This window comes from Janthinobacterium salmonicoloratum, assembly GCF_051380845.1.
GTDB classification, from domain to species: domain Bacteria; phylum Pseudomonadota; class Gammaproteobacteria; order Burkholderiales; family Burkholderiaceae_D; genus Janthinobacterium; species Janthinobacterium lividum_F.
Genome location: NZ_JBNYXV010000011.1, coordinates 1 through 51486, shown reverse-complemented (window position 1 = coordinate 51486; position 51486 = coordinate 1). Strand labels below are relative to the sequence as shown.

The 51486-nt window shown below is 57.7% G+C and carries 34 protein-coding genes and 2 tRNA genes; 11 read left to right on the top strand and 25 right to left on the bottom strand.

All coding sequences use genetic code 11. The annotated features are described in order from the left end of the window. Positions 1 to 615: 615 nt before the first annotated feature. The 4 genes from ACQ4WY_RS28030 to acs form a co-directional block, all read right to left on the bottom strand. The gene (locus ACQ4WY_RS28030; RefSeq protein WP_436506890.1) at positions 616 to 2769 is read right to left on the bottom strand and encodes a DEAD/DEAH box helicase; all 2154 of its coding nucleotides are present in this window, start codon (positions 2767 to 2769) and stop codon (positions 616 to 618) included. Beyond that, positions 2762 to 4429: a dsDNA nuclease domain-containing protein gene (locus ACQ4WY_RS28025; protein WP_436506889.1), complete on the bottom strand. Its 1668-nt coding sequence runs from the start codon at positions 4427 to 4429 to the stop codon at positions 2762 to 2764. The genes ACQ4WY_RS28030 and ACQ4WY_RS28025 overlap by 8 nt, the downstream gene beginning before the upstream one ends. Before the next feature lie 666 nt (positions 4430 to 5095). Further along, positions 5096 to 5186 (bottom strand) — tRNA-Ser (locus ACQ4WY_RS28020). 190 nt (positions 5187 to 5376) lie between these two features. Then, positions 5377 to 7383, bottom strand: a complete 2007-nt coding sequence (gene acs / locus ACQ4WY_RS28015; protein WP_436506888.1) for an acetate--CoA ligase — start codon at positions 7381 to 7383, stop codon at positions 5377 to 5379. A 293-nt stretch (positions 7384 to 7676) separates the two neighbouring features. Here acs and ACQ4WY_RS28010 point away from each other — a divergent pair, with 293 nt between their 5' ends. From ACQ4WY_RS28010 to ACQ4WY_RS27985, 6 genes are all read left to right on the top strand, one after another. After that, on the top strand, positions 7677 to 8297 hold the full coding sequence (locus ACQ4WY_RS28010) for a TIGR00645 family protein (RefSeq protein ID WP_353658661.1): 621 nt from the start codon (positions 7677 to 7679) through the stop codon (positions 8295 to 8297). Between the two features lie 77 nt (positions 8298 to 8374). Beyond that, positions 8375 to 9916, top strand: a complete 1542-nt coding sequence (locus ACQ4WY_RS28005; RefSeq protein ID WP_086144995.1) for a fumarate hydratase — start codon at positions 8375 to 8377, stop codon at positions 9914 to 9916. A 67-nt stretch (positions 9917 to 9983) separates the two neighbouring features. Then, complete coding sequence (gene murI / locus ACQ4WY_RS28000; protein ID WP_436506887.1) at positions 9984 to 10829, top strand: glutamate racemase; 846 nt, start codon at positions 9984 to 9986, stop codon at positions 10827 to 10829. Positions 10830 to 10962: 133 nt separating this feature from the next. Next, a tRNA-His gene (locus ACQ4WY_RS27995) sits at positions 10963 to 11038 on the top strand. A gap of 201 nt (positions 11039 to 11239) precedes the next feature. Beyond that, positions 11240 to 11539: a type II toxin-antitoxin system RelE/ParE family toxin gene (locus ACQ4WY_RS27990; protein WP_436506886.1), complete on the top strand. Its 300-nt coding sequence runs from the start codon at positions 11240 to 11242 to the stop codon at positions 11537 to 11539. Further along, on the top strand, positions 11539 to 11835 hold the full coding sequence (locus tag ACQ4WY_RS27985) for an addiction module antidote protein (protein WP_436506885.1): 297 nt from the start codon (positions 11539 to 11541) through the stop codon (positions 11833 to 11835). The genes ACQ4WY_RS27990 and ACQ4WY_RS27985 overlap by 1 nt, the downstream gene beginning before the upstream one ends. A 28-nt stretch (positions 11836 to 11863) precedes the next feature. Here the strand turns inward: ACQ4WY_RS27985 and ACQ4WY_RS27980 are convergent, their stop codons facing one another. Further along, on the bottom strand, positions 11864 to 12310 hold the full coding sequence (locus ACQ4WY_RS27980; RefSeq protein WP_436506884.1) for a response regulator: 447 nt from the start codon (positions 12308 to 12310) through the stop codon (positions 11864 to 11866). Positions 12311 to 12597: 287 nt separating this feature from the next. Between ACQ4WY_RS27980 and ACQ4WY_RS27975 the strand changes: the two genes are divergently transcribed. Together ACQ4WY_RS27975 and ACQ4WY_RS27970 are read left to right on the top strand one after the other, a co-directional pair. After that, on the top strand, positions 12598 to 14703 hold the full coding sequence (locus ACQ4WY_RS27975; RefSeq protein WP_436506883.1) for a TonB-dependent receptor family protein: 2106 nt from the start codon (positions 12598 to 12600) through the stop codon (positions 14701 to 14703). Positions 14704 to 15050: 347 nt separating this feature from the next. Further along, entirely contained in the window at positions 15051 to 15500 is a 450-nt protein-coding gene (locus tag ACQ4WY_RS27970) for a hypothetical protein (protein WP_436506882.1), read from the top strand. A gap of 362 nt (positions 15501 to 15862) precedes the next feature. Here the strand turns inward: ACQ4WY_RS27970 and ACQ4WY_RS27965 are convergent, their stop codons facing one another. The 20 genes from ACQ4WY_RS27965 to ACQ4WY_RS27870 form a co-directional block, all read right to left on the bottom strand. Further along, a complete protein-coding gene (locus ACQ4WY_RS27965) occupies positions 15863 to 16225 on the bottom strand; it encodes a hypothetical protein (RefSeq protein WP_436506881.1) in 363 nt (120 codons plus the stop codon). 150 nt (positions 16226 to 16375) lie between these two features. Next, positions 16376 to 16948 carry a hypothetical protein gene (locus ACQ4WY_RS27960; RefSeq protein WP_436506880.1) on the bottom strand — a complete coding sequence of 191 codons (573 nt, stop codon included), beginning with the start codon at positions 16946 to 16948 and terminating at the stop codon, positions 16376 to 16378. A 168-nt stretch (positions 16949 to 17116) separates the two neighbouring features. Then, entirely contained in the window at positions 17117 to 17464 is a 348-nt protein-coding gene (locus tag ACQ4WY_RS27955) for an energy transducer TonB (RefSeq protein WP_034760455.1), read from the bottom strand. Between the two features lie 60 nt (positions 17465 to 17524). After that, a complete protein-coding gene (locus ACQ4WY_RS27950) occupies positions 17525 to 19285 on the bottom strand; it encodes a methyl-accepting chemotaxis protein (protein WP_436506879.1) in 1761 nt (586 codons plus the stop codon). 518 nt (positions 19286 to 19803) lie between these two features. After that, entirely contained in the window at positions 19804 to 20268 is a 465-nt protein-coding gene (locus ACQ4WY_RS27945) for a hypothetical protein (RefSeq protein WP_436506878.1), read from the bottom strand. Continuing rightward, a complete protein-coding gene (gene dusA / locus ACQ4WY_RS27940) occupies positions 20268 to 21263 on the bottom strand; it encodes a tRNA dihydrouridine(20/20a) synthase DusA (RefSeq protein ID WP_314606826.1) in 996 nt (331 codons plus the stop codon). The genes ACQ4WY_RS27945 and dusA overlap by 1 nt, the downstream gene beginning before the upstream one ends. 118 nt (positions 21264 to 21381) lie before the next feature. Next, positions 21382 to 23214: a translational GTPase TypA gene (gene typA, locus ACQ4WY_RS27935; RefSeq protein WP_176388866.1), complete on the bottom strand. Its 1833-nt coding sequence runs from the start codon at positions 23212 to 23214 to the stop codon at positions 21382 to 21384. Positions 23215 to 23421: 207 nt separating this feature from the next. Beyond that, entirely contained in the window at positions 23422 to 24357 is a 936-nt protein-coding gene (truB, locus tag ACQ4WY_RS27930) for a tRNA pseudouridine(55) synthase TruB (protein WP_436506877.1), read from the bottom strand. 2 nt (positions 24358 to 24359) lie between these two features. Further along, positions 24360 to 24782: a 30S ribosome-binding factor RbfA gene (gene rbfA / locus ACQ4WY_RS27925; RefSeq protein ID WP_436506876.1), complete on the bottom strand. Its 423-nt coding sequence runs from the start codon at positions 24780 to 24782 to the stop codon at positions 24360 to 24362. A 113-nt stretch (positions 24783 to 24895) separates the two neighbouring features. Continuing rightward, positions 24896 to 27754 carry a translation initiation factor IF-2 gene (gene infB / locus ACQ4WY_RS27920; RefSeq protein ID WP_353658674.1) on the bottom strand — a complete coding sequence of 953 codons (2859 nt, stop codon included), beginning with the start codon at positions 27752 to 27754 and terminating at the stop codon, positions 24896 to 24898. A 46-nt stretch (positions 27755 to 27800) separates the two neighbouring features. Further along, positions 27801 to 29366: a transcription termination factor NusA gene (gene nusA / locus ACQ4WY_RS27915; RefSeq protein ID WP_034782529.1), complete on the bottom strand. Its 1566-nt coding sequence runs from the start codon at positions 29364 to 29366 to the stop codon at positions 27801 to 27803. Then, entirely contained in the window at positions 29363 to 29851 is a 489-nt protein-coding gene (gene rimP / locus ACQ4WY_RS27910) for a ribosome maturation factor RimP (RefSeq protein ID WP_436506875.1), read from the bottom strand. Before rimP ends, nusA begins: the two co-directional genes overlap by 4 nt. Positions 29852 to 30195: 344 nt before the next feature. Then, positions 30196 to 32304 carry a 23S rRNA pseudouridine(2605) synthase RluB gene (gene rluB / locus ACQ4WY_RS27905; RefSeq protein ID WP_436506874.1) on the bottom strand — a complete coding sequence of 703 codons (2109 nt, stop codon included), beginning with the start codon at positions 32302 to 32304 and terminating at the stop codon, positions 30196 to 30198. Next, positions 32297 to 33091 carry an SMC-Scp complex subunit ScpB gene (scpB, locus tag ACQ4WY_RS27900; RefSeq protein WP_099379401.1) on the bottom strand — a complete coding sequence of 265 codons (795 nt, stop codon included), beginning with the start codon at positions 33089 to 33091 and terminating at the stop codon, positions 32297 to 32299. The genes rluB and scpB overlap by 8 nt, the downstream gene beginning before the upstream one ends. Positions 33092 to 33489: 398 nt before the next feature. Then, positions 33490 to 34509 carry a glucokinase gene (locus tag ACQ4WY_RS27895; protein ID WP_353658677.1) on the bottom strand — a complete coding sequence of 340 codons (1020 nt, stop codon included), beginning with the start codon at positions 34507 to 34509 and terminating at the stop codon, positions 33490 to 33492. A gap of 390 nt (positions 34510 to 34899) precedes the next feature. After that, on the bottom strand, positions 34900 to 35862 hold the full coding sequence (locus tag ACQ4WY_RS27890) for a VTT domain-containing protein (RefSeq protein WP_353658678.1): 963 nt from the start codon (positions 35860 to 35862) through the stop codon (positions 34900 to 34902). A gap of 27 nt (positions 35863 to 35889) precedes the next feature. Further along, on the bottom strand, positions 35890 to 37581 hold the full coding sequence (locus tag ACQ4WY_RS27885; RefSeq protein ID WP_436506873.1) for an ABC transporter ATP-binding protein: 1692 nt from the start codon (positions 37579 to 37581) through the stop codon (positions 35890 to 35892). Positions 37582 to 37590: 9 nt separating this feature from the next. After that, positions 37591 to 38700: an ABC transporter permease gene (locus tag ACQ4WY_RS27880; protein WP_436506872.1), complete on the bottom strand. Its 1110-nt coding sequence runs from the start codon at positions 38698 to 38700 to the stop codon at positions 37591 to 37593. A 9-nt stretch (positions 38701 to 38709) separates the two neighbouring features. Continuing rightward, positions 38710 to 39648, bottom strand: a complete 939-nt coding sequence (locus ACQ4WY_RS27875) for an ABC transporter permease (RefSeq protein ID WP_034782513.1) — start codon at positions 39646 to 39648, stop codon at positions 38710 to 38712. A gap of 40 nt (positions 39649 to 39688) precedes the next feature. Beyond that, positions 39689 to 41527 carry an ABC transporter substrate-binding protein gene (locus ACQ4WY_RS27870; RefSeq protein WP_436506871.1) on the bottom strand — a complete coding sequence of 613 codons (1839 nt, stop codon included), beginning with the start codon at positions 41525 to 41527 and terminating at the stop codon, positions 39689 to 39691. A 621-nt stretch (positions 41528 to 42148) separates the two neighbouring features. Here ACQ4WY_RS27870 and ACQ4WY_RS27865 point away from each other — a divergent pair. The 3 genes from ACQ4WY_RS27865 (at position 42149) to ACQ4WY_RS27855 (ending at position 51171) form a co-directional block, all read left to right on the top strand. After that, positions 42149 to 44929: a TonB-dependent receptor gene (locus ACQ4WY_RS27865; protein WP_353658682.1), complete on the top strand. Its 2781-nt coding sequence runs from the start codon at positions 42149 to 42151 to the stop codon at positions 44927 to 44929. Positions 44930 to 45298: 369 nt separating this feature from the next. Beyond that, entirely contained in the window at positions 45299 to 47968 is a 2670-nt protein-coding gene (locus ACQ4WY_RS27860) for a TonB-dependent receptor (protein ID WP_436506870.1), read from the top strand. 356 nt (positions 47969 to 48324) lie between these two features. Continuing rightward, entirely contained in the window at positions 48325 to 51171 is a 2847-nt protein-coding gene (locus ACQ4WY_RS27855) for a TonB-dependent receptor (RefSeq protein WP_436506869.1), read from the top strand. The last annotated feature ends 315 nt before the right edge of the window (positions 51172 to 51486 follow it).

The window sequence follows — 51486 nt, the reverse complement described above, 5'->3', positions numbered from 1 at the left end:
CGCGACTCTCATCGTGGCGCGGAGAACCATCTCCAACCAGACGCCGGATAGATTTAAGCAAGCCTGCTCACATCATACAAAATCAGCTTGCAAAAGGGAGGGTGACCATAGATTTTTGCTTTGCGGGTGCCGGGGTCAGGTCCGCTTTTTGGACACGGACTGATGCATGATGCGTTGGATGCTGTAGAAGATTGCTCAGTGAAGACTTGATTAGAGCCACGAACGGGCGCCGAGGACGTGCGTTCGTGGTTATAACTGAGCCAACTTCTGCAGTGCTCAATGTATCAGCCCGTGTCCAAATGGCGGATCTGACCCCGGCCCTCGCTGATTGAATGAAAGCGAATCTCCGACTGATATATACGTAGGATATGTTAGAACTCGACGACCTCTAGAAGCAGCTTGAAAATCGCATTGTCGGCACAGTGCCTTAGTCTAAATTAAAATGACTATTTTTTATCTGTACGCAATCCCTAAAGACCTAGATAATATTCAGATTGTATCTAGCTAGGATTTGACCCTGATGATCTAGAGTCGTTCCTGATCAGTGCGAAATGTCTTTTTCCGGGCCCCATGCAATTATTAAAACAAGCTTACAATACAAAAAAACTTTCTTCCTTAATATTTTAATGCACGTGCAATAAAGGCTCTATCAATGTTGTCGATTTTTTTAATTTTATTAAAATACCATCGAAGATAACGAATCAAAACATTCAAACTAACAGAAGCCAATTTTTCATGAACCAACTTCTGAAGGGTTTGCACGGGAATTCCCATCTCCTCCAAAGCTGAGAAATTTTTGGGCAAATGACTATATTCAAATTTACTTATAATAAATCCAAAATTCGCAATAATCTTAATATTTGAAATTTCACTTCGATAATTTATTAGGTCCTGCAGCAATGAAAGGACTGACGGAACCGTAAAACCAAAAATATTTCTTATAATTTTTAGTTCCCTATCAATACCAATGGATTTTTCAAATTCGCCTTCATTATTTTCCAGAACCCAGTCTATAACTTCGTCCAAGTAGCTCTGATGGCTTTCAGCAAAAAGATATTTACTAATCTTTAGCTTCAAATCGGATTTATCACCATGCAAGTTTAAATTTCTCAAAGAAGCTGAAGCAGCAATCTTCAAAACACCACAAATAATTTCAAGTCCTTCAGCGTTAACTTTTGGAGCGCAAACAGCTCTAATTTCAATAGTACTCAATGAATCGACATAATTATTCGTGGCACGCAAGGAATCGATAGAGAAAGTCGCATGCTTCTTTAATATCCACAAGGGAATTTGTGTCGATGCAACATACCTTTCCAATGAGTCTTTTAATTCAGGCTGAATATGAACCTCTTCAATGCCGGCTATAAAATTCAATGGGCTATTTTCATCTTGCGATCCAAGAGGAACCTCGACAATTTGATTTTCAATTTTTTGCTCCGGCACTCTCTCTAAACAATGAACATTTCCAACGAAATGAACATTCATTCGACCAGCACGACCTTTTATATTATTATGAGTAAAACGGTCTATCGAGCCAATACCATTTCTATTGTCATAAATGACCACATTTTCAGCGGTAGTATTGACTCCCTCAATAATTGTAGATGTACATATCAATATTTTCAAAATTCCGCTATTAAATAAATCAACAGTAAACTGCTGAATAGCTCTCGGCAATGCCCCATGATGAATTCCTATTCCAGCATTAATTGCCTTTGAGTATGACCAAGTGGCACTATACTTATCTTTCACCCAATTAACATATTCACCATCATACTTATCTGAAAATCCTTCTGAAATAAGCAACATAGCAATCTCTGCGGCAGCGTTTGGCGACTTACAATAAATTAGTGTTTGATTATCTTTACTCCTTGACTGCAGTATTTTAACCAAAGCATTATTTTTCAAATCTTTTGAATTTGCATCAATATCATATTTAAAAACATTCAAAGCTACAGTGTTAAATGATGATGGCAAAAAGAAATAATTCTTTCCCAACGTGCTCAACCCAGTAACATCATCAATACTAGGCCCAATCATAAAAAACTGTTTTGATGAAACCAATAATTTACTAAGTGCAATATTGAGAGAAATAGCCCTTTCATCGTACGATCCACGCTTAAATGAAAGCTTATAAAATTCATCTATAATAAATAGATCTATATCTAAAATATCTTTTCTTTCATTCACTCTTTCTTGCGTCAGTATATAGATGGTTTTACGAAAAGATCGAACAACTTGCGAGCTATGATAAATAATTTCATAACTACTACTGAATTTTTCTGCAATACGTCGTCTTGTTTCATCAATCAATGCTATAGTCGGAACAACTATTACGATACGGCTATACTTTCCGCTTGCCAAAAGCGAATCTGCAATCGCGCTTTTTCCCATGCTAGTGGGTGCACTCAGTACAACATTATGCCCTCCCATCAATAAATTAAATATTTTCAACTGCATAGAATGAAATATAAATTTCTCAGAATGAGTCGAGCGATAAACACTCAATAGATACTCGTCCTCTATCGTTAAATTAGAAAACTCACTGCTCAAATATGGATAAAGCCCTGCCTTGCGAACTAAATTTTTCAATAAACCAGCATAACCTAAAAATTTTTTCTTTTTATCTAATGCTCGAATAACCAGCTCCCTCCCGAGAGACTCATCAGCCGGATTGGAAAGAAGATCATTGGCGATTTTAAGATATCCGAACAAATCTGCCCCATCCCCCTCCAAACTTTCCACTATGTTTTGGAATTCACTAAACATCCATTACCTCATTGATTTTTTTCCGCACAACACTAACCAACGTCTTTATGCACGGATTAGGATAAAGATAAAGAATAATATTAATCCTAGAGAAATATTTATCTCTCAATAGAATTTTTCCAATCATTTTTTCGAAATTCTCTTGAGCCTCAATTAACTGTGATTTTTTATAATCTTGATTATCTTCCTCGATTGAAAGATGCGCAGACTTATAGCCAATAAACATTACAAATTTAAATCGATGAATGTGATCATCTAAAGAAGATGATTCATCAAGCAAATCATCAATATCGTGTTTCAAAAGATAGCTATCCTCTTTTACTTCAAGTATCTTTTTTCTCTGCAATCGAAAGTCTACAGTGATAAGATCATGAAGTTGACCGCATACTTTATCCATTGAGTCGGCTAAATTTAAAGTCTCAGATAAACTACTAAATCCCATCCATAATTCATCGCCACTATCGGCCCGAACAATGTGCACGTTTTCGAATTCCTTGAATGATTTTCCATCCTTATCAATATACAAGGCTACTGGGACTGGCTCACTATTACTATAATATCTTACCGAAGAATGCATAAGAGTTCGCCCCAAGAATTCAGAGAACTCGGAACTTTGCTCTAAAAATCGTTTAGAAATATTAGCCGACTTAATAAAAAACTTCTGCCGTGATGTATCTGCCAATTCACTAGGTCGCAGTAAAATTTCAGGCATCCAATTTATTATTGAGTCGGCAATATAATCAAATCTATACTTCCCAAACTCATACCCTTGCCCTAAACCCACTCCCAACCTTTGATCAGATCCATGATCAGAAAATTTCAAAAGAACAGGTTCAGTTTTACTAAATTCAACATAGACCTTAGTATTCAATCTGCTATTTGTGGCAGCTAATATTTTTATCTCTTCAAGAAACCAAGTTAGAAAATCTTTCCTGAAGTAAGTTTTATTATCTGCACATGTTATTTTTCTAGATAATGCGCTTTTTCTTGTAATTACACCAAGAACATCATTAAGTATTATTTTTGCATCGCGAGAAGGATTTAATAAAACGCCATGATCATGAGCGGAAATTAAAATATCTCTATATATCTTTAATTCCAATTCATCTATAGACGAATATACATCCCAGCTAGTATTATCCAACCAAAATTCTACGTCCCTCCCAGCGGGAGAAAAAAACGAACCGATTTTTGCATTTAATGACTTAAGTAATTCCAGCTTCGGCGATGTGTCTATACGTTCAGCAATTGGTGTTCGTAAGTAATTTAAAGCATTTAAAACATCACGCTTACTCACTATTTTAAATAATGGCTTAATCGATATATCATTGTCACAATTTAAAGATTTATGCAATATTGAGTCGTTTGCTGGTGGAGGCTTTGGCTTACCACGTTCCTTTTTTACTTTCGTAACTTCACAAAGTTCCGTTATAGACCATTTCCGATCTCCTTCCGTCGTCTTTACTTGGATATATTCTATTTCGTCATTAGTATATAAAAGATCAATATCATCAGTTACCTCACAACGAACAGCATCGATCTTTTTATTCTGCAACATTTGAAAAACATAATATGCCGCCACATAATCTTGGAATAAAAATCCACTTTTCGCCCCCACTCCACCGCTGTCATCGCGATTCATCGCATTATTAGCTTTCATAATTTACGCTTTTCGATAGTGCTACACAGAATTCATCCGTCGTACCGCCGGTTAAACAGGCAGATTACTTTGATTCTAACAACAAGATGGAATGATAAACACTAGCCAAAGCATAAAGACTGAAAATAGTATTAAAACCCTATGGAAAGTGACAATTAGTTAGAATTGAAAATCTTTCTTTATCAATTTTACTGTATATATAAACAGTATATGCAATAAAATGAGAAATGTTGCCAAATTTAGACATACATGCTGATTTATTGGAGCTTCGAAAGATCGAACAGAAGGAGGGAGGGTACGGTCCGTCGCTTGGACAGGGACTGGCGTATTGGTCGCCGTAGAAGCTGGTTCAGTCGAAACTTAATTAGAACCACGAAGGGTACCGGGGTCACGAAGGGTAGCGGGGTCAGGCCCACCATTTGGACACGGACTGATGCATTGGGCGCCGTAGAAGCCGGCTCAGTCGAAACCTAATTAGAACCACAAACGCGCGCCGCAGGCGCGCGGGGCTGCCGCGCAGCGGCAGCAGTCAGTCGATTCGGAGAGGGCCGGGCCGGTAGGCCCGACCCTTCGAATCCCCCGCGCACGCCCCGCAGGGGGCGTGCTTCTCTCCGCGTACAGACGAAAAAAAAAGCTACCCGAGGGTAGCTTTTTCTTTTTCGTCTGTGGCGGAGAGAGGGGGATTCGAACCCCCGATAGAGTATTACCCTATACACGCTTTCCAGGCGTGCGCCTTCAGCCGCTCAGCCATCTCTCCTGAAGGCAATGCGCGCGTCTTGCTTGCTCACATTGTGTACTGCATATCGCTTGTCGCGAAGCCGCAGATTATAGCAAAGATTCTACAGACTGCCAAAGTTATTTACCCAAGGGTAAAAGTTTGGCCAGGCCTAGCGGAAGGATGCGCGCCAGTGGTGCGCACGGCCCTTCCGGAGGCACTGGCCTGTCAATTAAGACGTTTCCTTCAGCTGATCCAGGATGGCCGGGTTTTCCAGGGTCGACACGTCTTGCGTGATCGTCTCGCCCTTGGCCAGCACGCGCAGCAGACGGCGCATGATTTTGCCGGAGCGGGTTTTCGGCAGGTTGTCGCCGAAACGGATTTCCTTCGGTTTCGCGATCGGGCCGATTTCCTTGCCGACCCAGTTACGCAACTCCAGGGCCAGCTTCTTGGCTTCCTCGCCAGTCGGACGCGCTTGCTTCAGCACCACGAAGGCGCAGATCGATTCGCCTGTCGTGTCGTCCGGGCGGCCCACCACGGCCGCTTCGGCCACCAGCGGGTTGGCCACCAGGGCCGATTCGATTTCCATCGTGCCCATGCGGTGGCCCGACACGTTCAGCACGTCATCGATGCGGCCCGTGATGGTGAAGTAGCCCGTTTCCTTGTTGCGGATGGCGCCGTCGCCTGCCAGGTACATCTTGCCGCCCAGTTCTTCCGGGAAATAGCTGGACTTGAAACGCTCGGGGTTGTTCCAGATCGTGCGGATCATCGATGGCCATGGGCGTTTTACCACTAGGATGCCGCCTTGGCCGTTTGGCACGTCCTGACCCGCTTCGTCGACGATGGCGGCCATGATGCCCGGCAATGGCAGGGTGCAGGAACCGGGGACCATCGGCGTGGCGCCCGGCAGCGGGGTGATCATGTGGCCGCCCGTTTCCGTTTGCCAGAAGGTATCGACGATCGGGCATTTCTCACCGCCGATATGCTTGTAGTACCACATCCACGCTTCCGGATTGATCGGCTCGCCGACCGTGCCCAGCAGGCGCAAGCTCGTCAGGTCATAGTTGCCAGGATGGACTTTCGGGTCCACGTCGGCCGCCTTGATCAGCGAACGGATGGCCGTAGGGGCGGTGTAGAAAATGCTGACGTTGTGCTTCTTGATGGTTTCCCAGAAGCGGCCCGCGTTCGGGTAGGTCGGGATGCCTTCGAACACCACTTGCGTGGTGCCCACGGCCATCGGGCCATACGCGATGTAGCTGTGGCCCGTCACCCAGCCGATGTCGGCCGTGCACCAGAACACGTCGTCGGGCTTGATGTCGAAACTCCACTTCATCGTCAGCGCGGCCCACAGCAGGTAGCCGCCGCTCGAGTGCTGCACGCCCTTCGGCGTCCCGGTGGAACCCGACGTGTAGAGAATGAACAGTGGATGCTCGGCATCGACCCATTCCGGTTCGCATTGCGCGCTCTGGCCTTCGACCAGGTCGTGCAACCATGTATCGCGGCCGGCCACCATCGGCAGGTCGCTGCCCGTGCGTTTATACACGATGACGTTTTTCACGGAGTCACAGCCGCCCAGCGCCAGCGCTTCGTCGACGATGGATTTCAATGGCAGCTTTTTGCCGCCGCGCAATTGCTCGTCACCCGTGATGACGGCCACGGCACCCGCGTCGATGATGCGTTCTTGCAGGGATTTTGCCGAGAAGCCGCCGAAGACGACGGAGTGGGTGGCGCCGATACGCGCGCAGGCTTGCATTGCGGCAACGCCTTCGACGGACATCGACATATAGATGATGACGCGGTCACCTTTGGCAATCCCTTTGGATTTCAGGCCGTTGGCGAACTTGCAGACTTTTTCGTGCAGCTCTTTATACGTTGCCTTGGTAACGGTGCCATCGTCCGCTTCGAAGATGATGGCCGTCTTGTCGCCCAGGCCATTTTCAATGTTGCGGTCCAGGCAGTTGTACGACACGTTCAGCAGGCCGTCTTCGAACCATTTGTAGAATGGGGCGTTGTCTTCGTTCAGGGTGCGGGTAAACGGCTTTTTCCAGCTCAGGTTTTCGCGCGCCAGCTTGGCCCAGAAGCCTTCGTAGTCACGTTCGGCATCGGCCACCATGGCGCGGTAGGCGTCCATGCCGGAAATCGTTGCCTGTGCGGCAAACGCTGCCGACGGTTGAAATACGCGCGACTCTTCCGGTCCCTGCTGCTCAGTGCCCTGCCCTTGGTTCTCTATAGCGGCCATGCTAGTCTCCAGTGTAGTAATTGTTTGGTAACACAATATTCCTGCTGTCTTACTGACGCCTTACATGCAGCGTTTCCTCGATCCATTCTAACCATAATCGCCACTGGCGACGGGCGTCAAGCGTACGCCGCCCAGCATTCTGGATGGAAAAACTGGTAACAAGTCAATTAGTTGACGTCGCTTTGTGTTTCATCAAGGCCAAGAATCCAAATCGAGGGCATGCGCAGTGATCAGCAGCAAGTGTAAAATGTCGGGCATACCAAAAATTGGTATTTACCCCCAGGAAACTCCAGATGATCGACCACTCACAAAAGCCCACACATAGCAAACTGCATCCCCTGTCCGCCTTCATCTTCATGTCGCGCTGGCTGCAGCTGCCGCTGTACCTGGGCCTGATCCTCGCACAATGCGTTTACGTATTTCACTTCTGGGTGGAACTGTCGGACCTGATCGGCGCCGTGTTCGGCAATGACGCGGCCCTCCAGCACGTCATCAGCGCCGTCACCGTGGCGGGCGTGCCGCCACCGGTCAAGCTCAATGAAGCCACCATCATGTTGGTGGTGCTTGGCCTGATCGATGTGGTCATGATCTCGAACCTGTTGATCATGGTCATCATCGGCGGCTACGAAACGTTTGTGTCGCGCATGCACCTCGACGACCATCCGGACCAGCCGGAATGGCTGTCGCATGTGAATGCGTCCGTGCTGAAGACGAAACTGGCGATGGCCATCATCGGCATTTCGTCCATCCACCTGCTGAAGACCTTCATCAACGCCACCGCGTATGCCAAGGAACCGAATGTGGTCATCGCGCAAACGGCGATACACATGGTCTTCATCCTGTCGGCGATGGCGATTGCGTACACGGACCGCATCATGACCGTCACGCAGAACCAAGCCCGGGCGCCCCACTAAGTTCTGGCGCTCCTATACTGATTAGCAACAGCAAACAGCATCAAAGTCTTACCCTTCTTATCCACCGCGAGAACACCATGACTGTCATAAAGCAAGAAGACCTGATCGAATCCGTCGCCGCAGCGTTGCAGTACATTAGCTACTACCACCCTGCTGATTACATCGAGCACCTGGCGCGCGCCTACGCGGCCGAGCAAAGCCCGGCGGCAAAAGATGCGATCGCGCAAATCCTGACCAACTCGCGCATGTGCGCGGAAGGCAAGCGTCCGATTTGCCAGGACACGGGTATCGTCAACGTCTTCCTGAAAATCGGCATGGGCGTGCGCTTCGAAGGCTTCTCCGGCACCGTTACCGACGCCGTCAACGAAGGCGTGCGCCGTGCGTACAACTTCGACGACAACAAGCTGCGCGCCTCCATCGTGGCCGACCCGCATTTCGACCGCAAGAACACCAAGGACAACACGCCAGCCGTGGTGCACATGGAACTGGTCGAAGGCAATACCGTCGACGTGAAAGTCGCTGCCAAGGGCGGTGGTTCGGAAAACAAATCCAAGATGATCATGATGAACCCGTCCGATTCGCTGGTGGACTGGGTCATGAAAACCGTGCCAACCATGGGCGCTGGCTGGTGCCCGCCTGGCATGCTGGGCATCGGCATCGGCGGCACAGCCGAAAAAGCCATGCTGATGGCAAAAGAGGTGTTGATGGAAGACATCGACATGTTTGAGCTGAAACAACGCGGCCCACAGAACAAGCTGGAAGAACTGCGTATCGAGCTGTGCGACAAGATCAACTCGCTGGGCATCGGCGCGCAGGGCCTGGGCGGCTTGACGACCGTGCTCGACGTCAAAATCATGATGCACCCGACGCACGCCGCGTCGAAGCCAGTCGCCATGATCCCGAACTGCGCCGCCACGCGCCACGGCCACTTCGTGCTCGACGGCTCGGGCCCTGCCTACATGACGCCGCCATCGCTGTCGTCGTGGCCGGAAGTGCACTGGACGCCGGACACGGAAAAATCCAAGCGCGTCGACCTGAATACCCTGACGAAAGAAGAAGTCGCTTCGTGGACGCCGGGCCAGACCTTGCTGTTGAACGGCAAGATGCTGACGGGCCGCGACGCCGCACACAAGCGCATCCAGGACATGCTGGCCAAGGGCGAAGAATTGCCGGTCGATTTCAAGAACCGCGTAATCTATTACGTCGGCCCCGTCGACCCGGTGCGCGACGAAGCCGTCGGCCCGGCCGGTCCGACCACCGCCACGCGCATGGACAAGTTCACCGACATGATGCTGGAAAAAACGGGCCTGATCGCCATGATCGGCAAGGCCGAGCGCGGTCCCGTCGCCATCGAATCTATCCAGAAGCACCAGTCGGCCTACCTGATGGCCGTAGGCGGCGCCGCCTACCTGGTGTCGAAAGCCATCAAGCACGCCAAGGTGCTGGGCTTTGCCGACATGGGTATGGAAGCCATCTACGAATTCGACGTCGTCGACATGCCGGTGACGGTGGCCGTGGATGCGAAAGGCACCTCGGTGCACAACACGGGCCCGAAAGAGTGGCAAGCGAAGATCGAGCAACTCAATAGCGTCAGCAAGATTCCTGTGACGGTCGCTTAAACAAGCTCTACCATAGACGCCGCGCGGCAACATCAGCGCGGCGTTTTTTTATCATCAACGGTTCCCTATGACTTTTACAGCAAGCACTGCCCGCCCAGACGCCCCCATCGGCATTTTTGACTCCGGCGTGGGCGGCCTGTCGGTGCTGCGCCATATCCGCGCGCAGCTGCCCCAGGAAGACCTGATCTACTTTGCCGATTCCGCCTATGCGCCATATGGCGACAAGACGGAACAGCAAGTGGTCGACCGTTCGCTGGCGATCACCGCCTTCTTATTGCAGCAAGGCGCCAAGGCGCTGGTGGTGGCGTGCAACACGGCCACCATCGCCGCCATCAAGGCGCTGCGCGCGCGCTACCCTGACCTGCCCATCGTCGGCGTCGAACCGGGCTTGAAACCGGCGGCCAGCATCAGCCGCAACGGCAAGATCGCCGTGCTGGCCACGGAACGCGCCTTGCGCGGCGACAAGCTGCTGGCCCTGCGCGAACAGGTGAGCGCCGCCACGGGCGCCACGTTCATCTTGCAGCCCTGCATCGGCCTGGCCGACCGCATCGAGCAATGCGAGCTGGGCAACGACCCGGTCGATGCCACCAGCGCCATGCTGGAACGCTACATCGCCCCCATGCTGGCGCAAGGCGTCGATACGCTGGTACTCGGCTGCACGCACTACCCCTTCGTGCAGGACGCCATCGTACGTACGGTGCGCGCGCATACACAGGAACAGATCACGCTGGTGGACACGGGCGACGCCGTGGCACGCCAGCTGGCCCGCCTGCTCGACGCGGCAAGCTTTCGCTGCATCAACAACGACGCACCGCGACTGCAGGGCTACACGACGGCCAGTGTCGAATCCCTGGCGAAAGCCTTCGCCGGATTGCTGGGCTTGCAGCCCCCCGTCGAACACCTGTCCGTATGAGCGAAAACGACCGTTTTCATGCAATCTTTCGATTCTTTAAAAAAGACTGCATTTAGATTTGCCACTTTGCCGAGTTCTTTGTATAATTCGGCACCTGTTCAGCAAAACAGCTAAACAGGTAAGTAAGACAGTGGTGGCTGTAGCTCAGTTGGTAGAGTCCAGGATTGTGATTCCTGTTGTCGTGGGTTCGAGCCCCATCAGCCACCCCACAGAATTAGTGGTAAATTAGAGGGTTACATGCTTCGGTATGTAACCCTTTTTTCATTCCAGCGCACATACATGAGGCAACATCCGCCCTCTTCTCCCACAACATGTCAGGCGAGTGCATCAGAAAAATCCAAGCTGTGCGCGGCAGTCAAAATTGACGCATACGCTTGATTTTTCGTATCCCAAAGAATACACTTGTATGCGTGAAAAGCGTCCACACCACCACCACGTTCGATAACTGGTTCAGCAAGCTAAAGGATCGGAAAGCGTTTTTCCGCATCCAGGCCCGTATTGATCGTGCCGAAGATGGCAACTTTGGCGATTGCAAACATGTCGGTGCTGGTGTTTCGGAAATGCGCATTGATTATGGTCCCGGCTACCGCGTTTATTTCACTCAGCGCGGCATAGAAGTAATCATCCTGCTCGCTGGCGGCGACAAGTCAACGCAGGGGAAAGATATCAAAACGGCGCAGCGGCTCGCGCAAGCACTCCAGGAGATCTGATGATACAAAAACTCAACAAATGGGATAGCGCACAGCACCTCAAAACCGAAGAGGATATAGTCGCCTACTTTGAAGCTTGCCTGGAAGAAGCCGGCGGCGACGCATCCTTCATCGCCAAAGCACTCGGCAACATTGCCAAGGCGCGCGGCATGACGCAACTTGCCAAAGATACAGGACTGGGACGGGAAAGTTTGTACAAGGCCCTGTCCGGCGAAGGCAATCCGAGCTTCGACACCATTTTGAAGGTGACGCATGCACTCGGCTTGCAGTTCCGCGCCGCAGCGCTGAACACCTGACCACCCAGCAGCCGAGGCAGCGGAAAGACTAGCCCGCCAGCACCGACTGCACCGTCGTTGCCAGGTCTTCCAGGCGCACGGGTTTCACGAGGAAGTGGCGGAAGCCCGCGGCCAGCGCGTCGTCCATGTACATGGGCAAGCTGTGGCCGGTAACGGCGATCAGCACGGCGTTGGCCGTCTCGGGATTGTGGTGCAGGCGGCGGCCGATTTCGATGCCGCTGATGCCGGGCATTTCGATGTCGAGGTAGACGGCGTCGGGCACGCACAGCTTGACTTGCTCGACAGCCATCTGCCAGTTGCGCACCACCACGGCGTGGTGACCCAGCGCTTCGAGCAGCATGGCCAGCGATTCGCCCACTTCCTGGTTGTCATCGACCACCAGCAGATTGAGCTTGCGCGCAGCACTTGCCGGCTGGTCGCCCTGGCGGCGTTCCACGGGGGGATTGCCTGTTGTCGTTTCAGTTGTCTGGCTCATTGTACGTTCACGTCTGAGGGCTGCAAAAGTGGGAGTATACAAGAAGCGCAGGCAATGCCGCCGCACCCCAGCAATGGTGCCAAGCGGCAATCCAGGTCGCCCGCTGTACCGCACCAGCAACACTTCCCCATCCGCAGGCAGACATACGGCCACTACGCGCTATTCGCAATTGACGGATAAAATGAGAATCATTATCATTCTTATCCCCTTGCGCAGGATGCTCACGCTACGATGTTGTCGCGCCGCCCGATTGCCCGCGCAAACATTGTCATTACGGAGATCCATGCATGGCTGCCACACTTTCCCCACTGCCCTTGTCGCTGCGCCCGTGCGCGCTGGCCATCGCCCTCGCCTGCCTGGGCGCCCCGCTAGCCGCGCAGGCGCAGGATGCCAATACAGCTGCTAACGCCGGTCCCATCCTGGAATCCATCCAGGTCAGCAGCAACCTGCTGGGCACCAGCATGGCCGCCAGCACGAAGAATTTCGCGGGCGCCCGCACGGTGGTGCAAAAGGACGATATCGACAACTCGGGCGCGACCAGCCTCAGCGACGTGATGCGCCGCATTCCCGGCGTACAGATCAGCGACAACTCGGGCAGCGCCGGCAGCGCCATCTCCCTGAATATCGGCGTGCGCGGCCTGGCCGGACGCTATTCCCCACGCAGCACGGTCTTGCTTGATGGCGTCCCGATGTCGGTCGCGCCGTATGGCCAGCCGCAGCTGTCTTTCGCGCCCGTCAGCCTGGCCAATGTCGAGACGGTCGACGTGGTGCGCGGCGGCGGCGCCGTACGCTTCGGCCCGCAAAACGTGGGCGGCATCATCAACTTCAAGACACGCCGCGTGCCCACCACGCCAGGCATCACGGGCGACGCCACCGTACGCTATAACGCGTACAGCGAAGTGGGTCACAATACGCAGGCCAGCGTCTTTGCCGGCACCCAGCTCGACAGCGGCCTGGGCTTGGCGGTGCTGTATTCCGGCATCCGCGGCAGCGACTGGCGCGTGGGGAGCGACGAGAAGGTCAACGATTTCGCCCTCAAATTCCGCTACGACCTGAGCCCCACAGCCGAGGTGTACGGCAAGCTGTCCTACTATGACGTGACGTCGCGCACGCCGGGCGGCTTGACCACGGCGCAATACAAGGCCGATCCATTCCAGAACACGCGCCCCACCGACTACTGGAGCGGCGAGCGCAAGGCCTTCGACATCGGCTACCTGAATGCCATCTCCGGCACTCAGGAGTTCGAGGTGCGCGCGTATTACAACAAGAGCTCGCGCGAAAGCATCCTGATCAGCGGGAAAAACCTGGGCCATCAGCCGCGCAACTATGAAACGACGGCCATCGAGCCGCGCTACACGCAGCGCTTCACGACCGGCAAGGTATCGCAGGACGTCACCGTCGGCTACCGCTACCTGGCCGAACGGGCCGATGAAACCATCTACAACGTCGTCATCGCCAGCGGCGTACAACAAAAGCCGACGCGCTTCGCCGACAATTCGACCGATGCACAGGCCGTGTATATCGACGACAAGATCGCCATCGATGCCTGGCGCATCACGCCCGGCGTGCGCTACGAGCACATCAAGACGGAACGCTTCAACCACTTGCCGACCGACCAGAAGATCGAATTACTCAACAACAAGGCCCTGCCCTCGCTGAACGTGGCCTACTTGCTCAACAACAATGTGACCCTGTTCAGCAACTACAACAGCTCGTTTGGCGCCGTGCAAAATACGCAGCTCAATTCGCAATCGGACAAGAATCCGCTGCAGCCGGAACTGGCGAAAACGGCCGAGCTGGGCGTACGCTGGAAGAGTAGCCAGCTGTCTGCCGAAGCGACCTTGTTCAACATCAAGTTCGACAACCAGATCCAGTCCGTCGGCAGCGGCGAGAACGCCATCTTCTACAACGTGGGCGCCACGCATCACCGGGGTCTGGAAACGGCCATCGACTACCATTTCGACCAGTCCGGCCCGCTGGCAGGCTTGAATGCCTACGCCACCTACACCTACACCAAGGCGACCTTGCAGGATGGCGTGAACGCTGGTAATGACGTGCCCTTCTATTCGCGCAACACGGATACCGTCGGCGCCCACTACCAGCTGGGCGCCTGGGGCTTCGACCTGTCGAGCAGCCACCAAAGCCGCCAATTCGCCGACGAAGCCAACACCGTGGCGGAAAACGCGGCCGGCAACCTGGGTGTCATTCCCGGCTTCCGTACCTGGAACACGCAAGTGAAATGGAAAGTGCCGGGCCAGAACGGCCTGGAACTGGTTGCCGGCGTTAACAACCTGAGCGACAAGCGCTACTTTACGCGCACCTCGGACGGCAACCTGGGCAAGATAGTGGGCGCGCCACGCATGGTCTACCTGCAGGGCCGCCTGGCGTTTTAACCGTCGACAGCGCTCCTGACAAAAAAACCTGCATCGTTGTCATGTCGATGCAGGTTTTTTTTACGTCCTCCATTTCGCGAAGATGCTGCCGGGCCTGGTCGTGCCGGCTTGCAGTTCACACCTGGCCGAGCGGCTTCTTTCATGGACAAAAACGGAAGCATAATTTTCAGTAAATGTTGCCAAGAAGAATTAAATTGACGCTACAATAGTGGAGTATCAAGCAATGCCAAGCATCGCTCCGCCAGGGCCCCTACCCCGCCCTGATCATCAGCACGCATTTTTTTGAACAGGATGACTGGCGCTGCCGGGCCCGATTGCGCTCCCGGCACGGCCACCACACACGCACCATGTCTGCAGAAAAAAACATTACCGAAACGAGTTCCTACGGCAAGGAAACCCCCGTGGGACGTCCTGACATCGATGGCCGCGCCGGCATATTCGTGCCCACGGCGGAATTTGACATCGCCAACACCTCCACCATCCGCAAAGGCGCGGGCATAGTCGGCTTTGGCAACCTCGATGGCACCCTGACCGTGTATTTCGAAGCGAACCGCTTCGACGAAAGCAATCTGCACAAGTGGGAACACAAGGCGCGCAAGGCGTACGACCGCATGGTCATGGGCGCGCCCACGGTGTCGAAAGCGAAAATCGACGCGCGCATGCTGGAACAGGTCGGCATCATCGATGGCATGGGCATCAATCTCAAGCACCCGGAACGCCTGACGCACTGGCTGGCGATCTCGAACGTGCCGGACACGGCGCCGGAAGAAGCGGTGGTGCGCTGGAAAAACCGCTAAGCGGCCGGATAGCGAGGCGGAGCACCAGGCGCGAGGTGTTGTCCTACATGGTGGCGGACATTTTTCCGATGCCCAAAGGCATTAATTCATACTATGATGAAAACCTGATAACACCCCACACCACTCAGGAGTACGACATGTCCCGCCTCATCCCGATCAGCTTTGGCGCCTTGCAAATAGGTCTGGCAGCGGCGGCGATGTACATCCTGTGCTCGGCGGACGTGCTGCACCAGGGTTCCGTGTATTTCCACTGATTCCGCTACCCGGTCGTGCCCGCCAAATGACAATGCGCGCCGTGCTTCGCATATCATGAAGCACGGCGCGCATTCGCATTGTCACGCCAGATGGCCAATAATCGATGACTAACGGCGGCCGTGGTAACGCCCATACCCGCCCCAGCCGCCGCGGTGTCCACCGTAGCGCCCAAAGCCGAACATGAAATCCAGCCCGATCGATACGGGCGGATTGTAATAATACGGTTGCGGCGCGTACACGGGCGCCGGCACATACACGGGCTGCTGCACGTAGACGGGCTCATTCGTGTATTCCACGCGCGGTTCGCTCATCACGCGGCCCGACTGCACCGGTTCGGACGAAACCGTACGCCATTCATAGGGATTGTAGGCCCCCTGCGGCGCACGCGAACCGTAATACGCGGGCCCGGGTGGGGCCACGACGCAGCCGCCCAGGGCGGCCAGCGAAATTACTGCCAACAGGGTTTTCATCGCAATTCTCCTAATGTGTACTACCTTAATTAAGTACTATAAGAAATTACGCCGTGCTTTGCTGTGCTTTTACCGATTGTTACACCCCGACGCATGCCGCAACATGAAATGTGGCAAAGCCGCCACAAGCGGCCCGCGCGGCATGTTTCCTCAAATAAACGGAATCGCGCACGTATCGATGGCCTTGCCGGCGGCATCGTAGCGCTGCACGCACACCTGGTAGCGCACGCCGTAATCGAGCTCGACCTGCTCGACCTTGCCATACTTCAATTTCCAGTTGCGCTGCACCTGTTGCCGGCCAGCCAGTGCGGCCACATCCTGCGGAATTGCCATCGCCGTTTGCGTCTCGCCCTGGCGCGCATCCTGGCGCCGCGCCACGTCGATCGCTACGCTCACAGCCAGGTCCACGCCGCCGTCCGCGTAAGCGAGCGTGGGCGCGGCGCGCTGCGCCCGCATCACGCCCCATGCGCAAGACGTGCCGCCGGCCTCGCATTGCTTCAATTGGGCCAGTGGAAAATATTCAGGGGCAATCTTGCCATCCTTGACAGGCCAGCTGGTACGCACGCCGTCGCGCTTGCCAGTCATGGGATTGTCCCAACTCAGGCTATTGACGACGGCCACGGTCTGTCCCGCCTGCAAACCCACGGGCGTGCCCAGCGATGCGCAGGCGGAAATCAGCAAGCCGGTGGCGGCCAGGGAGGAAAGTGTCAGGATGCGCTGCATGGTAGGCCTCTTGTGGTGGGAGATCCCGAAGGTATGTTTCGAGGGTAACAGAATCGGCGGCGACAGCGCCGTTGGCTGGCGCACATAACAGAACGGGCGGCACCCTTGCAAGCGCCGCCCGTAGCGGAGACGGCCATGCCGGGAGCCAGGCTCCCGGCGATACGTGGATCAGTCCAGCTTCCAGGCGTAATCGACCTTGGTCCAGGTTTGCGCCGCGGCACCATCCTTGGTGCCAGGCTTGAACTTGCACGCGGACAACGCCTTGATGGCGGCCTTGTCCAGATTCTTGAAGCCGCTGCTCTTCTCGACTTTCGAATCGGCAACACTACCATCCGCATTGACCAGGAAGGACATCGACACGGTGCCCTGCTCTTCGTTCATCAGCGAGGCTTTCGGATAGTCGGCCTTGCAGTTCTTGGCATCGAACGACGCCGGCACCTCGGCAGCGAAGGCTGCGGAAGAAACGGACACCAGCAAGGCTGCTGCAACACTCATCAAACGCTTATTCTCAAACATGTGCTTCCCCATGATTATCAGATACGGTAATTACAACTTCCTGTGCGCTGTTGGCCGCGCTTAAAACTCTTCCCACTCGTCATTGCTGCCGGCGCCTGCCGCCTTGCGTGGCGCAGGAGCAGGAGCAGCCACGGGAGCGGCCGCGTCAGCCTTGCGAGTCAGCGACTTCACCGGGCGCAATGCCGGCGCCGGCTTGCGCACGGCCACTGGTGCGACGGCCACGGGTGCCGGCACATACGCTGCCGGTTTCTCTTCGCCTTCGACCAGTTTGAAGATGCTGACCACGTGGGCCAGTTCGGCCGCCTGGTCTTGCAAGCTTTGCGCCGCGGCAGCTGCCTGCTCCACCAGGGCCGCATTTTGCTGCGTCATGCCATCCATCTCGATGATCGACAGGTTAACCTGTTCGATGCCGGCGCTTTGTTCCTGGCTGGCACTGGCGATCTCGCTCATGATGTCGGTCACGCGGCGCACGCTGTCGACCACTTCGCCCATCGTCACGCCAGCCTGGCCGACCAGGCGCGTACCACGTTCTGTCTTCTCGGCCGAATCGTCGATGAGGATCTTGATTTCTTTCGCCGCGCCGGCGGAACGCTGGGCCAGGTTGCGCACTTCAGACGCCACCACGGCAAAGCCGCGGCCTTGCTCGCCGGCACGTGCCGCTTCCACGGCCGCGTTCAGCGCCAGGATGTTGGTCTGGAAGGCGATGCCATCGATCACGCCGATAATGTCGACAATTTTCTTCGCCGATTCATTGATCGAGCTCATGGTGTCAACCACTTGCGACACCACGGAGCCGCCCTTCAGGGCCACGTCCGAGGCGGTGGCGGCCAGCTTGTTGGCTTCGCGCGCATTGTCCGCATTCTGTTTCACGGTCGAGGTCAGCTCTTCCATGGCCGAGGCCGTTTTTTCCAGCGCGCTGGCCTGCATTTCCGTTCGCGACGACAAGTCGATATTGCCGTCGGCAATCTCGCGCGACGCCGTGCCGATGGTTTCCGTACCGACGCGCACCTGGCCGACGATGCCCACCAGGCTGTTGCGCATTTCCTTCATTTCCGCCAGCAGGCTGGACGTATCGGAAGGCTGGGTGTGGATGCCGATCGACAGGTCGCCATTGGCGATGCTGCCGGCGATCGATGCCGTGTAGTCCGGCTCGCCGCCCAGCTGTTTCAGCAGGCCGCGGGTGATCACCAGTGCCGCCGCCACGCCCATCGCCACGGCCATTACGCCGAGGATGATCATGAACAGGCGCGCGCTGTCGAAGGCCTTGCGGGCGTCCGATTGCATTTGCTCATTGAGCTTGTCTTCCAGCACGGCCAGTTGCTCCAGCGCTTCCATCCATTTTTTCTGTACCGGGCGGATTTCCTTGATCATCACGCGCGTGGCGCCTTCCGCATCGTTGGCCATCCACAGGGCCGACGCCTTGGCGATGGCCGGCATGGCGGCCGCTTCATATTCCTTGATCGAAGTCAGCAAGGCTTTTTCTTCAGGAGTCGACTCGACGGCGAATTTCTCTTCAAGCTTCTTCTGCGTTTCCTGATAGGTGCTCGTTTGCGTCTTGATACGCGCCATTTCCGGCTCCATATCGCTCGCGTCGGTCATCAGGGTCAGGATGCGCAGCGAGGTGATGCGGTCGCTGACGTTGCCACGCATGTCGATCACCAGGCGGGTGACGACGTTGTTGACATTGATCACGTGATCGAGACGTTCCTGGATTTGCGCCATGCGCGCGATGCCGAGGACGGTCACGGCCACCAGCAGAACCAGTACCAGGGCGAAACCCAGGCCCAGGCGGGTACCAACCTTCATTTTTGCTAAATTCATTTCGGCTCTTCGTAAATGAAACTATTGATAAGGATTTTTGCCCGGCACGACAAGACGAAGGCTGCGCAACACCGGTATCCGCCCTTACCCATTGGTATGCTGGCGGTATCCGGCCGCACGCAGCCTGAGGTACTTCCTGGTTTACAACAGCCCTGAAAACGCCAGTGACTGCGAATGCAACTTGTTCCGCACGCTGAATTTTTGACACCGTTGATGTGAGATCAACATCAAACATTCATATGAGAAATATTTGTCTATAATCAATTATAGGTGTAAATTTTGCCTCAAAGCAAGCAATAAGTACCTGAATAAATGGCTGATTAACTTTCTTCGGGGAAATGGCAACAACACCGTTTCTTGCCCCATAGAAATGCCCCACGACAGTGCGGGCGTGCGCCGAAACAGCGCATTTACAACACATGGCATAGCCATATGACATCGTTTTGGGAGGGGTGCTCAGAGGAAGGGGTACTGCGGACAATACCACTGCGCCGGGGCAGCGGTATAGACAAGTTGGATCAGCGGTCCCAGCTGCAATGCAGCACATAGGCGTGGCGCTCTGTGCCGAAGACAAAGACGCTCCAGATGGCGCCCAATTGACCGGCCAGGCTGCGCTGGCCCGACGATACCAGTTGATACCAGCAGGGTTCACCGCCCGGCAGTTCGGCCAGTTCGCGCTCGAAACCGTCGAACAGGCGCGCGTCGAGCGGCTGGCGGTCGACCTCGCTCATCGGGTTCAAGCGCTCGAGCAGCCACTGGCGCGGCGTGCACAAGACGCCGCTGCACGCGACCGTCTCGATAGGCTGCAGGCGCAAGCCATCTGGCGGCAGCTCCAGCGCGCGGCACAGGGCGTCGAGCGATGCCTGTGGCGCGATGGGCTCCAGATACGCGCAAAGAAACAAGCTGCCATCATCCTTCAGCGCGCTGACGGCTTGCAGGTAGCCATGCAACTGCTGCGCATGGGCATGGCAATCGCCGCGCATCAGGCAGGCAAGGACAGGCGCGCCGCCGCTTCCAGCAGCAAGCGGGGGTCGCCCGAGGCCAGCTTCTTCGAATCGGACAAGGTCTGGCGGAAACCGCGCGCGCCGGGCAGGTTTTGCATCAGGCCCAGCATGTGGCGCGTAACGCTGTTCAGTTTCAAGCGCCCCGCTTCTTTTTCCAGCTGCGCGCTGATATAGGGAATCATCGCTTCGAGCACCTGTTCGCGCGTTTTGACAGGAGCGTCGTCACCGTAATAGCGCTGGTCAAACTGCGCCATCACGTACGGGTTGTGATACGCCTCGCGGCCCAGCATGACACCGTCCAGGTGCTGCAGGTGCAGGTCGATCTCGTCCAGCGTCTTGATGCCGCCATTGATGATGAACTCGAACTGGGGAAAATCACGTTTCAAACGATAGGCGTAATCGTATTTCAGGGGTGGCACTTCGCGGTTTTCCTTCGGGCTCAGGCCTTTCAGGATGGCGTTGCGCGCATGCACGATAAACGTCTTGCAGCCGGCGTCGGCCACGGTGCCGACGAAATCGCGCACGAAGTCGTAGGACTCGCTGTCATCGATGCCGATGCGGTGTTTCACCGTGACGTCGATATCGACCACGTCGCGCATGGCTTTCACGCAGTCGGCCACCAGTTGCGGCTCGGCCATCAGGCAGGCGCCAAACGCGCCCTTTTGCACGCGCTCGGACGGGCAGCCGCAGTTCAGGTTGACCTCGTCGTAACCCCACTGCTCGCCGAGCTTGGCGCTGGTGGCCAGGTCCTTCGGGTCGCTGCCGCCCAGCTGCAGCGCCACCGGATGCTCCTCTTCATTGAAGCGCAAGTGGCGCTCCACATCGCCGTACACGAGCGCGCCCGTCGTCACCATCTCGGTGTAGAGCCAGGTGTGGCGCGTGATTTCGCGGTGGAACTTGCGGCAATGGCGGTCGGTCCAGTCCATCATCGGGGCGACGGACAGGCGGCGGGAAGGCAAAGAAGAGGAAGTCATGGTGTCTACAAAAAACAGGAGCTGCAAATGACAAACCCGCTGCGTGCCTCACCAGTAACGGTGACGCTGCGCAGCGGGCCGGGAGCGGCATGGCCCGCAGGCCATGCTCTACAACAGATTACGAATCACGCGACGCTTTTTTACGCTCGTGCTCTTTCAGGAAGCGCTTGCGCAGACGGATCGATTTAGGCGTGATTTCCACCAGCTCGTCGTCCTCGATGAATTCGACTGCGTATTCCAGCGACATCTGAATTGGTGGTACCAGGCGCACCGCTTCGTCGGTACCCGACGAACGCACGTTGGTCAGCTGCTTGCCCTTGATCGGGTTGACGACCAGATCGTTGTCGCGCGAGTGGATACCGATGACCATGCCTTCGTAGACTGGGTCATTGTGCGACACGAACATGCGGCCGCGGTCTTGCAGTTTCCAGATAGCGTAGGCAACAGCGGCGCCGTCATCTTGCGAGATCAGCACGCCGTTACGACGGCCAGCCATTTCGCCACGGGTGTTGTCGACTGGTGCGTATTCATGGAATACGTGGCTCATCAGGCCGGTGCCGCGGGTCAGGGTCATGAATTCGCCCTGGAAGCCGATCAGGCCACGTGCCGGGATCAGGTACTCGAGACGCACGCGGCCCTTGCCATCCGATTCCATGTTTTGCAGGTCGCCACGACGACGGCCCAGTTCTTCCATGACGCCGCCCTGGTTGACTTCTTCAACGTCAACCGACAGGTTTTCAAACGGCTCGTGGCGCACGCCATCGACCATTTTGAAGACCACGCGTGGACGCGATACGGCCAGCTCGAAGCCTTCGCGACGCATGTTTTCGATCAGAATCGTCAGGTGCAGCTCGCCGCGGCCCGATACTTCAAAGATAGTGTCGTCGTCGGTTGGCGAAACGCGCAGAGCAACGTTGGCTTTCAGTTCGCGGTCCAGACGGTCACGCAGTTGGCGCGAGGTAACGAACTTGCCTTCGCGGCCAGCCAGTGGCGAGTTGTTGACCATGAAGTTCATGGTCAGGGTCGGCTCGTCGACGGTCAGCATCGGCAGCGGATCCGGGGTATCTACTGCGCACAGGGTCGAACCGATGCCGATTTCGTCGATACCGTTGATCAGGCAAATGTCGCCGGCAACAGCCTCGTCCACCAGCACGCGCTCCAGGCCCTTGAAGTTCAGCACCTGGTTGATGCGGCCTTTGATAGGCGTAGCGCCTGGACCATTGATGACCAGCACGTCCTGGCCAACTTTGACGGTACCGCGGTTGACGCGGCCAATGCCGATCTTGCCGACGTACGACGAGTAATCCAGCGAGGTGATCTGCATTTGCAGCGGGCCTTCCGGATTGTCGTCACGTACTGGAACGTGTTCCAGGATGGCGTCAAACATCGGCTTCATGTCGCCGCTGCGCACGTCTTCGGTCAGGCCGGCATAGCCGTTCAGGCCCGAAGCGTAAATGATAGGGAAATCCAGTTGCTCGTCGGTAGCGCCCAGCTTGTCGAACAATTCGAACGTCTGGTTGATGGCCCAGTCCGGGCGCGCGCCTGGACGGTCGACCTTGTTGACGATGACGATAGGCTTCAGACCCAGTGCCAGCGCTTTGCGCGTGACGAAACGGGTTTGCGGCATCGGGCCTTCTTGTGCATCGACCAGCAACAGAACCGAGTCAACCATCGACAGAACACGTTCCACTTCGCCGCCGAAGTCGGCGTGGCCTGGGGTGTCGACGATGTTGATGTGGGTGCCTTCGTACTCAACAGCGCAGTTCTTCGACAGAATCGTAATGCCGCGCTCCTTTTCCAGGTCGTTCGAGTCCATGACTCGGGTGTCGACCGCTTGGTTTTCACGGAAGGTGCCGGACTGGCGCAGCAGCTGATCCACCAGCGTGGTTTTGCCGTGGTCAACGTGGGCGATAATGGCGATATTACGAATTGCGCGTTTTGTATTTGACATGGTCGTAGTAGTTACTGAAAAACTGCGGAGTGCGTACAAGGTGTACGAGATACCCGAATGCTAATCTATTTCCGGAACCGCGTAGTATAGCATGTTGCGTTGCAACGCTATCTAAAAATGCTGGCGGCTCCCGCAGTCGGGGACGGTTTGTTTAAAAAAGCGACACTGTTTGAAGAGTGTCGCTGGGTAATATGACGTTGCTGTGACTTATTGATGCGCCGTGGCGATGAGCCGCTCTGGCGCCAGGATGCTGTATTCCTGCAACTGGCCTGTGCCCAGCAGCTTGCTGTCGTGATATACGCGCACACGGCCCGGTTCGGCTGGCACGGCGACATCTTCCTTGCCCAGCGCAATGCGCTGGCCATGCAGGAAACGCTTGGCCAATTCTTCCGTCAGCTGAACGGCGGGGAAACTCGACAATAATGCATCGACGGGCGCCAGCAAGCTCAACGGCGCGGCATGCGCCGTCAACTCGTCCAAGGTGACGACGCCGTCCAAAGTCAGGCTGCCCACCTGCGTGCGGCGCAAGGCATTCAGATGGCCGCCGCAACCGAGGGCATGACCGATGTCTTCGCCCAGCACGCGGATATACGTGCCCTTGCTGCACATCACGGACAATTTCAGGAACGGGGCTTCATAGCCGAGGAACTCGAGCTTGTGGATGGTCACCGGGCGCGCTTCGCGCTCCAGGGTGATGCCTGCCCTTGCATACTCATATAAGGGCTTGCCGTCCCGTTTCAAGGCCGAGTACATGGGCGGCGTCTGCAGGATAGGCCCGCGGAACTGCGCCAGCACGGCTTCGATCTGCTCTTCGGTAACGTTGACGTCGCGCGTTTCCAGCACTTCGCCCTCGGTATCGCCCGTATCCGTCGTCTGCCCCAGGTGCACGAGGGTTTCGTAGGTTTTATCGGCTTCCAGCAAGTCCTGCGAGAACTTGGTGGCCTCGCCAAAGCACAGCGGTAGCAAGCCCGTGGCGAACGGATCCAGGGTACCCGTATGGCCCGCTTTTTTCGCGTTCAGCACGCGCTTGGCCTTGATCAGGGCGTCGTTGCTGGACCAGCCCACGGGCTTATCCAGCAGCAAGACGCCATCGACCAGGTCGCGCACCCGTTTGATACCGGGCGGTTTCTTCGGACCCGCCACTGTTATTGCTCGTCCACTTTGTCTGCTGGCTTTTCGTCCGGCTCGGCGTCAGCCGCGCGCGTAGCGTTGGCCTTGTCGATCAGCAAGGACATTTCCATGCCGCGCGACGTCGAGCTGTCGTGCACGAAATGCAGCATCGGCAGGGTGTGGATGTGCAGGCGCTTGCCCAGCAAGCCACGGATGAAGCTAGACGCGGCCATCAGGCCTTCGGTGGTGTTCTTGATGGCTTCCTTGCTGTCTTTCAACATCGTGAAAAACACCTTGGCATGCGCGTAGTCAGGGGTGATCTGCACTTCGGTGATGGTGATCATCGTGCCGACGCGCGGGTCTTTCAATTCGTAGGCGACGATTTCAGCCAGATCGCGCTGGATCTGGTCGGCCACGCGCAAGCCGCGCGCTGGCATGGTTTTGCTATGTTTAGCCATGATATATGCTGTCCTAAGTGCCGCAGGGCGCATGAGTCAAACGGTTGCCCGTTGACCAATGCGCCCCACGTGTTTGCGCGGACATCACTATGTCCGCACCATTACTGCTGTGATTACAGGGTACGAGCGATTTCCTGGACTTCGAACACTTCCAGTGTGTCGCCAACCTGAATGTCGTTGTAGTTCTTCAGCGACAGGCCGCACTCCAGACCGGCGCGAACTTCTTTCGCATCGTCCTTGAAGCGTTTCAGGGAGTCGATCTCGCCACTCCACACCACGATGTTGTTGCGCAACAGGCGGACGGAAGAAGCACGCTTGACCACGCCATCGGTGACCAGGCAACCGGCAATCGCGCCCACTTTCGAGACCAGGATAACCTGGCGGATCTCGACCTGGCCGATAACGGTTTCGCGTTTCTCTGGTGCCAACATGCCCGACAACGCCGATTTGATCTCGTCGATCGCATCGTAAATGATGTTGTAGTAGCGAATGTCCACGCCATTCGACTCGGCCAGCTTGCGTGCCTGGGCATCAGCACGGGCGTTAAAGCCGATGATGACCGCTTTCGAGGCGACTGCCAGGTTGACGTCCGATTCCGTGATGCCGCCGACGGCTGCGTGAACAACTTGTACGCGCACTTCGGAGGTCGACAGTTTCTGCAGCGAACCGACCAGCGCTTCTTGCGAACCTTGCACGTCGGTTTTGATGATCAGCGGCAAGTTTTTCACTTCGCCTTCGGCCATCTGGTCGAACATGTTTTCCAGTTTCGCAGCTTGCTGTTTCGCCAGTTTCACGTCGCGGAACTTACCTTGACGGAACAGGCCGATTTCACGCGCTTTGCGCTCGTCAGCCATGACGACGACTTCTTCACCGGCAACCGGCACTTCCGTCAAGCCCTGGATTTCGACCGGAATCGAAGGACCCGCTTCAGCGATGGACTTGCCGTTCTCGTCCAGCATGGCGCGAACACGGCCATACGAAGAGCCAGCCAGAATCACGTCGCCGCGTTTCAGGGTACCGGACTGCACCAGAATCGTCGCGACAGGACCACGGCCCTTGTCCAGACGCGCCTCGACTACCAGGCCGCGCGCAGGCGCATCGACCGGTGCCGTCAGTTCCAGCACTTCGGCTTGCAACAGCACTTGTTCCAGCAGGTCGTCGATACCTTGACCCGTTTTGGCCGAGACCGGCACGAATGGCGATTCGCCACCGTATTCTTCCGGCACGACTTGCTCGGCAACCAGTTCCTGCGTCACGCGGTCCACGTTGCCACCTGGTTTGTCGACCTTGTTGATCGCCACCACCAGCGGTACGCCGGCTGCTTTCGCATGGGCAATCGCTTCTTTCGTTTGCGGCATCACGCCATCGTCGGCGGCAACCACCAGAATAACGATGTCGGTTGCCTTGGCGCCACGGGCACGCATCGCGGTAAACGCTTCGTGACCCGGGGTGTCGAGGAAGGTGATCATGCCGCGTGGCGTATCGACGTGGTAAGCACCGATATGCTGCGTAATGCCACCCGCTTCGCCGGAGGCAACCTTGGCGCGACGAATGTAATCGAGCAACGAGGTCTTACCATGGTCGACGTGACCCATGACGGTGACCACCGGTGCGCGTGGCTTGGTTTCGAAGTGCGCGTGTTCGCCCACATCGGCCAGCAGCGCTTCCGGATCGTCCTGTTCGGCGGCGAACGCCTTGTGGCCCATTTCTTCCACCAGAATCATGGCGGTTTCCTGGTCCAGCACCTGGTTGATCGTGCACATCTGGCCCAATTTCATCAAATGCTTGATGACTTCGGATGCCTTGACGGACATTTTGTGCGCCAATTCGGCCACGGTGATCGTTTCCGGTACGTGCACGTCTTTGACGACGGCTTCCGTAGGAGCCTGGAAGTTCGATTCACGGTCGTCATGGTGCGTCGGGCGACGGCCCTTCGCGCCACCGCGCCAGCTGTCACGGCCGCCTGGGCCGCTATTGCCGCGTGGCTTAGGACCACCGGTGGTGCCGCGTTTTTTCGCGTCATCGGACCAGGTGGACGACACATTGGCCGACTTGATAGATTTCTTGTCTGCAACTGCAGGCTTCTTGTCGCCCGGCTTATCGCCAGGTTTCTTGTCAGCAGGCTTGTGCAAGGTGCCTTCCGGCGCCTTCGGCTTGACCGGAACCGGTACGGGTTCAGGTGCCTTGATGGCGCGGCGTGGCGCGTTCATCATGGCCTTGATCTGGGCAACTTCGTCGGCAACGGCCTTGCGTGCACGCTCGGTGGCTTCCGCTTTGTCAGCGGCTTCCTTGGCGGCAACAGCAGCGGCAGCGGCTTTCTTCTTCGCTTCTTCAGCGGCAGCAGCTTTTTTCGCTTCGGCGGCGGCGTCGTCAACAACAGGCGCAGCGGCGCTGGCGGCAGGCGCTGCGGCAGCCTTGGCAGCGGCTTTCTTCGCTTCCGCTTCAGCTTCTTTCTTCGCAGCCAATTCAGCCTGTTGCGTGGCTTTCGCCTGGGCTTCTTTTTCCGCGTCGAGCTTGGCCAGACGTTCTTGCTTTTCGCGCAGATCGGCTTCCTGGCGGGCGATCAGTTCAGCCTGCTTACGGGCTTCTTCTTCACGGCGCGCCACGTCGGCGGGATCGATCACCGGTGCGGCAGGCGCGACCGGTTCTGCTGCGACCGGCGCAGCTTCGTCACGCTGGACGAAAGTGCGTTTCTTGCGCACTTCCACCTGGATGGTGCGCGATTTGCCGGTTGCGTCAGCTTGCTTGATCTCAGTCGTTTCCTTGCGGGTCACGGTGATTTTTTTCTTTTCTGTGTCAGCCGCTGCGCCGTGTGTGCGGCGCAGATGATCCAAAAGCTTGTCCTTATCATCTTTCGACAATGGATCTGACGTCGAACTTTTCTCGACGCCGGCAGAACGCAGCTGCGTCAGCAGCAAATCTGCAGGCATCTTCAGTTCGGTGGCAAATTGGGCTACGTTGTTACTCGCCATTCAGTCCTCTTTTCTATGTGTCGCGGAGATGATAAAGATACTCAAATTAAGCCTTTGCGGATTCGGCCAGACTCCATGCCTTGGCTTGCAACGCCTTGGCACGATCGTCATATTTCGAGTCAACCAACTTCATCTCATCGTCGGTCACATCTTTAAATTCACTTGTAATCAGTTCACGCGCACGGTCCGCAGACAAGGCCAGGATTGCGCCAAATTCGTCGTATGCCAGTGCTGCAAATGCTTCAACGGTCTTGATACCAGCCAGACCCAGCTTGCCGGCGGTAATGCGGTCCATGCCTTCCAGACCCACCAACGCCTCGTCCATGCCTTCCAGACCCTCTTCGGAAGCAATCGCTTCGGTCACGAGCGCATCACGCGCACGGGTACGGAGTTCATTGACGGTATCTTCGTCAAACGATTCGATTTCCAGCATTTCGGAAATTGGCACGTAAGCGATTTCTTCCAGACTGGCGAAACCTTCTTCCACCAGAATATCGGCCACTTCCTGGTCGACATCGAGCTTTTCCATGAACAGGATGCGCACGGCAGCCGTTTCCTGGGCAGCTTTGTCAGCCGATTCTTCGGCCGTCATGATGTTGATCTTCCAGCCGGTCAGGTCCGAGGCCAGGCGCACGTTCTGGCCGGAACGGCCGATCGCGATTGCCAGGTTTTCTTCGTCCACGACGACATCCATCGCGTGTTTTTCTTCATCGACCATGATCGACGACACGTTCGCCGGCGCCAGGGCGCCGATGACGAACTGCGCCGGATCTTCCGACCACAGCACGATGTCGACACGTTCGCCACCGAGTTCGCCGGTAACAGCCTGCACGCGCGAACCGCGCATGCCGACGCAAGTACCGATCGGATCGATGCGCTTGTCGGCCGTGTAGACGGCGATCTTGGCGCGTACGCCGGCATCGCGGGCTGCGGATTTAATTTCCAGCATGCCTTGCTCGATTTCCGGCACTTCCAGTTCGAACAGCTTCATGATGAATTCCGGCGCGGTGCGCGACAGAATCACTTGCGGGCCGCGCATATTGCGGTCGATGCGCAAGATGAAAGCACGCACACGGTCGCCGATACGCAGATTCTCTTTCGGGATCATCTGGTCGCGTGGCAGACGCGCTTCGATCTTGCCCGATTCGACGATGGCGTCGCCGCGTTCCATGCGCTTGATGGTGCCGGTGACGAGCGAATCGCCGCGTTCCAGGAAGTCGACCAGGATCTGTTCGCGTTCGGCGTCACGTACGCGCTGCAGGACGACCTGTTTGGTATCCTGGGCGAAACGGCGGCCGAATTCAACGGATTCGATCGGTTCTTCGATGTGGTCATCGACTTCGATATCGGAAATCTGTTCTTTTGCCTCGAAATGCAGGATCTCCTGATCCGGCAATTGCAGGCCCGCTTCATCGGGCACCACGTGCCAGCGGCGGAACGATTCGAATTCGCCCGTTTCGCGGTCGATCGAAACGCGGATGTCTACCTCACCCTCATACCGTTTCTTCGTGGCTTGCGCCAACGCGAATTCGAGGGCGCCGAAGACGACATCTTTATCGACGTTTTTTTCGCGCGCCAGCGCGTCAACCAATAATAAAACTTCGCGGCTCATGCTTTGCGTCCCTTAAAAACCACCTGCGGCACCAAGCGTGCCTTATCCACATCCGCGAGCGTAAACTCCAACATCGCCGGACCATCCTTACCTTCAAATTCCAACGACAATTTATCGCCCACGGGTTCTTGCAAGATCCCTTGGAACGATTTCCGGTTGTTCGTACCCGGCATCGCCACAGTCAGCTTGACGATGATTTCCTGGCCTGCGAAACGGGCAAAGTCTTCCAGCTTGCGCACCGGACGATCCAGACCCGGGGAAGAAATCTCGAGACGCTCGTAAGGAACGTTCTCTACCGTCAACACATGCGATAACTGGTGACTCACCGTGGCACAGTCTTCGACCGTGATCGGACCTTTTTCAGCGGCATCGGCGGCGCTGAAATCAATAAAGACGCGCAGCAGTCCGCGCTCGGCACGTTCGACATCAACGAGCTCATAGCCCAGACCTGTAACTGTCTTTTCAATTAATCCCAACTGCTGCAAGAAATTCTCCAGAAATAAGGCCCGTTTTCGGCATGACAGCGCTACATTGAGCGCCTAGAACATGCAAAAACACGCATTCAAGTCATATATGGCCCCTTGCGGAGCCATTACAAACGGTTCAACAAAAAAAAAATGGGCATCTGCCCATCTTCTTGTATTTTCCCAACCAGATGAAAGCACTCCCCACCAAACAACCCTGCGGAGAACTTTTATTAGGCTGCAGATTATAACCTCTTATTAACTTCGCCGCAATGCCGCACACAAGGAGCGGCCCGGCTTACAACAGTTACAAGAGCGCGCACCCACTGCAGATCAGCGGGCGCGCAAGAAGAAACTCTTCCCGATTAACCTTTGCTGCGGCGGCGCGGCATGCCATCCATGTCGCCACGATCCATGCCGCCACGCGGCTGACCACCGGAACGCGCCTGACCACCGGCACCACCTCCGGCATTGCGGCGCGGACCCGTGTTGGCGAAGCCGAAGGTCGTTTGCAGCGGATCGGGCTGGCGCGGACCGCGTTGCGGCGCGCGGCCTTCGCCACCGGCCGGACGCCCCTGGCCCTGGCCTGCCGCACGCGGCGGACGACCCTGGCCTTGCGGCGAACCTTCGAACGATGCCGACGAGCGGGGCTGACCACCCTGGAACGGACCTTGCGGCTGGCCACGGCCCGGACCACGCGCTTCGCCTGGACGGCCGGCGCCGCCTGGGCGACCCTGGCCTTGCGGACGGGCAAACTGGCCCTGCGGCTGACCACGGCGCGGCGCGACCGGGAAAGGATCGGCGTTGCGGTTGCTCACATCGATGCGGTTGCCATTCGGCTCGTCATCGCGGCTGGCCTTGCGCGCTTCGCGGCCCTTGGCAGCGCCAGCGGCACGGGGGTCGCCCGATGCCGGCATTTTCTTTTCGATGCCGTAGGCGGTCAACAGGTCACGCACGGTGTTTTCATCCATCTCTTCCCAGCGGCCGCGCTTCAGGCCGCTCGGCAGGGTCATGGCGCCGTAGCGCGTACGGATCAGGCGCGACACGGTCAGGCCGATGGCTTCGAACATGCGGCGCACTTCGCGGTTACGGCCTTCGCCGATCACCACGCGGTACCACTTGTTGATGCCTTCGCCGCCGCCATCGGCGATCTTCGAGAACTGCGCCAGGCCGTCTTCCAGTTCGACGCCGGCCAGCAGTTTCTGACGCATGCCCTCTTCAAGCTCGCCCAGGGTACGCACGGCGTACTCGCGGTCGATGCCGTAGCGCGGGTGCATCAGGCGGTTGGCCAGGTCACCGGACGTGGTAAACAACAGCAAGCCTTCCGTGTTGAAGTCGAGACGGCCAACGGCAAGCCACTTGCCCGCTTTCATGGTCGGCAGGCGGTCGAACACGGATGGACGGCCGTCCGGGTCGTTATGGCTGACGATTTCGCCGGCCGGCTTGTGGTACACCAGCACTCTTGGCGGCTTCTTGCTGACGCGGCGCTGGATCAACTTGCCATTGATGCGCACGTGGTCGCTCGGCAAGATGCGCTGGCCGATGTGGGCCGGCTCGCCATTCACGGACACGCGGCCCGAAATGATCAGGTCTTCCATGTCGCGGCGCGAACCGAGACCGGCTTCGGCCAGCACCTTGTGCAGCTTCGGCGCGTCGTCGTCGGACGTCAGGTCGCGGCGCACGGCCACTTTTTGCACGCGGCCCGTGCCGCCTTCTTCGCTGTCGAAAGCGTCGGAGGTGACAAACGAGAACACGGCGTCGGCGTCGCTGAGCTTACCCGGCGCAGCCTGGCGGCCCTTGCCCTTTTTACGGCTCTTGCCGGCATTCTTGCCGGCGCCCGGCACGTCGTTGCGCGGACCACGCGGCAGGCGCGGGCCGGAAACGAGATTGCCTTCGGCATCGAACACGTCAGCGACAGGCGCGGCAGCTTGCTCGGCGGCAGGCGCTGCCGCAGCTGTCTCGGCTGCCTGCGGCGCTTCGGCGCGCGGCGGCTGGCGCAGCGCGCGTTCCGCTTGCACGCCACGCATCTGGCGCGGACCACGGGTCGGGCGTGCTTCGGCCGGCTTGTCAGCGACGGCTTCCTGCACCGTTTCAGCGACGGCGGCAGCGGCCTTGGCGGCGGCGCGGGCGCGCGGCGGACGCGGTGCAGGGGCGGCAACCGCCTCGGCAGCGGCTTCCGCGGCGTCAGCCACGGCCTTCAGGGCTGGCTTGGCGCGGGTTTTCTTGACGGCAGGTGCAGCTTCGGCAGCGGAATCGCCAGCAGCGGCGGCGACGGAGGATTCAGCAACTGAGTCGGCGGCCACGTCGGCTTTCGTGCGGCGCTTCGGCTTGGCAGCGGCGCTGTCGCCGGCAGCAGTAGTTGCAGCGGCAGCGGCCGTATCGGCTTCGATCTGGGCCTTGGTACGGCGCTTGGGCTTGGCAACGATGGCTTCGTCGCTGGCGGTTACTGTCTCGGGTGTATTCGGATTATTCATTCTTCGTTTCTTGGCTGTGCTGACCTGGCGCAGCGTCAACCGTTAGTTCTGGCGCAGGGTCGTGAGTGTAGGCTTCGTCCGTGGGCGAAGCATCGGGGCCGGCATCAAGGCTTGCTGTCACATCTACATCTGTCACAGCCGTATTGCTACCTGCACCAAGCTGGGGGACAAGCTCATTGCTTGCCTTGTCAAAATTTTCTTGCAGGGCCGCTTCCAGGGCTTCGAGCCCATTGCCCTGCATTTCACTGATTTGCTGCAAAGGCGGCAGCTGGGACAGCGAATGCAAACCCAGGTCATCCAAAAACTGCTTGGTGGTGGCCAGCAAGGCCGGCCGCCCCACCACGTCGCGGTAGCCGATGGCATCAACCCAGCCACGGTCTTCCAGCATCTTGATCGTCTGCGAATTGACGGCAACGCCGCGAATTTCCTCGATATCGCCGCGCGTCACCGGCTGGCGGTAGGCGATGATGGCGAGGGTTTCCAGGGTCGCCCGCGAATACTTGGGCGGCCGCTCGGGCGTCATGCGATCAAGATACATCTTCATTTCCGGGCGGCTTTGAAAGCGCCAGCCTGAGGCCAGGCTGACGATCTCGATGCCGCGCCCTTCCCACTCATCGCGCAACTCTTCCAGCAATTGCTTGATCGTGTCGGCGCCAACGCCGACGCCACGCACGCGACCATTCTCGTCCGCATCGACGAACAGCTTCTTCAAGCTGTGGATCGTCAGCGACTCACGAGCGCACAGCAACGCGGTTTCGAGGACTTTTTTAGCCTCAATTGTATTCATAGCAATTCTGTGCGGATGTGTGTTGCAATTCGTATGCAGAGAAAGAAATCAAAAACGTTCATTTCAACGTAACAGAGGGCAGACATCGATGATGACGCCGTGCTGGGTTACTAGTTGAGGCTGTTTTTCCGACGCCTTGGCCGATGCGCGCAAAGCGGGAGTAAAGCGGATGCAGTGAAAGTCCTGCCATCCATGGTGCTGGCCTTAAATAACCAGCAATGAAACGAACTCCGGAGCAGCTGCTTTTCCTGTGGCGGTGAACCAGCCAGAAAGGAAAGCGACAGTCGTCGTTTCATCCAACGATGCCAATTGTACCTGATAAAAAGCGGAAAAGCGCAAAACCGGGCAAAACACGCGTTTTACCCGGCCCTGGCGCGACATATCGCCCGCACCCCGCATCACAGGGAGGCGAGCTTCTCCGAGAGAATGGCCGATGCACCCAGGAAAGCTGGATACTGCGCCGTGATGACAAAGGTCGGCACTTGCGAGACATAATTGGCGAAGCGGCCCTTGCGTTCGAAGCGGGCGCGGAAACCGGAGCGGTCGAAACGCGCCCCCAGGCGTGGCACGATGCCGCCGCCGATATAAATGCCGCCAAGCGCGCCCAAGGTGACGGCGACGTTGCCCGCCACGGTACCGAGCATGCAGCAGAACGCTTCGATGACGTCGTCGCACAGCTGGGATTCGCCAGCCAGCGCGCGGCGCGTGATTTCCGCCGCAGGCAAGGCTTCCGCCGGCACGCCCGCGCGGTCGGCCAGGGCGCGGTAGATCAGTTCCAGGCCATCGCCGGAAATCAGGCGCTCGGCCGAGACGTGCTCGTATTCACGCCAGGCAAATTGCAGAATGCTCACTTCCACTTCATTGAAAGGCGCAAAGCTGACGTGGCCGCCTTCGCTTTGCAGGGCGATCCAGCCGCCGTGCGAAGGAATCAGGCCCGACACGCCCAGGCCCGTGCCTGCGCCGATCAGGCCGATGGCCGTGTTCGGACGGGCCGTGCCCGCGCCCACCTGGTGCTTTTGCTCGCTCGACAGCTGCGGCAAGGCGCGCGCCAGGGCCGTGAAATCGTTGACCACGTCCAGGGTCGTGAAACCGCACTCTTCGCGCATGGCGCGGATCGAGAACGACCAGTGGTGGTTCGTCATGCTGAGGAAATCGCCGTCGACCGGATTGGCGATGGCGATCATGGCATGGCGCACGGCTTGCCCGCCGGCGGCAGCGATGTGCGGCAGGGCCAGGTAGGCTTGCAGGGCGGCGGACAGGCTCGGGTAATCGGCACAGGGCAACACTTCCACCAGGGTGATGTGGCCAGCGGCCACTTCCAGGGCGAAACGGGCATTGGTGCCGCCCACGTCGGCCAGCAGGCGCGGTCCATCGGCGAAGGCGGAAGTCGGCAGTACGGGAGAAGACGAAGCGCTCATGATTTTAAATGATGAAGTGGGACGCATGGGACGCCAAGCTTAAAGGATGAATGCGCCCGGAGGCAAGCAAAGTTTGTAGTTTAAGTACATCAAAACAAGCCTTTATTGGTAGTTCCACTCCAAATGCAACAGGCAGCGCCAAAATTGCTTAGAAACAATGATTTATAGTAAGCACTTGCACTCATCAGGCACGCGAAAAGCATGCTGCACAGCAGCAGGAATCGCCTTGAAAGCAAAGTATGCCGGAGTTTGCGCAAAGCCGCTTTGTACGCGGCGACGCTGGTGTGGCGCTGCCGTCCTGGCAGGCCGGCGATAGTGTTTTCGTATTATTACTACCGGTTTTTACTGCGGATTTTTACTGCCAAGCTGGCGTGCAGGACGCTGAGGGAATCAGGAGGGCAAGCCTTCGCCCAGCAAGCTGGCGGGCGCCGGCTGGTCCGAGCGGTAGGCGGCATTCCACGCATCGAGGCCGCCATGCAGGGGCTTGGCGCGGTGAAAGCCGTGCTGGTGCAGCAGCTTGGCCACTTGCGCGGCCGTCACGTCATTGGGACAGCTGCAATACACGATGATGTGGCGGTCCTTGTCCATGGCGATCATGGCCGGCACCGGTTCCTTGCCATTGAAAAACAAGGCGCCCGGCACGGCCGGTTCCAGCGCCTGCGCCGTGGCGCTGCGGGCGTCAACCATCAGCGGTTCCTCGCCCTGCTCTATGAGTTCGAGCAATTCGTCGATGCCGATGCGCTCGATCTGCAAGGCCTGGCGGAAGCGCCGGCGTTCGAGGAATTTGTACAGCAGGAACAAGCCCAGCAAGGTCGCCAGCATCAGCAAGGCCGTGCTGCCCATGGTGCTGAGCAAGTCGAGCACCTGCTGCACGCTGGAATGGAAAATCACGCCGACAACGATGCCCGTGCCGCTCCACAGCAAGGCGCCCAGCCCCGCGTACAGGAAGAACAGGCCCGGCGGCGTGCCCAGCGCGCCCGACATGGGCGCGGCGACGGTATTGAATCCCGGCACGAATTTGGAGACGATCAGGGCTTTCGGGCCCCAACGCTTGAATTTATCTTCCGTCTGGCTGACGCAGTAATCGGGCGACAGCGAGATGCGACACAGCAGCCGCAGGATGCGCTTGCCGAAATGCCGGCCCGCGCGGAACCACGTGAAGTCGCTGATCAGGCAAGCGCCCAGCGCGGCAGCCAGCACCAGCCCCCCATTCATGTCGCCATCGACGGCCAGCGCCCCCGCCACCACGAGGATGGGAAAAGCGGGAATCGGCAGGCCGAGCTGCTCCACCAGCACGATGCCAAAGACAATCAGGACACCGTAATGTTCGAGCAGATAAATGAGGTTGGGCATGGCCGCTATCTTACCGTAAAAGCGTGTTTAGATTTGCACGCCCTTCGGTATGGCGCTCAATAGGGTGCGCGTGTACGGATGCACGGGATTGCGGTACAGCTCATCCGAATCGGCCAGTTCCACCACTTGCCCCTTGTGCATCACCATCACCTGGTCGGCGATGTATTTGACCACGGACAAATCGTGCGAGATGAAGATGTACGACAATCCAAATTCATCCTGCAAGTCCTGCAGCAGATTGAGCACCTGTGCCTGCACCGACACGTCGAGCGCCGACACGGATTCGTCGCAGACGAGGATTTCCGGCTGCATGGTCAGGCAGCGGGCAATGGCGATGCGCTGGCGTTGGCCACCGGAAAACTCGTGCGGATAGCGGTGGAAGGCCTGCTCCGGCAGCCCCACCTTGTCGAGCAGCCAGTAGGCCTTGGCGATGCGTTCCTGGTCATTCGCGCCGATCTTGTGGATGCGCATCGGTTCCAGCAGGATCTGCCCCACCGTGAAACGGGGATTCAAGGACGCATACGGATTCTGGAAGATGATCTGGATGCGGCGTTTATAGGGCAAATATTCCTTGTTCGGCATGGCAATCAAATCCTTGCCGTGGAACATGGCCGTGCCGCCAGTTGCCTGGTGCAGGCGCAGCAGGGTCAGGCCCACCGTCGTCTTGCCGGAGCCGGACTCGCCCACCACGCCCAGCGTTTTTCCGCGCGGCAAGGTAAACGACACATCCTTGACGGCCTGGAATTCGCGCTTGCCGAACAGGCCTTCACGCGTATAAAAGCTTTTGCTCAGGTTATTCACCACCAGCACGGGCTCGTCGCCCGGCGTGTAGCCGCGCGTGCGCTGTTTGACTTCCACGCCGGGGCCAGCCTTGCCTTCCATATAGTCGGCGATGACGGGCAAGCGCCACGGGCGCTCATCCAAGGACGGGCGGCAATGCAGCAGGGCTTTGGTATAAGCGTCGGTCGGCGCTTCAAACACTTGCCGCACTTCGCCCGTTTCGCGCACCTCGCCATGGCGCATGACGATCACCTGGTCGGCGATCTCGCCCACCAGGCCCAGGTCATGGGTAATGAAAAGCACGGACATCTGGTGCTTCTTTTGCAGCGCGGCGATCAAGTCCATGATCTGCTTCTGGATCGTCACGTCCAGCGCCGTCGTCGGCTCGTCCGCAATTAGCAGCTTCGGTTCGCAAGCGATCGCCATGGCGATCATCACGCGCTGCTGCTGGCCGCCCGACATCTGGCTCGGATAAGCGTCGATCTTCGTGGAGGGATCGGGTATGCCCACCTCTTCGAGCAGCGCCAAGGTGCGGGCGCGAGCCTGCTTGCGATTCATGCCCATGTGCTGGCGCAACACTTCGGCGATCTGGAAGCCGACCGTAAACACGGGGTTCAGCGACGACATCGGCTCCTGGAAAATCATCGAGATATCCTTGCCGCACATGGTGCGCCGCTCGGCGATCGACAATTTGAGCAGGTCGCGCCCGCCAAAGTGGATGCTGGAAGCAGGATCTATGATGGTGTTATCCGGCGGCAATAAGCCCATCACGGCCAGCGAGCTGACGGACTTGCCACTGCCCGATTCGCCCACCAGCGCCACGGTGCTGTTGCGCGGCACGTTGAACGAGATGCCCTTGACGGCTTCGAACGTGGTCTTCTTGTCCAGGCGGAAGGTGACGCGCAGGTCGCGCACTTCCAACAGGTTATTCTGGTCCATGAGCAACTCCTATTTCACTTTGGGGTCGAGCGCATCGCGCAAGGCATCGGTAAACAGCGAGAACGCCGTCACCAGCACGGCCATCGCCGTGGCGGCCGCGGTCAGCTGCCACCATTTGCCCAGGATCAGTTCATTTTGTGCCTCGTTGAGCATGCTGCCCCACGAGACGGTGCCCACCGGCACACCAAAGCCCAGGAAGCTCAGAATCACTTCGGCCTTGATGAAGCCCACCACCAGAATCGACATTTGCACCAGCGCCACGTGGCTGACGTTCGGGAAGATGTGCGAAAACATCTTGCGCCAGTGCGAGGCGCCGATGGCGTCGGCCGCCATCACGTATTCGCGCGCCTTGTGCTTGATGTATTCGGCGCGGATCAAGCGGTATGGCCCCGTCCAGCCTGTCAGTCCGAGGATCAGCACGATGGTCAGCACGCCCTTCTGCTGCAGCACGGCCGCCACCGTCAAAATCATCAGGATCGATGGGATTGAGGTAAAAATGCTGTAGAACCAGTTGAAGAAATCATCGACCATGCCGCCGAAGTAGCCGGACACGGCGCCAAAGATGGTGCCCAGCACCACGGCCAGCAAGGCTGCCACCAGGCCCACGACGATCGACGTTTCGCCGCCCTTGATGGTTTTCTGCAGAATGTCGTGGCCCCACTTGTCGGCGCCGAACGGCAAGGTTGCCGCCTTGTGCGTGACGAGTTTCTTGGCCTTGCCCATGCCAGCGCGCAAGGCCGTCAAATCGTCGGCCAGCGGGTCGGTCACGCCGTACATCTCGACGCCGGCGGAAGGATTGCTGCCCATCTGGGCGCGCAGTTCCGCGATATCGTCGGCCAGGGGATCGAGCACGTTGACGGGGGTGGGCGCGCTGCGCTCGTCCGTCACCGGCATCGCGCCATCGGCGGCGACATCCTTGTCGGCCCCCACAAAGGTGGGCGGCGCATAGCTGACGGCCACTTCGTCTTCCCAGTTCGAGGCTACCAGGCCGCTGGCGGACGCCAGCACCAGCAGGAAAAAGGCGCCGACCACGGCCAGCGATATCATTGCAATCTTGTCGCCGCGCAAACGGCGCCACGCCAGGGCCCACAGGCCGGGCGATGTATGAGGTTTCGACATCGTCTCTTTCTACTTCAGTTGTACGCGAGGATCGACCGCCTGGTACAGCAGGTCGGTGAGCAGGTTGAAGAGCATGGTGGCGGCGGCAACATACACGGTGATCGCCTTGATCACCGGAAAGTCGCTGCGCTCGACAGCCAGGATCACTTCACGCCCGATGCCGGGGATGCCAAAGAAACGCTCGAGCAGGAAAGCGCCGATCAGCAGGGCCGGCAAGTTCGACATCACATAGGTAATGATGGGAATGCCGGCGTTGCGCAGCACGTGCACCCACATGATGCGGCCTTCCTTCAAGCCCTTGGCGCGCGCCGTGCGCACGTAATCCTGGTTGGCCTCGTCCAGCACGAAAGTGCGGAACAGGCGCAGGGTCGGCGCGATGGAGACGGCCAGACCAATCAGGATCGGCAAGGTCGAATAGCGCAGCAGGTTTTCCCAGAAGCTGTCGCCCCAGCCCTGCACGGGGAACAAGCCCAGCTTGTAGGCAAAGCCGTACTGGAAGACGATGATGTAGACGAGGATGGAAATCGACATGCCCACCGTACAGGCGATCATGACGGCGCGGTCCGTCAGCGAACCGCGCACGAAGGCGATGGCCAGCGCCAGCGCCACGCCAAAGAAGGTTTCCAGCACGGTCAGCGGGATCAGCACCATCATCGACGGCCCCAGGCGCGAAGTGATGATGTGCGACACGGATTCCCCCGTGGCCCAGCTCTGGCCGAAGTCAAAGGTGACGATCTGCTTGATGAAGATCCACAGTTGCACGTAGTACGGCTGGTCGACGCCCAGCTGGCGGCGGATGTTGGCGATGCTTTCCGCACTCGACATCTTGCCGGCCAGGATGTAGGCGGGATCGCCGCCCACCCAATTGAACAGGATAAACACCAGCAGGACGACGCCCAGCATGGTGGGCAGCATCTGCCACAAGCGGCGCAGGATATAAGCGAACATAATGATTCCTTGTTGTATATGTTGTTATAAGCGGTTGCGCTTATTTGGCAGCAGTATCCGGGGCTGGTTTAGCCACGGGAGCGCCATCGCTGTCGATATCCATGTACGCCCATTCCTGAAACAGAATCGGGTGCTTCTTGTAGCCTTGCACCGACTTTTGCGCCAGCATGTTGCGATAGCGCGCATAGCCGATCAGGGCGCCCGCGTTCACTTCCAGGCGGCGCGCCATCTTGTGGAACAGCTCGTCGCGCTCGGGGCTGGCTGGCATGGCCTGGCTGGCCGCGTACCATTTATCGTACTCGGGATCCTGGTAGCAGCCATTGTTGTTCTGGTGCGTGTTCGGGCCGTAGAACAGCTGCATGAAGTTGTCGCCGTCCGGATAGTCGGCCAGCCATGGCGCCGTGCGCGTCTGCATCTTGCACTGCTTTTCCGTCTTCAAGATATCGGAAAAGATCATGCGGTCGTTTTCCATGCGGATGCCCAGCGAGTTGTACGTCTTGCGCCACATTTCCGCCTGCAGCACGCCATTGGCTTCGTTGCGCGAGGCGTAGCGGATCAGCAGCGGCTTGCCGTCAGGCAGGGTACGCCAACCATCGGCGCCCTTCTTGTAGCCGAATTTATCCAGCAGTTTATTGGCCAGCACGGGATCGTATTGCAACAGGCTCTTGTAGTGGGGATCGTAGCCGACGACGCCCGGCGGGATCGGATAGTCGAGGCGCTTGGCCTGACCATTCCAGATGATGCGGATTTCTTCATCGATATTGTGCGCCATGGCAATAGCGCGGCGCAGGGCGATCTTTTCCTTGCTGAAGCCACCCAGGGTCGGGTCTTCCATATTCCAGTAGTAATAGCTGATTTCCGGATCCAACAGGCGCGACAATTGCACGCCCTTCTCTGCCAGCTCGGGACGCAGCTTACCGTTCAGCAATGCCTTCGGCGCCAGCGGGCCATCGAGCCAGAACACGTCCGTGCCACCGCTCTGGAAAGACAGCCAGCGCGACTGGTCTTCGATCATCACGGAAATTTCGATGCGGTCGATGGCGGGAATGCGTTTACCCTGCATCTGGCGCACGATGCGCTGGTCGTCCGGATCGTCGCCGGCCATGAAATTCCACGTTTCCGGCAAGTGCTGCGGGTTGCGGTTGAGGACGATGCGGTTGCCGCGCGTCCATTCACCGAGGGTGTAATAGCCGGTGCCGACGGGATTCGAGCCCACTTCACCCTTCACGTCGCCATATTTGTCCACCACTTCGCGCGCCACGGCGGCCGTCGGCACGTAGGCGAGGATCATGGGGAAATTGAAATCGGTCTTGGTCAGCGTGATGCGCAAGGTATACGGGTCAAGGATTTCCAGGCCGGCCACCTTCTTGCTGTAATCGAGCTTGTTCGACTTGGCCGCGTCCTTGGCCAGGTCATCCAGCCCCACCACCTTGCCTTCGAACAGCCAGCTGTGCGGCGAGGCCAGGCGCGGATCGAACAGGCGCTTCCACGAATACACGTAGTCGGCCATCGTTAGTTCGCGGCGCTTGCCGCCAAACGCTGCGTCCGGCGTAAACAGGATGCCTTTTTTCAGGCGGATGGTGTAGGTCTTGCCGTCGGCGGACACTTCCGGCATCGCGGCGGCCGCGCCGGGCACCACCTTCACGGGGCGCGCCAGGTAATCATAGGTGTACAGGGTGTCGAAGACGGCCTGCGTGATGTGGTTCGAATACAGGTCGCGCGCGGTAGCCGGATCGAAGCCCGTCTCGGCGGCCGGCAGGATATAGCGCAAGGTTTTGACCGGCGCGGCCGCAGGGGCGACATCCGCGGCAACGGCCGCCAGCGGCAGGGTGGCCAGGCAGGCGAGCAGCGCCACGCGCCGCATCCATGGTGACTTCATGTAATACCCTTCATCTCGATTATCTGTCGCACCGCATTGGTGCGCTTGTACTGGCTTCCCCCTGGGATACAGGATTCCACCACCAAAACCAGTCCATCCTCGCAAGATCTATGCCTTGTTCGCAGCCAGCCACGTCGATGGTTTGACGAGCTGGAAAACGCGTAACGATAACGCATATTTTGCATGCCGGGCAAAAAGCTGCGGTACTTCTGGCGTGCGCGGCAACAAGCACCCGCGCCACAGGGGAAATCTTCCGCACCGCAACATCCCCTGGACGATGCCGCGCAAAAGCGCATTGGTAGAAACCCTTACGTCCGTGAATGAGCGCACTTTTTATCGGTGGACGGAAACCGCATAGCGCAGCGCAACATTAAAATAATTGCCAATACTGAAACACTCAAACATTATAAAAAACACTGTTGTTTCCATCCCGAAATGTCACATTTGCGCGTTGACAAGCTTTCTCGGCAAGTGGTCTTATCAAGCACGGCAACGCACAGTATGCCGTTCGTCCCACAGCGATTGCCGACGCAGCAATCTTTTTTAGACTAGCGAGGTTGTGTCGCAAACCGGCCAGCCGAACTTACTTTCGGAGTTCTGAGAATGATGATGGAAACAGTGATGTCCCGCTCCGTACGCCTGATTTTTTCGGGTAGCGTAGCAGCGGTCAGCCTTGGCATGATGGCTGCGCCGGCAATGGCGCAAGACGCCAATGTCCAACGTGTGGAAATTACAGGCTCGAGCATCAAACGAGCCACGGCCGAGACCGCGTCACCGGTACAGGTCATCACCCGCGACGACTTGATGAAATCGGGCAAGGCCACCGTCGCCGAATACCTGCAAACCCTGACCGCCGATGGCGCCGGCTCCCTGCCGACGGGCTTCGGCAACGGCTTTGCCGCCGGTTCCACGGCCATCTCGCTGCGCGGCCTGGGCGCCACCTCGACCCTGGTCTTGCTCAATGGCCGCCGCATGGCGCCGTTCGCGCGGGCAGATGACGGCCAGAAAAGCTTTACCGATCTCTCTACCGTGCCGATGCAGATCGTCGAGCGCATCGAAATTCTCAAGGATGGCGCCTCTTCCACGTATGGCGCGGACGCCATCGCCGGCGTCGTCAATATCATCCTGCGCAAGGACTTCGAAGGCCTGACCCTGAAAGGCGACACGGGCATCTCCGGCGACAGCGACGCCAAGCAGCACCGCGCCTCGCTGACCTTCGGCAAGGGCAACCTGGACACGGATAAATTCAACGTCGTCGTCAATGCCGAATACACCAAATCGGACATGCTGATGAACAATGAGCGGGCCGGGCGAAAATGGATAGGCAAGGCCGACCTGCGCCCGTATGGCTATGCGATCAACACCCAGTTTGCCGGTGGCTACATCAACGGCAACAACGATGCAAATGCCTCGCCAGCGGGCCTGATCCGCGATCCCGTCACCAACAACTATGTTTCGCTGCCCGGCTGCTCCACCTTGTCCGTATCTTCGCCGCAAGATCCGAAGGGCGGCTGCCTGTGGCACCATGACCAGTTCCGTTCGATGCAGCCGAAGATCGAATCGATCAACCTGTACACGCGCGGCACCTGGCAAGTCAATGCGGACACCCAGGTGTATGCGGAAGCGGGCTACTCGAAGCGCGACACGGCCTTTACCCTGATACCACCATCGGTCACGCCGACCATCGCCTTCCCGCCGAATGCCACCAGCCCGACTGGCGTCGTCAATTACGGCTCCGGCGCCGGCACCACCATTGTGCTGGCCGCGAATCACCCGCAAAATCCGTACGGTGTGCCGGTGCGCGTGCGCTACCAGGCTTTCGACGTGGGCGCCAGCACGCGCCAGGCCAACAATGAGTTCAACCGCATCGTGCTCGGCGTCAAGGGCAACGCCATGGGCTGGGACTACGATGCCGGCTATACGCATTCGGAATCAAAGCTGCACCTCGATTACAGCAACATGCTGAACATGGCCGTCGTCAAGGATGCCCTGGGCAATCCGAACAGCAAATATTTCCCGTACTATATCGGCGCGCAGGCAAGCAAGAATCCCGCCTCGCTGTACGCGGCCATGGTAACCAACGCTACCTCCGACTCCACGACCAAGCTCGACATCATCGACTTCAAAGCCTCGCGCGAACTGATGCAGCTGCCCGGTGGCGCCATGGGCCTGGCCGTGGGTGCGGAACACCGCCGCGACAAGCTCGACAACCCATCGTTGTCGGGCACGGAAAACGGTTCCATCAACTCCAGCTATGTTGCCGCCAAGGGCGACAGCAAGGTCTCGGCCGTGTTCCTGGAAGTGCTGGCGCCCGTGATCAAGACGGTGGAACTATCGGGTGCCTTGCGCTACGACAAATACGACCGTTTCTCGTCGACCACGCCGAAACTGGGCGCCAAGTGGACGCCGCTGAAAACCTTCGCCGTGCGCGGCACGTATTCGGAAGGCTTCCGCGCACCGGGCCCAGCCGAAAGCAATGCCGATTCACAATCGACGGGAACCTCGACCGTGAGCGATCCCGTGCGCTGCCCGGGCGGCACACGCTTGCCGGGCGCCAATGCCAGCGACTGCGAACTGCAAGTGGCGGCCGTCAAGATTGGCGACCCTAGCCTCAAGCCGGAAAAATCCAAAGGCTACACCCTGGGCCTCGTGTGGGATCCGTTCAACGATACCAGCCTGTCTCTCGATGGCTGGAAGATCAAGCGTGAAAACGAGATCAATCCCCTGCCGTACAACGAAGCGGCCGCCCTGCCAACCGCCGTCCGCGCCGACAACAACCTGACCATCAATGGCGTCGTCACGCCGAACACGGGCACCTTGCTGATCACCAAGGCACCGTACCGCAACTCCAGTTATACGGAGATCAAGGGCATCGACCTGGACATCAAGCAGCGCGTGCGCCTGGGCGACTACGGCCGCGCCACGTTTGGCCTGACCTGGACCCACATCGCCTCGTGGGTACGCGCCGAGTCGGCCACCGTGCGCTACCAGTTCGCCGGCACGCATGGCAATTGCGACACATCCAACTGCGCAGGGACGCCCAAGGACAAGATCAATCTCACCGGCTCGTGGGACCTGGGCAACTGGAATGTCAGCGGCGTGCTGAACTACCGTTCGGATATGAAGAACATCCTCTTTGAAGGCAAGCCTTGCGCCTCCAAACTGGCCGATGGCACACCAGCGCCGAACGGTTGCAAGCTGGCCTCGTTCACCACGCTCGACCTGTCGAGCCGTTGGAATGTCAGCAAGCAGCTGCAACTGTTTGCCTCGATCAACAACGTGACCGACAAGATCGCCCCGCTCGACCCGCTGACCTATGGCGGCATGAGCTACAACCCGATGGACGCCAGCGGCGCCATCGGCCGCTACTTCAAACTGGGCGCCAGCTACAAGTTTTTCTAAACCCCAATGCAGGCTGCCAAGCGCAGCCTGTGCATCCGGCAGGCGCAAGTCACTATCGTCATGCCAGCCACGCCAACGCCCGTTGCACCGCAACGGGCGTTTTATTTTGCGCGCCCGAAGCCCGCACTGGGCATGGCGGCCTTCCTCAAAAATGCGGCACAAAATTCGTCTTCTTTGTTTTAAATCAGTACCGATGACGCACTACGTTGTTTAAGCACACAAAGCCGTTTGCCACGTTGACAAGGACTTTTGCGGATCATTACAGTTGCTCAGTTGAAAAGATATAAATACTTTTCAATGTTCTCGGTGCGCCAACCGGCGCGGCCGTTCTTGCCCTCTTAGCCAACCGCTTTTCCAGGAGTCTTGAACATGATCAGAGAAATACGCTTGTCCCGTTCCATCCGTTTGATCTGCGCCGGCGGCCTTGCCGCTGGCCTGCTCAGCCAGCAGGCGCTGGCGCAAGAAGTCAACGAGACGAGCACCATGCAGCGCGTCGAAGTCACCGGTTCCTCCATCAAGCGCCTCGTCTCGGAAACGGCGACGCCCCTATCCATCTTCAAAGCCGAAGATTTCGCCAAACAGGGCTTGACGACGGCCCAGGAAGTACTGAGCAAGATACCCTCGAATGCGTCGAGCATGGGCAGCGGCAATGCCGTCGGCGGCAATACCAGCGGATTGCCCACGGGCGGCCAGGCCAGCGCCGACTTGCGCGGCCTGGGCGGCGACAAGACCCTGGTACTGCTCAATGGCCGGCGCATCGCCAACCATCCGTATGACGGCGCCAGCGTCGACCTGAACATCATTCCCATCGCCGCCCTGGAGCGCGTCGAAGTGCTGCGCGACGGCGCCTCGGCCATCTACGGCACGGACGCCATCGGCGGCGTCATCAACTTCATCACCAAGCGCTCGGTGAATGTCACCAACATCACCGCCGAGGTCGTCGCGCCCGAACACAAGGGCGGCGGCGAGCACCGCATCAACCTGTCGACGGGTTTCGGCAAGCTCGACACCGACGGCTACAATATTTTCGGCGTGGTCGACTACCACAAGCAAAATGTGCTCACGTCGCAGGATCGCGATTTTTCCAAGACCGGCATCATTCCCGATCGCGGCCTGTCGCTCACCAGCGGTACCACCTTCCCCGGCAACTACTTCGATGCGGCGGCCAACGGCGGCACGGGCCTGGCCGGCAATCCGTATGCGGCCACGGGCTGCAACCCGCCCCTGTCGGTGGCGGCGGCCAACGGCACCTGCCGCCAGGACTACACGCGGCAGATCGACGACCTGCCGGCGCAGGAGCAAGTGGCCTTCTTCGGCAGGGGCGCCTTCAAGCTGGGCGGCGGCCACCTGGCCACCTTGGAATATCTGCATTCGGAAAACAAGGTGAAAGCACGTACGGCGCCGCCGCCGCAAACGGGCTTGATCTTGCCCAATACCAGCAAATACTATCCGGGCAATGCAGGCGGCGTGCCGGCCCAGCCAGGCTTGTCGGGACAGCCGCTAAGCGTCAACTGGCGCCCTGTGGAAGCGGGCCAGCGGCAAATCGATTCCACCGGCAAGGCTGACCGCCTGGTGCTGGCCATCGAAGGCGAACTGGCGGGCTGGGATTACAAGACGGGGCTTAGCCATGCGATCAGCAAATCGTCGGAAAAATTCACCAACGGCTATGTGCAGGATGCGAGCTTTGCCGCCGGCGTGCTGAACGGTATCCTGAACCCGTTTGGCATGCAGGACACGGCCGGCAAGGCTTACCTGGACAGCACCGCCCTGCGCGGCGAGGTACAAAATGCCAAGGTCACCACCACTGGCTTCGACATCAAGGGCAGCCGCGAACTGATGCAGCTGGCCGGCGGCCCGCTGGCCATCGCGCTCGGCGGTGAACTGCGGCGTGAAAAAGCCGACTTCAATGTCAACCGCGATATCGCCAGCCAGGCCGCCAGTTCCGGCCTGTCCGGTTCGCTGTCGAAGAGCGGCTCGCGCACGATTCAGGCCGTCTTCGGCGAAGTCAACTTGCCGCTGATCAAGGACCTGGAAGTTCAGCTGGCCGCCCGTTTCGACCATTACAGCGACGTGGGCAGCACCACCAATCCCAAGCTGGCCCTGCGCTACCAGGCCAGCAGCGCGCTGGTGTTGCGCGGTTCGGCCAGCACGGGTTTCCGCGCTCCCACCTTGTTTGAAAAGAATGCGCCGCCGTCGAAGAACGATACCAACGATTCCTACGACGATCCCATCCTCTGCCCGGGCGGCGTGCCGCAGCCGGGCGCCAATCCCCTGCGCGATTGCGACTTGCAGCAATTCAAGCTACAAGGAGGCAATGAAAAACTGAAACCGGAAAAATCCACCACCTTCGCCTTCGGCCTGGTGCTCGAACCCATCAAGGAAGTCACCGTCGCCATCGATTACTGGAACATCCATCTGAAGGACAAGATTTCATCCTTGCCCGAACAATCGATCTACGGTAACTACGAAAAATACAAGGCTTTGTTCCTGCGCAATCCAGACGGTTCGCCTTTCGCCATTCTGGACTTGAACGACAACCTCGGCGAAGTGAAAACCGACGGCATCGATGTGAGCCTGAATGCGCGCCTGGGCCGTGGCGCCTACGGTGATGTCAGCGTGTCGGTCGATGGCACGTGGACCCACAAATATGACTACCAGAACGAACGCGGCGGCGAATTCATCGCCAACGTGGGCCGCTACGCGGATAACAATCCTGTGTTCCGCTGGAAGCATACGGCGGCCCTGAACTGGCGCATGGGCAACTGGGGCGCCACCGTGTCGCAATCATTCAAGTCCGGCTACACGGATCAGAACCAGGTGGATCCGCAGTTCCGCCACGATGTGCCCTCTTACAGCCTGCTGAATGTGTCGGGCAGCTACGTATGGAAAGGCTTGCTGCTGACGGCCGGCGTGAAAAACCTGCTGGACAAGGAACCACCGTTCTCGAACCAGGGCACCTTGTTCCAGAAAGGCTATGACCCGCGCTACACGGATCCGGTCGGGCGCGCCTATTACCTGCGCGGCAGCTATACGTTTTAAGGGGAATGAGGGAAGAAAAGACAGACCGGACAGCGCTGACCAGCGTACGCCGGCCATGCCAAAGACGGCGCCATCAGCGATGATGTGCGCCGTTTTATTTTACGCATCTGAACAAGACTGACAAGGGTTCACGATACTTTATTTCTGAAGGATTACAAAAAAAACAGGGAAATGTTGCATTTCGTCCAAAAAGTCCGCACGAAATTGACAATCTGAATGGTGAATGTTTTGATGAGGGCCCTGAAAATTTACAAAATTTTCATTGGTGGTTTTGCAAAAAGGCAAATAAATTGTTAGTAAGCAACAAGTTATTTCAAAATAATTGCCGCCTTTATCACAATAACAAGGAATTTCAGATGATGATAGAAAATGTAATATCGCGGTCGCTGCGCCTGATGTTTGCAGGCGGCATGGCTCTGAGCATGCACGCCGCGTATGCGCAAGAAACAACAGATGGCACCATGCAACGCGTGGAAGTCACGGGTTCGAGCATCAAGCGCATCGCTTCCGAAGCGTCGCTGCCGGTGCAGTCGTTCAACCAGAAAGACATCAAGAAAACCGGCGTCTCCACGGTGACCGATTTCATCCAGCAAATTCCTGCGATGCAGGGCTTCTCCGTGGCCGCCGATTCGGTGGGCGGCGGCGGCGGCGGCGTCACCACGGCTTCGATCCACGATATCGGCGCAGCCTACACGCTGGTGCTGCTGAACGGCCGCCGTCTTGCGCCATCCAATTCCGGCACCACCATCGATCTGAACTCGATCCCACTGTCGGCCATCGAGCGCGTGGAAGTGCTAACGGACGGCGCCTCGGCACTGTATGGCGCCGACGCCATCGCCGGCGTGGTCAACTTCATCCTGAAAAAAGGCGCATCGCCGCTGGAAATCAATGCCAAGTACTCGCGTCCTGAAGAAAAAGGCGGCGCCAGCAACTCGATCTCGATCAGCAAGGGCTTCGGCGACATCGACGAAGACGGCTACAGCATCTTCGTGTCGGCCAGCCATGACGAACAAAAATCGCTGAAAGCATCGCAGCGCAGCTTCGCGAAAAGCGGCATCATCAATTTCAACGATCCGAAGACCGGCAAGGCGCTGCAATTCATCAACGGTTCCTCGCGCTCGGCGCCAGGCAATGCGGCTGTTGATTACAACCGCACCGATCCGGTAACGGGCCAGTTAGTCATCGATCCAAAGACCAACAAGCCTTTCGTCGATACCGTCAACCTGAACCCATATGCACTGGCCCATGGCGGCAAGTGTGCTGCCAGCAACATGGATTTCTATGGCGACGGCAATTGCTATTTCGATTCGCCATCGACCATCGAAATCAATCCCGAATCGAAGCGCGATTCCCTCTTCAGCTCGGGTACCGTCAAACTGGGCAAAACCGGCTTCCAGGGCTTCTATGACCTGGCCTACACGGAAGCGCGCATCATCGCCAGCATCGCACCCTATCCAGCGGACTTCTCGGTGCCGGTCGGCTCGCCGCTGTTCAACAAATATCTGGCGCCTAACCTGACGCCGGCGCAACTGGCCAACATCACCGATTCCATCGCCACCTATCGCCTGTCGGAAATGGGCAACCGCACCTACGACTATGGCACCAAGGCCACGCATATCGTCGCCGGTGTCGACGGCAATGCATTCGGCTGGGATATCAACTCGGCCGTGACCTACTCGAAAAACAAGCAGACGCAGAAATACGTCAGCGGTTTCCCGCTGGCCGACAAGTTCGACGCGCAAATTGCCGCCGGCAATATCGACCCCTTCGCCTATCCTGTAGGCGCCATGCCGGACACCATGCGCCAGGCACTGCTGGGCACGGGTTTCAGCGGCACCTACAATACGCAGACCGTGGAAATGAAGGGCATCGACGGCCGCGCTTCACGCCCTGTGTTCTCGCTGCCAGGCGGCACCGCCATGCTGGGCGTGGGCGCCGACTACCGCAACACCTCGTTCAAGATGCAACAGGCGGACGTCGCCAAGCAGGCACAGATCCTGTTTGACAATGCACAAGTCGACAGCGAATACGCACGCGACAACGCTGGCGCGTATGCCGAGCTGATGCTGCCAATCTCGAAAAAACTGGAAATGACGGGCTCGCTGCGTTATGACCAGATCGGCGCCATTGATGACAAGTTGACGGGCAAGACGGTAGGCAAGAAGGAAAACGCCACCACCTGGAAAATCAGCGGCAAATATTCCGCTACCAAGAACGTGATGTTCCGCGCCGCTGCCGGCACCGGCTTCCGCGCCGCCAGCATGCAGGAAATAGCTGGTCCATTGGAAGACTGGGGCGTCACGGGTGGTAACTACCAATGCCCATTGACGGCAGCAAACGGCATGGGCGGTCATCCGCTGGCCAGTTACTGTGACGGCGTGACCCGCAGGCAATTCGAAGCCTTCCAGGGCGGCAACCCGGACCTGAAACCAGAAACGTCGAAGCAATGGAGCATCGGTACCGTATTCGAGCCGATCGACAGCCTGTCGATGTCCTTCGACCTGTGGAACGTGCAGATCAACGATCAGGTGACCTCGGTCTCCGAAGGCCTGATCTTCAACAATCCAGCCAAGTACGCCGACCTGTTTACCGTCAAGCACATCAGCTCGACGGGCAAGGACGTGCTGGCCGTCAAACTGCTGCCAATCAACATCGGCAAGGTGGAAAACCGCGGTATCGACTACGACTTCACCCACAAGATGAAGCTGCTGGACGGTCGTCTGACGACTCGCCTGATGGGTACCTATCTGCTGCGCTCACGCTACACGACGCCAGGCACCAATGATCAATGGGAAACCAGCCTGAATCGCTACGGTTCGAACGACAAGGTCAGCTTCCGCAACATCATCCGCGCCACCAGCACGTTTGAGACAGCCAAGTTCACGCATACGCTGAGCGCCAGCTACCGCAATGGCTACACGGACAAGGAACAGACAGCCAAGGGCTGCGCCGTGATCGTCGCCGGCAGTCCAGGCGAATGCTATGGCATCCAGCTGGAAGTGCCGAGCTATACCACCTTCGACTTCCAGACGGCTTACCGTCCTTTGAAGAACGTGGAAATCACGGGCGGCATCCTGAACCTGTTCGACCGCGATCCGCCGTTCACCCTGCGTAACACGGGTTCGCATCAAGTGGGCTACAACCCATCGTACTCGAGCGCCCTGGGCCGCCAGTTCTACCTGAGCGGTTCCTACAAGTTCTAAGCTGCTTGCATCTGATTGCAGCTGAAAACTGAAAAGCCCGGAAAGCTTAGCTTTCCGGGCTTTCGCATCAAGTGGGCTACAACCCATCGTACTCGAGCGCCCTGGGCCGCCAGTTCTACCTGAGCGGTTCCTACAAGTTCTAAGCTGCTTGCATCTGATTGCAGCTGAAAACTGAAAAGCCCGGAAAGCTTAGCTTTCCGGGCTTAATGAGATGGTCACCCTCCACCCTATAAGTTACTAAACTTGTAGGGTGTTTTCATTTCTGAAGGAGGCCATCATGGAAACCGTTACGCTCATCGGCATTGATCTCGGCAA

What these genes read in the sequence shown, in the direction of transcription:
- scpB (WP_099379401.1), bottom strand. Translation starts at nt 33,091, where the DNA reads ATGAATACAATTGAGGCTAAAAAAGTCCTCGAAACCGCGTTGCTGTGC.
- ACQ4WY_RS27855 (WP_436506869.1), top strand. Translation starts at nt 48,325, where the DNA reads ATGATGATAGAAAATGTAATATCGCGGTCGCTGCGCCTGATGTTTGCA.
- ACQ4WY_RS28010 (WP_353658661.1), top strand. Translation starts at nt 7,677, where the DNA reads ATGATCGACCACTCACAAAAGCCCACACATAGCAAACTGCATCCCCTG.
- ACQ4WY_RS28030 (WP_436506890.1), bottom strand. Translation starts at nt 2,769, where the DNA reads ATGTTTAGTGAATTCCAAAACATAGTGGAAAGTTTGGAGGGGGATGGG.
- ACQ4WY_RS27880 (WP_436506872.1), bottom strand. Translation starts at nt 38,700, where the DNA reads ATGTCGAAACCTCATACATCGCCCGGCCTGTGGGCCCTGGCGTGGCGC.
- dusA (WP_314606826.1), bottom strand. Translation starts at nt 21,263, where the DNA reads ATGACTTCCTCTTCTTTGCCTTCCCGCCGCCTGTCCGTCGCCCCGATG.
- ACQ4WY_RS27980 (WP_436506884.1), bottom strand. Translation starts at nt 12,310, where the DNA reads ATGAGCCAGACAACTGAAACGACAACAGGCAATCCCCCCGTGGAACGC.
- ACQ4WY_RS28025 (WP_436506889.1), bottom strand. Translation starts at nt 4,429, where the DNA reads ATGAAAGCTAATAATGCGATGAATCGCGATGACAGCGGTGGAGTGGGG.
- ACQ4WY_RS27890 (WP_353658678.1), bottom strand. Translation starts at nt 35,862, where the DNA reads ATGCCCAACCTCATTTATCTGCTCGAACATTACGGTGTCCTGATTGTC.
- ACQ4WY_RS27975 (WP_436506883.1), top strand. Translation starts at nt 12,598, where the DNA reads ATGGCTGCCACACTTTCCCCACTGCCCTTGTCGCTGCGCCCGTGCGCG.
- ACQ4WY_RS27960 (WP_436506880.1), bottom strand. Translation starts at nt 16,948, where the DNA reads ATGCAGCGCATCCTGACACTTTCCTCCCTGGCCGCCACCGGCTTGCTG.
- rluB (WP_436506874.1), bottom strand. Translation starts at nt 32,304, where the DNA reads ATGAATAATCCGAATACACCCGAGACAGTAACCGCCAGCGACGAAGCC.
- ACQ4WY_RS27865 (WP_353658682.1), top strand. Translation starts at nt 42,149, where the DNA reads ATGTCCCGCTCCGTACGCCTGATTTTTTCGGGTAGCGTAGCAGCGGTC.
- ACQ4WY_RS27970 (WP_436506882.1), top strand. Translation starts at nt 15,051, where the DNA reads ATGTCTGCAGAAAAAAACATTACCGAAACGAGTTCCTACGGCAAGGAA.
- ACQ4WY_RS27950 (WP_436506879.1), bottom strand. Translation starts at nt 19,285, where the DNA reads ATGAATTTAGCAAAAATGAAGGTTGGTACCCGCCTGGGCCTGGGTTTC.
- ACQ4WY_RS27895 (WP_353658677.1), bottom strand. Translation starts at nt 34,509, where the DNA reads ATGAGCGCTTCGTCTTCTCCCGTACTGCCGACTTCCGCCTTCGCCGAT.
- ACQ4WY_RS27875 (WP_034782513.1), bottom strand. Translation starts at nt 39,648, where the DNA reads ATGTTCGCTTATATCCTGCGCCGCTTGTGGCAGATGCTGCCCACCATG.
- infB (WP_353658674.1), bottom strand. Translation starts at nt 27,754, where the DNA reads ATGGCGAGTAACAACGTAGCCCAATTTGCCACCGAACTGAAGATGCCT.
- ACQ4WY_RS27870 (WP_436506871.1), bottom strand. Translation starts at nt 41,527, where the DNA reads ATGAAGTCACCATGGATGCGGCGCGTGGCGCTGCTCGCCTGCCTGGCC.
- murI (WP_436506887.1), top strand. Translation starts at nt 9,984, where the DNA reads ATGACTTTTACAGCAAGCACTGCCCGCCCAGACGCCCCCATCGGCATT.
- typA (WP_176388866.1), bottom strand. Translation starts at nt 23,214, where the DNA reads ATGTCAAATACAAAACGCGCAATTCGTAATATCGCCATTATCGCCCAC.
- ACQ4WY_RS27885 (WP_436506873.1), bottom strand. Translation starts at nt 37,581, where the DNA reads ATGGACCAGAATAACCTGTTGGAAGTGCGCGACCTGCGCGTCACCTTC.
- rbfA (WP_436506876.1), bottom strand. Translation starts at nt 24,782, where the DNA reads ATGGCTAAACATAGCAAAACCATGCCAGCGCGCGGCTTGCGCGTGGCC.
- ACQ4WY_RS27965 (WP_436506881.1), bottom strand. Translation starts at nt 16,225, where the DNA reads ATGAAAACCCTGTTGGCAGTAATTTCGCTGGCCGCCCTGGGCGGCTGC.
- ACQ4WY_RS27955 (WP_034760455.1), bottom strand. Translation starts at nt 17,464, where the DNA reads ATGTTTGAGAATAAGCGTTTGATGAGTGTTGCAGCAGCCTTGCTGGTG.
- ACQ4WY_RS27860 (WP_436506870.1), top strand. Translation starts at nt 45,299, where the DNA reads ATGATCAGAGAAATACGCTTGTCCCGTTCCATCCGTTTGATCTGCGCC.
- acs (WP_436506888.1), bottom strand. Translation starts at nt 7,383, where the DNA reads ATGGCCGCTATAGAGAACCAAGGGCAGGGCACTGAGCAGCAGGGACCG.
- ACQ4WY_RS27945 (WP_436506878.1), bottom strand. Translation starts at nt 20,268, where the DNA reads ATGCGCGGCGATTGCCATGCCCATGCGCAGCAGTTGCATGGCTACCTG.
- nusA (WP_034782529.1), bottom strand. Translation starts at nt 29,366, where the DNA reads ATGAGCCGCGAAGTTTTATTATTGGTTGACGCGCTGGCGCGCGAAAAA.
- ACQ4WY_RS27985 (WP_436506885.1), top strand. Translation starts at nt 11,539, where the DNA reads ATGATACAAAAACTCAACAAATGGGATAGCGCACAGCACCTCAAAACC.
- ACQ4WY_RS28005 (WP_086144995.1), top strand. Translation starts at nt 8,375, where the DNA reads ATGACTGTCATAAAGCAAGAAGACCTGATCGAATCCGTCGCCGCAGCG.